Raw genomic sequence first — 54,723 nt, forward strand, 5'->3', positions numbered from 1 at the left:
TCGCCCTTGGAGGCGTCGGCGTCCGGCCGGTTCTTGGAGACGCCGTCGGCGGAGAAGGTGTCGATGTTGCCGCTCAGCCGCAGGTAGAGCCAGCCCGCGCCCGCGGTGACCAGCACGAGGAACGACAGCCCGACCACGAGCGCCGGCCGCAGCCGCCGCCGCTGCCGCCGCCCGGTCCGGCGCCGGGCGCCCCCGCCGCGCGCCTCGGATGTCCGCGTCATCTGTGTGCCCTCGTCCTGTGGATGCGGAAAGCAGTACGCAAGGTTGTACGGTTGCGCAATGTAGCAAGTGAACCTGAGAGAGGTGGCCCCATGTTCCGCAACGCCCTAGAGCCCTGGCACCTGTTGGTCGTCGCTCTCGTGATCATCCTGCTCTTCGGCTCGAAGAAGCTCCCGGACACCGCCCGTTCCCTGGGCAGGTCGCTGCGCATCCTGAAGAGCGAGACGCAGGCGATGAAGGACGGGAGTGGCGAGGGTGACGAGGGTGACGAGGGTACGGAGCGGCGGGCGCGGCCGGGCGACACGGAGGGGGCCGCGGAGGGGGTCGCGGGGCCGCGCTAGCCCGGAGCGGGCCGCCTCACGGGCTGGCTCCGTCGAATCCGTAGCGCAAAGGTTCGTCGTGGCGGCTCAGGTCGCGCCGGTAGACGTAGAGGGCCTCGGCGCGCAGTCCCGGCGGTGTCCCGGGCGGCCCCTCCAGCGCGCAGGGGCGGGTGATCTGCACGACCGGCGGCCGGTCCGTGACGCGCAGCCGCAGCCCGTGGGCGGGCCCGCCGTCGAGGACGGCGAGCTCCCCGGCTGCTGGAACGTGTGGGTTCATGGTCATTACTTTAAACATTGCGCAACCGTAGGAACGATCGCCCCGGCGCACGCGTTGACGGGGTGACGGCCCGCCGGGCCACGGGGCGCGGCGACGTGAGCGACGTGAGCGACGGAGCGACGGAGGTAGGAGCAGTGGGAGTTTCCCTGGCCAAGGGTGGCAACGTGTCCCTGAGCAAGGAGGCGCCCGGACTGACCGCGGTCCTGGTGGGCCTGGGCTGGGACGTGCGCACCACGACGGGCGCCGACTACGACCTCGACGCGAGCGCGCTGCTGTGCGACGCGTCCGGAAAGGTCCTCTCGGACCGGCACTTCATCTTCTACAACAACCTCACCAGCCCGGACGGCTCCGTCGAGCACACCGGTGACAACCTCACGGGTGAGGGCGAGGGCGACGACGAGAGCGTGAAGGTGGACCTGGCGGCCGTCCCCGCCGAGGTCGACAAGATCGTCTTCCCGGTGTCGATCCATGACGCGGAGTCGCGCGGCCAGAGCTTCGGCCAGGTCCGCAACGCGTTCATCAGGGTCGTGAACCAGGCGGGCGGCGCCGAGATCGCCCGCTACGACCTCTCCGAGGACGCCTCGTCCGAGACGGCGATGGTCTTCGGCGAGCTGTACCGGCACGGCGGCGACTGGAAGTTCCGCGCGGTGGGCCAGGGGTACGCCTCGGGCCTGCGCGGCATCGCCCTGGACTTCGGGGTGAACGTCTGACACGGCTCCTGTCGCGGGTACGGGCGTCAGGCGTCGGCCTCCGGTGGTGGAGGCGGGCGGCGCCGGACGCCCGCCCCTGGCCGCCCGGGTGTGCCGCGCGCCCGTAGTCGCGATCAGCCGCAGCCGCAGCCGCAGCCGCAGCCGCAGCCGTTTGCCGGATCCGGCGTCACCGCCGCCTCGGGTTCGCCGCCGGTGCGGGGGTGTTCGCCGCCCGCCCCGGCCCGGGCGCTCGGGCCGAGGGTGTCGGCGTCGGCCTTGACCACGTACACCTCCCACGGCTCCCGGCCGGGGCCGTGCACCCAGACCTTGTCCTGGAGGGCGTAGCAGCAGGACGTGTCGTTCTCCTCGAAGGTCGCCAGGCCGGCGTCCGCGAGGCGGCCGGTGGCGGCGGTGACCTGGTCCGTGGAGTCGACCTCGATGCCCAGGTGGTCGAGGCGCGTCTCCTGGCCGGGCTCGCCCGCGATGAGGACGAGCTTCAGCGGCGGCTCGGTGAGCGCGAAGTTGGCGTAGCCCTCGCGCCGCTTGGCCGGCGGGGTGCCGAACAGTTTCGCGTAGAAGGTGATCGACGCTTCCAGGTCGCTGACGCGCAGGGCGAGTTGAGCGCGGGCCATGACGAACTCCCATCCATGCTGCATTGATGTCTGTCGATGCAGCATTGCGCTCTGATTCGAAGAATGTCAACATAGACGCATGTCGAATCAAGAGCGTGCGGGGACCGGCCGGGACGGCGATCCGGACGGCTGCTGCCCGGGGCTGCTGACCGCGCCGCTGGACGAGGACCAGGCCGCTGAGCTGGCGAAGGTCTTCAAGGCCCTCGGCGACCCGGTGCGGTTGCGGCTGCTGTCGATGATCGCCTCCCGGGCGGGCGGGGAGGTCTGCGTCTGCGATCTGACGCCCGCCTTCGACCTGTCGCAGCCGACCATCTCGCACCACCTCAAGCTGCTGCGGCAGGCCGGGCTGATCGACTGCGAGCGGCGCGGCACGTGGGTCTACTACTGGCTCCTGCCGGAGATGACGGACCGTCTCGCGGCCGTCCTGACCCGCCCCGCGGGCGCCTCCGCGGCGCGGGCGGCGGCCGACGCGTGAGCACCGGCGCACCGGACACCGGCGTACCGGACACCGGCGCACCGGACACCGGATCGAAGGAGACCGGCGCACCGGAGACCGGCGCACCGGAGACCGGCGCACCGGAGACCGGCGCACCGCACCCGGCGGATGCTCCCGGGCGGCGGGATGCGGTGGCGGGACGCCTGTCGTTCCTGGACCGCTACCTGGCGGTGTGGATCCTCGCCGCGATGGCCGCCGGGCTCGGCCTGGGCCGCCTGGTACCGGGGATCGGGGACGCGCTGGCGGCGGTGACCGTGAGCGGGGTGTCCCTGCCGATCGCGCTGGGCCTGCTCGTGATGATGTACCCGGTGCTGGCCAAGGTCCGCTACGACCGGCTGGACACCGTGACCCGCGACCGGCGCCTGCTGCTGCCCTCACTGTTCCTGAACTGGATCGTCGGCCCGGCCCTGATGTTCGCGCTGGCCTGGCTGTTCCTGCCGGACCTGCCGGAGTACCGTACCGGCCTGATCATCGTCGGGCTGGCGCGCTGCATCGCCATGGTCATCATCTGGAACGACCTGGCCCACGGCCACCGGGAGGCGGCGGCGGTGCTGGTCGCGCTCAACTCGGTGTTCCAGGTGGTCGCGTTCTCCGCGCTCGGCTGGATCTACCTCCAGGTCCTGCCCGGCCTGCTGGGCCTGCGGCAGACCGGACTCCACGTGTCCGTCCTGGAGATCGCCGGCAGCGTGCTCGTCTTCCTCGGGGTCCCGCTGGTGGCCGGCTTCCTGACCCGCCGCATCGGCGAGCGGGTCCGGGGCCGCGCCCGCTACGAGTCCGAACTGCTGCCGCGCATCGCCCCGTTCGCCCTGTACGGGCTGCTGTTCACCATCGTCGTGCTCTTCGCGCTCCAGGGCGACGCCCTCACCGCCCACCCCCTGGACGTGCTCCGGATCGCGCTGCCGCTGCTGGTCTACTTCGCTCTGATGTGGACCGGATCCATGCTGCTGGGCAGGGCGGTCGGCCTGGACCACCCGCGCGCCACCACGCTCGCCTTCACCGCCGCGGGCAACAACTTCGAGCTGGCCATCGCCGTCGCCATCGCCACGTTCGGCGCCTCCTCCGGTCAGGCGCTCGCCGGGGTCGTCGGCCCGCTCATCGAAGTGCCCGTCCTCATCGGTCTGGTGCACGTCGCCCTGTACGCGCGCCGCTACTTCGACACCCCGACCGCCGCCGCCCCCCGGGAGGACTCCGCCCGTGCCTGAGACCACCACGCCGTCGGTACTGTTCGTCTGCGTCCACAACACCGGCCGCTCCCAGATGGCGGCGGCCCTCCTCACCCACCTCGCCGCGGGCCGCGTCCAGGTCCGCTCCGCGGGTTCCGCCCCGGCCGAGACGGTGCACCCGGCCGTGACGGAAGCGCTCGCCGAGGCCGGCATCGACATCTCCGCCGAGGTCCCCAAGATCCTGACCGCGGACGCCGTCCGGGCCTCCGACATCGTCATCACCATGGGCTGCGGCGACGCCTGCCCCGTCTTCCCCGGCAAGCGCTACCTCGACTGGCGCCTCCCCGACCCGGCGGGCCAGGACATCACGGCCGTCCGCCCAGTCCGCGACGAGATCGAACGCCGCGTCCGAGCCCTGCTCGACGAGATCGCCCCGGCAGGCCCCGGGACAGCGGGCGACGGGCGCTGACCCCCGGCGGGCGGCGGGGGCCAGCGGAGCAGCTCGGGCGCGGCCCGGCCCCGCGCGCCGCGGCGGCACGGCGAGGCCCCTCGACGCACGCGCGCGGCATCAGCACTTCTTCTTCAGCACGTCGTAGAAGTCGTCGGCGAACTCGTCCCGCGACTCCTGCGACGCATACGTCGGGATCTTGATCGGGCGCTGCGGGTCGTTCGCGCGGTAGGCCGCGCAGTACTCCGCGCGCTCGGCCCTGGTGCTCTTGAACCAGGCCCCCTCCCCGGCCGACCGGGCGGGCCGCAGCTCAGGCTTCTCCTGCGCGCACGCCGTGAGCAGGGCGGCGGACAGGACCGCCACGGTGAGCAGGGGTGCGCGCTTCATGATGCCTCCGCGGAGTGGGGACCACGATCCTAGAGACCCACCCCACACCCACCCGCACCCGCCCACCCACCATCGAGCCCGCCCGGAGAACCAGATCAACCACCGGTGCGTCAGCCCGTCCGCGTCGTTTCATCACGGGGCGACCCCTCACGCCGACGGGGTGGCCAACGGGCAAGGAGACAGACCGACATGAACGAACGAGTCCGAGCCGTCCTCGTCACCGCGCACGACACGATGCTGGTCCTCCGCCGCACCAGGCCCGGAATCCCCGTGTACTGGGTGCTCCCCGGTGGCGGCGTCGAGGAGAGCGACGCCTCCCGGGAGGCCGCCCTCCACAGGGAGATCCACGAGGAGATCGCGGGGAAGGCCGACATCGTCCGCCTCCTGCACACGATGGAGTCCGCCGACGAGTGCCAGTTCTTCTACCTCGCCCGCATCGCGGCGTGGTCCTTCGAGAACCGCACCGGCCCCGAGTTCGGCGCCGAGGGACGCGGCGAGTACGCGCTGGAGGAGATCCCGCTGACCGCGGAGGCACTGGACGGCATCGACCTCAAGCCCGAGGAGATCACCCGCGTCCTGCGCGGCGCGATCGCCGCCGGCGCGCTCGGGGCCGGGGGCGTGGCCTAGTCGTATGACCCGCGGACCTGCCGCCAGAGGGTCCTCGACGTTGAGGGCCGGTTGCCCCGGCAGCCGGCATCGTGCTCAGCGGCATCCCCCTCATCGACGGCGGCTTCCCCCGCTCCCGCGATGCGCTGCACTGCGGGCCTGTCCGGATCCGCGTGGCGGACGGCCGGACGAGCACCTGGCAGTGCGTCCTGTTTCCGGTCTGCTGGGAACGGATGGGGTACGAAAGCCTCGTTACGGACCGATCAATCGGGGGCGGGCTTCTGGGCGTCCGTATCGCAGGATGCGTGGCAGGACTTCCCGCATACGTGCCAAGTCCTCCGACGGGGCACGAAGGAGCGCCTCAACGACCGCGTCGGTCAGTCCGAGGTCGTCCAGCGACTCAGGATTCAGGGTCACCCGCAGTACGTCGTTGTCCAGCCGCACTTCGCGTACGCAGCCGTAGGCAGTGCCCTGGTCAGGTGTGACAAGGCAGTGCGTGTCCATGCCCAGGGACACTTCCTGCGCGTCGGGCTCGTCGAAGTCGCACATGAATATCGGGTTCTCGCTTGCCGCCGCCGAGAGTGGACAGCAAAAAGCCCCGAGCCGCCGGCCCGGGGCTTCACTATGGAGCGGGTGACGAGAATCGAACTCGCGCTCTGAGCTTGGGAGGCTTGGGTGTCCTAGGGGAAGTTGGGCGTCTGACCTGCGGGGGAGAGGCCTAACGGACCGTCGGCGCCGATGCCTCGGTGCCCGTCATTCCCCGCGGCTCCCTGCCCAACCTGGCACAGGTCTGGCACGGGCCCAAGTAGAGCGGTAGATGAGCCGCTCCCCGATCCTCTTAGAGCGCGCCAGCTCAGTTCTCCGGGCTTGCTGCCCAAGGACGTCGCTGTCGCCATCGCAGTAACCCTCCAGAAGAAGTGGTTTCCGAAGCGTCTTGGCTCGCCGTTCAGCCTGGACAGGCCCGACGCATTCGCCCCCTGACCCGGACCTGCCAGACTGTGGACGTACGCCTTCGTGGATGTCAGGCGGTCCGAGCCAGGATGCTCACAGCGGGATACTCGTACCCGTCCTGCTTGAAGCCGGGCGCTTCTCTCTTGAGGTCGACCTGTTGTCCGGCCGACAGCGTGCGGAAGCCGGTCGCCTGGATGCCGGTGTAGTGGCCGAAGTAGGCGCCGGAGGTTTCTCGGGGGAGTCGAGAACGCCCCATCCTCGCTCGTCGTCCCACTCACGGACAGCCGCAGTCACCATGGTCGGAACCTCACGGCTTCCGTGGCCGGCCGAGAGCTGCGAGCCGGAAGAGTCTGCGGAAGGGATGGGGAAGTGCGGTGGATCCAGCTCGCCAGGCCGCGCGGTGGCCGTGCTGGATCCACGTTCGGGGGAAGATCGATTGGAGACCCTGCGGGGTAGGGGGTACTTCGGTTAGCTTCCGGCTCATGGCAGAGATGGGCTTTGAAGAAGCGCTGAAGACCGTCCGCAACATCATTGCGGAGAAGGCGGAGTGTGAGCTGGAAGAGGTGGGCCCGGACGTCGACCTCCAGGAGGCACTCGGTATGGACTCGATGACGGTTACCCGGGTTGTGGGCGCACTGGAAGAGAAGTTCGACATCACCATCACGGACAACGAAGTGTTCAAGGTGTATGAGGCGAAGACGCCCACCGCACTGACACATGTGGCCCTTGAACTCCAGGCCGCTGCGCGCGCGGCGTCCGCCAAGTAGCACACCCACCGCGGCAGTGAGAGGGGCGACTGTTGCCCCTCTCACTGCCCGCGTCAGCGGGCTGGTTCTGGAGGCGCAGCCGGAAGGACTGTCAGGCGGGGGAGCGCAGCGGACCCGCCGGGAGCGCCCCGCGCTCCCCAACTCTTCTACAGGAGGCCCCACCAGCCGCACTCGCGGACCCCATCGGCCGGCCCCACTGCCTCCAGGAGCGCAGCGAAGGGAGGCGAGCTCGGGTATCAGGTGATCCAGGTCGTAGGCGGTCCAGCAAAACTCTAGGTCACGGACGGGACCCCCTCCTCGTCGAACTACGCTGGCACCTGGAGTCCTTCGCCGAGGAGGGCCCCGATGGGCTGCTCTTCGTCGGTGAGCGCGGCAAGCCCTTCCGCCGCAGCACCTTCGGCCGGTACCGGCGCAAGGCCCGTGCTGTCGCGGGCCTGCCCGATCACTTCCGCTTCTACGACCTGCGCCACACCGGGCACACGCTGTCCACGCGGTCCGGCGCCACGCTGAAGGACACGATGGTGCGCGCCGGCCAGTCCTCGGAGAAGGCGGTGATGATCTACCAGCACTCCGAGAAGGAGCGGCACCAGGAGGTCGCCGGGATGCTCGATCGGAGTGTCAGGAGCGCTCGGCAGGCTGTGGCACGGAAGCCAGGTGATCGAGCATCTGGCAGAGATCTGGCTCGCGGCGACTGAGTGGAATCGCGCAGCAAAAAGCCCCGAGCCGCTGGCCCGGGGCTTCACTATGGAGCGGGTGACGAGAATCGAACTCGCGCTCTAAGCTTGGGAAGCTTATGTTCTACCATTAAACTACACCCGCGTGGTACCGCCGTTGAACGGCCTGTACTGCCGGACACTGTACCTCATGCCGGGCCCCGGGCGCTGAAGCCGCCGGGGCCCGGCTGCGTTGTGCGGCCTGGAAGTGACTGCGGGTGAAGGGAGTTGAGGCGTACGGTGGGCGGACCGCGCGAGGGTTTTTCCGGGGGGTCCCGGGGCCGGAGCGCCGCCTGGATCCGCGTCCCTTTCATCCCGTAATGTGACCCCGTCGTCGGTCAGGAAACTGGCCCAATGGCTCGTGGGGAAGGGATTCCGGGACTTTGATGGACTCGTTGGAGCGCACTGTCGTCCGTTGTGCCGAAGGGCACGTGTTCAGTACCGCTTCGTTCCCGATGCAGCAGGCCGACCGCCTCGGTCCCGGCCGGCTCATCCGGTGTCCGAAGTGTGCTCGGCTGCGGCACGCCGTTCCTGTGGGACCGCGACAGCGGTAGGCACGGCAGAGGCGGCAGCGGTAGTCGTAGGGACGGCCCGGAGCGCGCGGGTCCGCCGATTGTGGCGGGCCCGCGCGCTCTGCGTATCCTCGGTGCGTGCTTCTCTCAGACAAGGACATCCGGGCCGAGATCGACTCCGGACGGGTTCGGATCGATCCCTACGACGAATCGATGGTTCAGCCGTCGAGCATCGATGTGCGGCTCGACCGCTACTTCCGGGTGTTCGAGAACCACAAGTATCCGCACATCGACCCGAGCGTGGAGCAGGCCGACCTGACCCGGCTGGTGGAGCCGGAGGGCGACGAGCCGTTCATCCTGCACCCGGGCGAGTTCGTGCTGGCCTCCACCTACGAGGTCATCTCGCTGCCCGAGGACATCGCCTCGCGGCTGGAGGGCAAGAGCTCGCTCGGGCGGCTCGGGCTCGTCACGCACTCCACCGCCGGGTTCATCGACCCCGGGTTCAGCGGGCACGTCACGCTGGAGCTGTCGAACCTCGCCACGCTGCCCATCAAGCTGTGGCCGGGCATGAAGATCGGCCAGCTGTGCCTGTTCCGGCTCTCGTCCCCCGCCGAGTTCCCCTACGGCAGCGAGCGCTACGGTTCGCGGTACCAGGGACAGCGCGGCCCGACCGCTTCGCGTTCCTTCCTCAATTTCCATCGGACCCAGGTGTGAGCAGCAGCGACATGAGTGACGTCAGCCCCGTGCGCGAGAACCTTACGTACGAGAAGTTCGGGGTCGCGATCCGCGAGCTCGCGCAGACCATCGCCGACGACGGCTACGAGCCCGACATCATCCTGAGCATTGCGCGCGGCGGCGTCTTCGTCGCGGGCGGCCTCGGGTACGCGCTGGACGTCAAGAACCTGAACCTGGTCAACGTCGAGTTCTACACCGGCGTCGGCGAGACGCTGGAGATGCCGGTGATGCTGGCGCCGGTGCCGAACGCCATCGACTTCTCCAACAAGAAGGTCCTGATCACCGACGACGTCGCCGACACCGGCAAGACGCTGAAGCTGGTGTACGACTTCTGCCTGGACGCGGTCGCCGAGGTGCGGTCGGCCGTCGTCTATGAGAAGTCCCACTCGCTCGTGAAGTGCGAGTACGTGTGGAAGCGGACCGACGACTGGATCAACTTCCCGTGGAGCGTCGAGCCGCCCGTGGTGAAGCGCGACGGTCAGGTGCTCGACGCCTGAGGCACGGCGGGTGAGCAGCGACGAGGGGCCCGGCACCGTTCGAACGGTGCCGGGCCCCTTCGCGTGCCGGTGCGGCCGGGCGCTAGAACGTGCCCAGCTTGATGATCGACAGCAGCGCGACCAGCTGGATCGCCGAGGCGGCCAGCGCCTTCGGCCACGGCAGGTCGTGGGACCGGGAGACCATCGTGGTGAGCAGCGCGCCGGCGGCCACCCAGGTCGCCCAGCCGAGGAGCTGGACGAACATCTCGTTGCCGCCGAGGAACATGCCGACCAGCAGGCGCGGGGTGTCCGTGAGGCAGGCGATCAGCATGGACAGGCCGACCGTGGGCTGCCAGGCGCCGTCGCCGCCGAGCTGGCGGGCCAGGGTGTGGGTGACCACGCCGAGGATGAAGAACGAGATCGTGACCGCGACGCCCGTGGTCAGGACGTACGGGATCGCCGACGAGAGCGTGGCGTTGATCACGTCCTCGCGGGCGCCGTCGAAGCCGAAGATGGCGAGCAGGCCGTAGAGGAACGTGACGAGGAGCGCGGGGCCCCACATCGCGTAGTCGCGCATCCGCAGGTAGGTCGGCGCGGGGCGGAAGACGACCCCGGTGAGGAGGTCCTTCCAGTGCAGGCGGGGGCCGACGGGGCCCGCGGCGGCCGCGCCCGCCTGATAGGTGGAGCCCTGGCCGTACGGGTCCTCGTTCACGGAGAACGCCTGGGTGTGGCCCGGGTTGTTGGCCGCGTACGGGTCGTGGCCGCCGCCCTGCTGCGGGTGGGGCGCGTACCGCGGGTCGCCGAAGTACTCGGGCTCGCCGTAGCCGCCGCCGTGGTTGCCGCCGTGGTTGCCGCCGCCCTGCGGCCACTGCTGCTGACCACCGCCGCCGCCGTAGTGCTGCGGGGGGCCCTGGGGCGCTTCGCGGTTGTCCCGGCCGCGTCCGTTCCTGAATCCAGCCACGTAGTCGAACGTACCTGGTTTTGCGGGGTGCGATGCCGGGCCCGGGGGATCGGGCCCGGCATTGCGGCTGAGCTGTGACATCCCCTACGGGACGTCCCTGAGGCACTCCCGCGGGCGCCGGTGCGCCCGCGGGTGGGGTCAGTTGGCGGCGTTCGCGCCGAACTGCGGGTAGCCCGCGGTGCTCACGGCGACCGAGGAGGCCGAGAGGGAGCGGGCGCCCGTCGTGGTGATCTTCGTGCCGTTCGACGGGAGGTAGGTGAGCGCGCCGTTGTAGTCGTTCTCGCCGGGGGCGCCGACGACCAGGTCCGCCTTGCCGTCCTTGTTGGCGTCGGTGAGCTTCACCTCGCCGCCGAACAGGTCGTTCTTCTCGTCGCTGCCGGGCACACCCGCCGTGGACTGGGCGAAGAACTGCGTGCCCGACGTGGTGTTCAGGCCGTTCGCGGAGCCGTACAGGACGGTGACGGCACCGGTGTGGACGGCCGAGCCGAGCTTCTCGCCGGGGGCGCTGACGACGACGTCGGCGAAGGAGTCGCCGTTGATGTCGCCGAGGGCCAGCTCGCTGCCGAACGCGTCGCCGCGCTCCGAACTGCCGGGCACGTTGCCGCTGTTCTGCGTGATGTTGGTGACGGCGGCCGGGCCGGACGCGGAGCCGTACGTGACGTGGATCTGGCCGCCGGTGACGGACTCCGGGACGGTGTAGACGTTGCCGTCGGCGTCCTTCAGGTTCGGGTCCCAGTCCTGGCCGGTGACGATGTCGCCGAAGCCGTCGCCGTTGACGTCGCCGATACCGGTGATCACGCCGCGCTTGAGCTTCTTGGCGCCGCTCGTGGTCAGGCCGGACGCGGAGCCGGGCAGGTAGTAGTTGGTGTTCCAGCCGTCGGCGCTGGTGGTCTCGTAGCCGTTGGCGACGAGGTCGGTCCTGCGGTCGCCGTTCACATCGCCCGCGAAGAGGCTGAGCGGGCCCGCGCCGCTGCCACTGATGATGTTCGCCTTGACGGTGTAGTGGCCGCCCAGGGAGGCGGACTTGGTCGTGCTGCCCTTGTAGACGTACAGGGTGGCGGCGGACGAGCCGATGGCCAGGTCGTCCTTGCCGTCGCCGTTGAAGTCGCCCGCGGCCATGGCCTGGCCCCAGCGGTCGTGCCCGGAGACGGCCGGGTCGGGGATCGTGGTGCCGCCGCTGAGGCCGCTCGGCGAGCCCCACAGGAGGGCGACGGTGCCCCCGTCGACGTCGGTGCCGACCTTCTCGTAGGAGGCGGCGACGGCGAGGTCGTCGTAGCCGTCGTGGTTGAAGTCGCCGTAGGCGCTGCTCCACCCGAAGTGGTCGTACGCCTCGGCGGAGCCGGGCACGCCCGCCGTGTTCTGGCTGATCGTGGAGCGCTTGGCGGAGGTGATGCCGCTCGCCGACCCGTACAGGGCCACGATCTGGCCGGCTTCCTTGTACCCGGCCACGGTGGCGCTGCCCGCGGAGACCGCCAGGTCGCCGTAGCCGTCGCCGTTGAAGTCCGGCTGCTGGTGGTGGACGGAGTCGGCGGCGCCCGCCGACCCCGCGGACGCGGCGAGCAGCCCGCCCGTCAGCGTCGCCGCGACGGCCGTCGCCGTGGCGATGCGGAGGCGGGTGGGGGACGGGGCGGGGGTGCGCTTGTGCTTGGCGGTGCTCGACATCGCGAGTGCTCCTGCGGGAAGGGGATGCCTGGCCGGCATCCCGCGACAAAGGGCGTACGGAGTGCCGTTCGGCGGGTGTTTGCCAGGACTTGTCCCGTGCATGACCTGCCGGTCGGCGCAAGGAAGACTCGTTGGGGGGTGCAAGGGTTGTACGGGACGGGTGAGGATCTCGCGATGTCGCGGGCGACCGGCGGGCGGAGGTCAGCGGCCCAGGACCGCCCCGTGCCGGACCGCACCCGTCAGGCCCAGCCTCGCCGGGGTCACGGCGACCGTGTCCGGGAACGGCGGCTGCGCCGCGGGCCGGTACCAGACGCCGCCGGTGGCGCCGTTCTCGCCGGGGGTGCCGATGGCGGCGTCCGCGTGCCCGTCGCCGTCGAAGTCGGCCGCCGCGACGGCGGTGCCGAAGCGGTCGCCGGTCTCCGCGGTCCCGGCGACCCGGGCCGTGTTCTGCGTGGCCGGCGCGCCGGTCAGGAGCGGGGAGCCGGGGGCCGTGCCGAGCAGGGCGTAGGCCCCCGCCGCCCGCCGGGTGCCGACCGCCTCGTGCGGGACGCCGACGAGGAGGCTGTCGCGGCCGGTGCCGTGGACGGTGGCGAGGGCGGCGCCGAAGTCGTCCTCGGGCTCGGCGGCGCCGCCGACGCCCGGGGTGTCCTGGGTGGTGCAGTCGGCGGCGCCGCCGAGGACGGTGCCGGGGGCGCCGGTGACGACGGCGACGGCGCCGCCGGTGCGGTCCTTCGGGCAGTCCGTCCGCTCCGTCTCGGAGTTGGGCACGACCAGGCCGATGGCCAGGTCCGTGCGGCGGTCCCCGTCGAAGTCGCCGGCCGCGAGCGCGGAGCCGTGGTCGCCGGTGGACCAGGAGGTCGTCCAGGCGCCCGCCGCGAGCGACGCCACGAAGGTGCCCTGGTCCTCGGAGCCGCCGTAGGTGACGGCCAGATCGTCGCGGCCGTCGCCGTCGAAGTCGGCGGTGGTCAGCGCGGCGGGCCGGGAGAAGTGCCAGCCGCGGACGGTGGCCGGGGTGGCGGCGGCGGTCTGCGGTCCGCGGCGCAGCAGGATCCCGGAGGTCTCGTCGCCGGTGGTGTCGAGGACGAGGTCGCCGTGGCCGTCGTGGTCGTAGTCGCCGGTGTCGAGGAGCCCGCCGATGCGGGCGTCGTCGTGCGAGCCCTTCGCGGTGGTGGTGCCGGAGGTGAGGCCCCGGGCCGAGCCCCACAGGACGTAGACGGCGCCCTGGTGGCTCGCGCCGGGGGTGTCGAGGGTCTCGTCGGGGGCGGACACGGCGAGGTCGGCGTAGCCGTCGCCGTTCAGGTCGCCGGGGGCGACGGCGTGGCCGAAGTGGTCGCCGGTCTCGGCGGTGCCGGGGACGCCGGGGGAGTCCTGTCCGTAGTCGGCCGAGCCGTGCGCGCCGAGGCCGCGGGGTCCGCCCCAGACGACGCTCACCCGGCCCGCGCCGGTGCGGCCCGCGGCGCTCGCGTCGGGCATCCCGGCGGCGAGGTCGGCGTAGCCGTCGCCGTTGAAGTCGCCCCGCACGGGGGGCGCGGGCGCCGGCCGGGCGGCGGCGGCCGGGACGCCCGCGCCGCCCAGCAGGGCGCAGGTCAGGGTGGAGGTCAGGGTCAGGTGGCGCAGGCGCACAGGTCGTTCTCCCCCGGGAGTCGTGTCGCTCGGCGGCGCCGACGGCATGGTCGGTGGCGACGCCGATGTCACCCAGGTGACCCGTGAGGTGGACGAAAAGTTGTGCGGCGGTCAGCGTGCGGTGAACAGCGCGGTGGAGAAGGAGAGTCGGGGCCGCGCCGCGAGCAGCGCCGCGGACCGGGTGCCCGCGAGCACCACCACGGAGTCCTCGGCGGGGTCGGCGTCGGAGGTGCGCTGGACGGCGATGTCGTCCCGTCCGTCCCCATCGAAGTCGGCGACGGCGAGCACCCGGCCGCCGCCCGGGGAGCCCGGCACCGGCCGCGAACCGGCCGCCAGCAGGCGCAGTCCGGGGCCGCCGGACACGATCAGGTCCGTGCTGCCGTCGCCGTCGAGGTCGCCGGTGTCGAGCGCGGTGCCGGTGACGGCGACCGTGCGGCCGCCCTTGAGCAGGACGCCGTCGCCGGTCAGGACGGCCGTGCCGAACCGGCCGAACGCCACGTCGGTGCCCGTCGGGTGGCTCGCCCCTGCCGTGCGGGGGCCGGTGGGGCCGCCCAGGGCGACGGTCGAGCGGGCGGCGCCGCCGTGCGCGCGGACCAGGACGTCGTCGGTGCCGTCGCCGTTCACGTCGGCGGCGGGGCCGGTGGGGACGTCGCCGGAGGAGGGCACGAGCCGGGCCGTGCCGCGGGGGGCGCCGGACCGGGTGAACGGGCCCGGCAGGAACGACAGCGAGCCGTTGCTGGCGTGCACCACGAGGTCGGCGCGGCCGTCGCCGTCGAAGTCGCCGCACACCGGCTGGTCGGGCCAGTCGTTGCCGAGCCGGGCCGCGGCGGGGATCGCGACCTTCACGCCCTTGCCGGCGATGCCGCGGGGCGAGCCGAAGAGGATCTGGAGGGGGACGGGCGGGCGGCCCCGGCCGTCGTAGGGCGGGTCGGTGGAGACGACGAGATCGGTGAAGCCGTCGGCGTCCAGGTCGCAGCCCGCCTCGGAGGCGAACGCCGCCGGTGTCCGGCCCTTCGTCGGTGCCGCGTACCGCGCCGGGGTCAGCAACTGCCGTACGGACGGGGTCAGGCCGTGCCCCTTCCTGCCGTAGACGATGCCGATGCCGGCGTCGTCGCCGAGCCCGTCGTGCGCCAGGTCGTCCAGTACGAGGTCGGGGGCGCCGTCCCCGTTGAAGTCGGAGGCGGTCCGCGATCCGGTGCCGCGCGGCACCGGCCGGACGGCGGTCCGGGCGTCCTTGCCGGTCAGCGCGGTGGGGTGGCCGCTCGCCGGGGCAGTGGCCGGGCCGCCGCCGCAGCCGGCCAGCGCGGCGAGGAGGAGGGCGGCGCCGGTGGCCGAGGCCGCCACGGCGGTGCGCCGGGGGCGGGGCCGGGGCCCGGGGTGTCCCGGGCCGCTGGTGCCGTCGCTCCTGCTGCCTGTCATCGCAACGACCCCGCTCGCCTCATGAGTGCACAACCCGCACATCATCGCGCCCGCCGGGTGCGCCGTTAAGGGGTGCGGGGTGCCGCGTTCGTCACGTCCGGGCCGGTGCGGGGCTGCGCGGGTCGGTGCGGGGCGGGCGAGCGGCTGGCGGGGCCGTGCGAACGGCGGGAGGGCACCCCGCTCGTGCGGGGTGCCCTCCTGGTGGCGCGGGGTGGGGCTACTTCACGGGTTCCGGCTCCGGCGCGTCCTCGGTCTCCGGCTCGCCCGCCGGGTCGGCGGGGGTCCTGACGGAGTCGAGCAGGAGCTGGGCGACGTCCACGACCTGGACGGACTCCTTGGCCTTGCCGTCGTTCTTCTTGCCGTTGACCGAGTCGGTCAGCATGACGAGGCAGAACGGGCAGGCGGTGGAGACGATGTCGGGATCGAGGGAGAGGGCTTCGTCGACGCGCTCGTTGTTGATGCGCTTGCCGATCCGCTCCTCCATCCACATCCGCGCGCCGCCGGCGCCGCAGCAGAAGCCGCGCTCCTTGTGGCGGTGCATCTCCTCGTTGCGCAGGCCCGGGACCTTGCCGATGATCTCGCGCGGCGGCGTGTAGATCTTGTTGTGGCGGCCCAGGTAGCACGGGTCGTGGTACGTGATGATGCCCTCGACCGGGGTGACCGGCACCAGCTTGCCCTCGTCGACGAGGTGCTGGAGCAGCTGCGTGTGGTGGACGACCTCGTAGTCGCCGCCGATCTGCGGGTATTCGTTGCCGATCGTGTTGAGGCAGTGCGGGCAGGTCGCGACGATCTTCTTGGCCGTGCGCGGCTTCCTGGAGTCCTCGGTGACCTTGCCGTCGTCGTCGTACTCCTCGCCGAACGCCATGTTCAGCGCCATGACGTTCTCCTGGCCCAGCTGCTGGAACAGCGGCTCGTTGCCGAGGCGGCGGGCGGAGTCGCCGGTGCACTTCTCGTCGCCGCCCATGATCGCGAACTTGACGCCCGCGATGTGCAGGAGTTCGGCGAAGGCCTTGGTGGTCTTCTTCGCGCGGTCCTCCAGGGCGCCGGCGCAGCCGACCCAGTACAGGTACTCGACCTCGGTGAGGTCCTCGATGTCCTGGCCGACGACCGGGACCTCGAAGTCCAGCTCCTTGAGCCACTCCAGGCGCTGCTTCTTCGCCAGGCCCCAGGGGTTGCCCTTCTTCTCCAGGTTCTTGAGCATCGTGCCCGCCTCGGACGGGAACGCGGACTCGATCATCACCTGGTAGCGGCGCATGTCGACGATGTGGTCGATGTGCTCGATGTCGACCGGGCACTGTTCGACGCAGGCGCCGCAGGTGGTGCAGGACCACAGGACGTCCGGGTCGATGACGCCGTTCTCCTCGGCGGTGCCGATCAGCGGGCGCTCGGCCTCGGCCAGCGCCTCGGCGGGCACGTCCTTGAGCTGCTCCTCGGTGGCCTGCTCCTCGCCCTCCATGGACCTGCCGCCGCCGGCGAGCAGGTAGGGGGCCTTGGCGTGCGCGTGGTCGCGCAGCGACATGATCAGCAGCTTCGGGGAGAGCGGCTTGCCGGTGTTCCAGGCGGGGCACTGCGACTGGCAGCGGCCGCACTCGGTGCAGGTGGAGAAGTCGAGCAGGCCCTTCCAGGAGAAGTGCTCGATCTGCGAGACGCCGTAGACGTCGTCCTCGCCCGGGTCCTCGAAGTCGATCGGCTCGCCCTTGGAGGTCATCGGCAGCAGCCCGCCGAGCGAGGTCCCGCCGTCGGCCCTGCGCTTGAACCAGATGTTGGGGAAGGCGAGGAAGCGGTGCCAGGCGACGCCCATGTCGGTCTTCAGGGCGACCGTGATCATCCAGATGAAGGAGGTCGCGATCTTCAGGCCGGCGAAGAAGTACGTGAGGGTCTGGAGGGTGGAGACGTCCAGGCCCGCGAGCGCGTGCACGACGGGGTACGAGATGAAGAACGACGCCTCGTAGCTGTCGACGTGGTGCTGGGCGCCTTCGAGGGCGTGCAGCATGAAGATGCAGACGCCGACGATGAGGATGACGCCCTCGACGAAGTACGCCTGGCCGAAGTTCGAGCCGGCGAAGCGGGACTTGCGGCCCGGCCTGTCCGGCCGGCTCAGCTGGCGGATCACGATGAGGACGACGATGCCGAGCACGGTCATGGTGCCGATGAACTCGACGAACACGTTGTACGGCGCCCACTCGCCGATGATCGGCAGCAGCCAGTCGGCCTGGAAGAGCTGGCCGATGGCGTTGACGATCGTCAGCAGCAGCGAGAAGAAGCCCACCGCCACGAACCAGTGCGCGACACCGATGATGCCCCAGCGGTTCATCCGGGTGTGGCCGAGGAACTCCTTGGCCACGGTCACGGTGCGCTGGACGGGTTCGTCGGTGCGGGTGCCTGCGGGGACGTTCTGGCCGAGCCGCATGAAGCGGTAGATCTGGGCGATGGCCCGGACGAACAGGGCCGTGCCGACCACGATCAGGGCCAGCGACACGATGATCGCGGCGAGTTGCATTTTGGGGGCTCCTCGGGCCTGCGAGGGGAGTCTTCTCGGGACACGTACTCGGAACGAAGCTGATTACTAAGCGGTAACTTATGCAGTCTGTCCGAGGGTACCCACTTACGCCCTCGCAATGTAGTCGGCCCGGTGGTGATCTGCGTCGCTGAGGGTCCCCTCACGCGCCGCCCGCGTCCGGACCAAAGCTGATCGTGTTATTCGCCCCATATTTGGACATAACGGAATAACTTATGTAGGGCTCCGGGTGGGCGCGACCCACCGTTGTCACCCCGACACCGCACCCGCAACCCACCGAGGGGCCCATGACGACCGCACCTCTGACACATCTGGTCACCGGCGGCGCGGGCTTCATCGGCTCGCACCTGACGGACGCGATGCTCGCCCAGGGCCACACGGTCGTCGTCCTGGACGACCTGTCCACCGGGGACCGCGCCAACCTCGCCGTCGCCTGGCCGAACCCGCGGCTGCGCTTCGTGCGCGGCTCCGTCCTCGACGCCCGCCTGGTCGACGAACTCACCGCCCGCTGCGACCGGGTGACCCACCTGGCCGCGGCGGGCGGGGTCCGGCGCGCGGCCGAACAGCCGCTGCGCTCCTTCACGGCGACCGTGCGCGGCACCGAGCACGTCGTCACCGCCGCCCACCGCCACCACCGCCCGCTGCTGCTCGCCTCCACCGGCGAGGTCTACGGCAAGAACGGCGCGGACCCGGTCGCCGAGACCGCCAACCGGGTGCTCGGCCCGACCACCGTCGCCCGCTGGGCGTACCCCACGGCGAAGGCCGTCGACGAGCTGTACGCGCTCGGCCACCACCGCGAGTACGGCCTGCCGGTGACGGTGGCCCGGCTGTTCACCACGGCCGGCCCGCGCCAGTCGCCCGCCGGGGGCGCCGTCGTCCCCCGGCTCGCCGCGCAGGCCGTCGCCGGGCAGCCGCTCACCGTGCACGGCGACGGCACCCAGCGCCGCTGCTTCGCGCACGTCGCGGACGTCGTCGACGCACTGCTCGCCCTGCTCGTCCACCCCGGCGCGAACGGCGAGGTCCTCAACGTCGGCAGCACCGAGGAGACCACCATCGGCGACCTCGCGGGCATCGTCGTCGAGCGCGCGGGCTCCCCGTCGCCGCTGCGGTTTCTCCCGTACGAGGAGGTGTACGGCGGCGCGGCGAGCGGCTTCGACGAACCGGCCCGGCGCGTCCCCGACACCCGCAGACTGCGCGGGCTGACCGGCTGGGAGCCGCGCCGCGGCCTCGTCGACATCGTGGACGCCGCGCTGCTCGACGCGGGCGGCGCCCTCCCCGGCCCCGCCGCCCCCGCGCACGTCCCGCCCGCCGCACCGGCCCGGGCCTGACGTGCTGTACGGAGCGGCCGCCGCCGCGACCGCGCTGCTGCTCACCGCCGCCCTCGCCGCGGCGCTGCGCACCCTCGCCCTGCGCACGGCCCGGCCCGCCAGAGCCGCCCGCGCGGGCCGGGCCCGGCCCGCGCCGCGCGTCGGCGGGGCCGCCGTCGCCCTCGCCACCGGCGCCGTCGCGGCCGTCGGCGCCGCCACCGGGCTCGCCCCGCTCGGCCCCGGCACCGGGACGCTGCTGCTCGCCGCGGGCGCCGTCGCCCTCCTCGGCCTGCTGCACGACCTGCGGCCGATGGGCGCGCGGGCCCGGGTGATCGTGCAGGCCGGCGCGGCCACCCTCGTCGTGCACGGCACCCCGCTCGGCCTGGTCACCGGCGCGCTGGCCGTGCTGTGGATCGTCTTCGTGACCAACGCCTTCCAGCTGCTGGACAACTCCGACGGGGCGGCCGGCACGGTCGGCGTGGTCACCGCGCTCGGGCTGTGCGGGGCCGCGGGCGCCGCCGGGGACGCCTCGACGGCCGTCGTCCTCGCGGTGGTCGCCGCCTCGCTCACCGGGTTCCTGATGCACAACTGGCACCCCGCGCGCGTGGTCCTCGGCGACGGCGGCGCCCTGGCCACCGGGTTCCTCGTGGCGGGCGCCGCGCTGGTGGTGCCCGCCGGGCCCGGGGCGTCCGCCGCGCCCGCCGCCCTGTTCGCGCTCACCGCGGTGGCCACCACCGACACCGTGCTCGTCGTGGTCTCCCGCCGCCGCGCGGGCCGCGCTCTGCTGCGCGGCGGGAGCGACCACATCGCCCACCGGCTGCGCCGCCTGGGCCTGACCGCGCGCGGCGTCGCCGTCGTGCTCGGCGCGGCCACGGCGCTCGCCACGGCGACCGGGGTGCTGCTGCACCGCGGCGTCCTCGGCGCGGCCGTGGCGTGGTGGCCGGTCGCGGCGGCGGCCGTCGCGGTGGTGCTGCTGCTGCGGGTGCCGGTCTACGCGCGGGCACGGCGGCCGGGGCCCGGGGTGGCCTGGGACCTGGGGGGAAGCGGGGGAGCCATGGGACGCAAGGGAGCAGAGAGATGCTGAGCTTCGGCCGGGCGCGCCGTCTGGTGCGCCAACTCGCCAGCCACGAGATCGACCTGGTGCTGGAGTCGGGCGCGCCCGACGGGGCCTTCGGGCGCGCGCTGCGCCGGGCGGGCTACCGGGGCCGGATCGTGTCCTTCGAACCGTTCGCCGGGGACCGCGCCGGAGTGCGCAGGGCCGCCGCCCGCGACACCGCCTGGCAGGTGCTGCCGTACGCGCTCGGCGACCGGGACAGCGCCTGGATCCGGCGGCTCGACGGCATGTGGGACGAGGTCGTCGCGCCCGGCGAGCGGGTCCTGCTGCACGTCGGGCACCGGCCCGAGCTGCCCGAGGCCGTCGCGGGCGCCGGCGCGTTCGGCGACGACCTGACGCTCGTACGGTCCGGGACGGCCGGCGCGTGAGGATCGCGCTCGTCCACGACTTCTCCGGCGCGTCCGTGCCCGGCGGCGAGAACGACGCCGTCCGCGACCAGGCCGCCGCCCTGACCCGCGCCGGGCACGCGGTGCGCCTGGTCACCGGCGGGGCCGGGGCGCCGCGGGAGCTGCGGGCGTTCGCGCCGGACGTCGTGCACGTCCACCAGCTGTCCCCGGCCGCCGACCGGGCCCGCGCCGCCGCCTGGCCCGGACCGCTGGTGGTGACCCTGCACCGGCACCGGCCGCCGCGCCGGGACCCGCTGCTGCGCCGCGCCGACCGGGCCGTGGTGCTGTCCGAGCCGAGCCGGGACGGCTGGCTCGCCGCCGGGATGCCGCCGGAGCGGCTGGCGCTGATCCCCGACCACGTCCCCCCGGTGCCCGACCCCGGCCCCGCGCAGCGCACGGCGTGGGTGTGCGTGGGGCGGCTCGCCGTGGAGCGGGGCGTCCTGGACCTGCTGCGCCGCTGGCCCGCCCGCCGCCGCCTCGACGTGGTGGGCACGGGCCCGCTGGAGCGCGAGTGCCGGGCCGCCGCGCCCCCCTCCGTCCGGTTCCTCGGCGTGGGCGGGCGGGACGCGCTGCGCCGCTCGCTGACCGGGTACCTGGGCCTGGTCTTCCCCAGCCGCTGGCACGAGGGCGCCGTCCCGCTGGTCTACCTGGAGGCGCTGGCGGCGGGGCTGCCCGTGCTCGCCTTCGAGGGCTCGGCCCTGCCGCGCGCGGTCCGCGCCGAGGGCACCGGCACCGTCACCGCGCCGGACGCCCCGCTGCCCGCCGCCCTCGCCGCCGCCGACCGCGTCTTCCCGACCCTGCGCGAGCACTGCCGCGCCGTCCACGCCAAGCGGTACGGGGAGGCGGCCTGGGTCGAGCGCGCCGAGCGCCTGTACGCGGCCGTGCGCGCGGAACACCGCTCGGCGGAGCACCGATCGGGGGAGCGCCGATGACGCCGCCGGACCGCACCCGCGCCCTCGCGGCCGCCCGGGACCGGGTCACCGAGCCGGAGGTGCGCCGGGCCCGGACCCGGTACGGGCTGCGCGCCGGGCTCACCGCGCTGTACCCGGGCGGGCCCGACGCCGCCGCCCGGCTGCCGTTCCTGCTGGCCGCCGCCGACCGCACCGCCGCCCTGCTGCCCGGATTCCGGCTGCTGGTCACCGGGGACGGTCCGCTGCGGGCGGCGGTCGGCGGGCACGGGCCGCACGTGGTGTGCGCGGGGGGCGTGGGGGAGGCGGGGGACGGTCTCGCGGGGCCCGTACGGGAGGACCGGGCGCTGCTCGGGGCCGTGGCCGAGGTGCTGCTCGCGCCCGGCGCGGTGGGCGGGCTCGCGGCCGAGTCGTTCGCGCTGCGCACCCCGCTGGTGGTCACGGACCGGACGGGCCACGGCCCGGGGTTCGGCTGTCTGGAGGACGGCCGCAATGTCGTCGTCGCGCCCGACGACCCCGCCGCCTACGGCTCGGCCGTCGCCGAACTCCTCACCCGGCCCCGGAAGTTGGCGTGCCTGCGGCGGGCCTGCCGGGCCGCCGCGCAGCGGTACACGGTCGAGGGGAGGACGGCTCGCACGGCGCACGGCGTGGAAGACCTGGTGCATGGCATTCCGTGATCTCCTCCCGGCCCGGCGCTGGGTGCGCCGCACGCTGCTCGGCGTCGTCCTGCTGCTGACGACGGCGGCGGGCGCGGGCGCCTGGGCGTACGCCCGGCTCGACGGCAACATCCGCACCGACGAGGCCACCGACCAGGCCCTGCACGCCGACCACCACCGGCGCCCCGCCGCCCTGCGCGCGGGCGCCCAGAACATCCTGATCATGGGCTCGGACATCGAGGCCACGAAGGACAGCCAGCGCTCGGACACCACGATCCTGCTGCACGTGTCGGCCGACCGGAAGCGGGCCGCGATGGTGAGCGTGCCGCGCGACCTGATGGTCGACATCCCGGACTGCCGGCTGCCCGACGGGGAGCGCAGCGAGCCCGAGTACGCGCAGTTCAACTGGGCCTTCGAGCGGGGCGGCGCGGCCTGCGCGATCCGCACCTTCGAGGACCTGACGGGCGTGCGCGTCGACCACCACCTGGTCCTGGACTTCACCGGGTTCCGGAAGGTGGTGGACGCGCTGGGCGGCGTCGACGTGCGGGTGCCGCAGCGGATGCGGGTGCCCGGCGGCCGGGTCGTCCTGGACGCGGGCAGGCACCACCTGAGCGGCGAGCAGGCGCTGGTCTTCGTCCGGGGCAGGACCGGCGTCGGCGACGGCAGCGACCTCCAGCGCATCGAGCGGCAGAAGGAGTTCGTGCGGGTGCTGCTCGGGCAGGTGCGCCGGGCGGGGCTGCTCGACCACACCTCGCGGCTGTACCCGGTGCTCGACGCGGCGACCGCGTCGCTGACCGCGGACCGGGGCCTCGACTCGCTGGGCGAGCTGTACGGGCTGGCGGAGGCGGCCGGCCAGGTGCCCGCGTCGCGGACCGCGATCGTCACCGTGCCGAGCGTGGAGCACCCGGACTACTGGGGCCGCTACATGCCGGTCGAGGACCAGTCGGAGGCGCTCTTCGCGGCGCTGCGGGAGGACAGGGAGCTGCCCGCCCACCTCTACAACGCCTATGACCCGGAGAATGACGAACTCTGACCGGGGTACTGAACCCGCAGCTCAGAGGGGTTTTCTACGCCTCTTGCAGATAAGCGCAGGATAAAACTTGAGTGGGGTCGACTCAGGTCTGTTGACTCTGGGGCGGGTGTCGTGCACCCTTGAGTCAGATCCACTCAAGTAAGCACTCTGGAGGAATCGAAATGGCACGTGCGGTCGGCATCGACCTGGGCACGACTAACTCCGTCGTCAGCGTTCTCGAAGGCGGCGAGCCCACCGTCATCACGAACGCGGAGGGCGCCAGGACCACGCCGTCCGTCGTCGCCTTCGCGAAGAACGGCGAGGTGCTGGTCGGCGAGGTCGCCAAGCGCCAGGCGGTCACGAACGTGGACCGGACCATCCGCTCCGTCAAGCGCCACATGGGCACTGACTGGAAGATCAACCTGGATGGCAAGGACTTCAACCCCCAGCAGATCAGCGCGTTCGTGCTGCAGAAGCTGAAGCGGGACGCCGAGGCGTACCTGGGCGAGAAGGTCACGGACGCGGTCATCACCGTTCCCGCGTACTTCAACGACTCCGAGCGTCAGGCGACGAAGGAGGCCGGCGAGATCGCGGGCCTGAACGTCCTGCGTATTGTCAATGAGCCGACGGCCGCCGCCCTGGCCTACGGCCTCGACAAGGACGACCAGACCATTCTCGTCTTCGACCTCGGTGGCGGCACCTTCGACGTCTCGCTCCTCGAGATCGGCGACGGCGTCGTCGAGGTGAAGGCCACGAACGGCGACAACCACCTCGGTGGTGACGACTGGGACCAGCGCGTCGTCGACTACCTGGTCAAGCAGTTCAACAACGGCCACGGCGTGGACCTGTCCAAGGACAAGATGGCGCTCCAGCGCCTGCGCGAGGCCGCCGAGAAGGCGAAGATCGAGCTCTCGTCCTCGACGGAGACCACGATCAACCTGCCCTACATCACGGCGTCCGCCGAGGGCCCGCTGCACCTGGACGAGAAGCTCACGCGCGCCCAGTTCCAGCAGCTCACGTCCGACCTGCTGGAGCGCTGCAAGACGCCGTTCCACAACGTCATCAAGGACGCGGGCATCCAGCTCTCCGAGATCGACCACGTCGTTCTCGTCGGTGGCTCGACCCGTATGCCGGCCGTCGCCGAGCTGGTCAAGGAACTGACCGCGGGCAACGAGGCCAACAAGGGCGTCAACCCGGACGAGGTCGTCGCCATCGGCGCCGCTCTCCAGGCCGGTGTCCTCAAGGGCGAGGTCAAGGACGTCCTGCTCCTCGACGTCACCCCGCTGTCGCTTGGTATCGAGACCAAGGGCGGCATCATGACGAAGCTCATCGAGCGCAACACCACGATCCCGACGAAGCGCTCCGAGATCTTCACGACGGCCGAGGACAACCAGCCGTCGGTGCAGATCCAGGTCTACCAGGGCGAGCGCGAGATCGCGGCCTACAACAAGAAGCTCGGGATGTTCGAGCTGACCGGTCTGCCGCCGGCGCCGCGCGGTGTCCCGCAGATCGAGGTCTCCTTCGACATCGACGCCAACGGCATCATGCACGTGACCGCGAAGGACCTCGGCACGGGCAAGGAGCAGAAGATGACCGTCACCGGTGGCTCCTCGCTGCCGAAGGACGAGGTCAACCGGATGCGCGAAGAGGCCGAGAAGTACGCGGAGGAGGACCACGCCCGCCGCGAGGCCGCCGAGTCGCGCAACCAGGGCGAGCAGCTCGTCTACCAGACGGAGAAGTTCCTCGCCGACAACGCCGACAAGGTGCCCGGCGACGTGAAGACCGAGGTCGAGGAAGCCGTCACCGAGCTGAAGGAGAAGCTCAAGGGCGAGGACCCGGCCGAGATCCGCACCGCCACCGAGAAGGTCGCCGCCGTCTCGCAGAAGCTGGGCCAGGCCATGTACGCCGACGCCCAGGGCACGCAGGCCGCCGGTGGCGCCGAGGCCCCGCAGGGTGACGCCAAGGCCGACGACGACGTCGTGGACGCCGAGATCGTCGACGAGGACCGCAAGGACGGTGCCGCGTGACGGAGGAGACCCCGGGCTTCGAGGAGAACGAGAAGCCTGACGTCCCCTCCGGCGCGACCTCCGACGACGCCGAGCCGAAGACCGCCGCCTCGCCCGACAAGGGCGAGGGGGCGGCCCCGGCCGGGGACTCAGCTTCCAGCAACCAAGACGCCCAAGACGTCGCCCTGACGGCGCAGCTGGACCAGGTGCGGACCGCTCTGAGCGAGCGCACCACGGACCTCCAGCGCCTCCAGGCCGAATACCAGAACTACCGTCGCCGGGTGGAGCGGGACCGCGTCACGGTCAAGGAGGTCGCCGTCGCGAACCTCCTGTCCGAGCTGCTTCCCGTCCTCGACGACATCGGCCGCGCCCGTGAGCACGGCGAACTCGTCGGCGGCTTCAAGTCCGTCGCCGAGTCGCTGGAGACGGTCGCCGCCAAGATGGGTCTCCAGCAGTTCGGCAAGGAGGGCGAGCCCTTCGACCCGACCGTGCACGAGGCCCTGATGCACAGCTACGCGCCGGACGTCACCGAGACGACCTGTGTGGCGATCCTGCAACCGGGCTACCGGATCGGCGAGCGCACCATCCGCCCCGCGCGGGTGGCGGTCGCGGAGCCGCAGCCCGGCGCGCAGACGGTCACGTCCGACGACGCGTCCGAGTCCACGGACGCCGAGAAGGAGACCGGTGGCCCGGACGAGGGCTGACCGTGACCAGGTGCCGACCGATGTGAGTGAGCCCGGTAAGGAGGGACGTCGAGGCCGATGAGCACCAAGGACTTCATCGAGAAGGACTACTACAAGGTCCTCGGCGTCCCCAAGGACGCCACGGACGCCGAGATCAAGAAGGCGTACCGCAAGCTCGCGCGGGAGAACCACCCCGACGCCAACAAGGGCAACCCGAAGGCGGAGGACCGCTTCAAGGAGATCTCCGAGGCGAACGACATCCTCGGCGACCCCAAGAAGCGCAAGGAGTACGACGAGGCGCGTGCCCTGTTCGCGGGCGGCGGGTTCCGGCCCGGCGGCGCGGGCGGGGGCGGCACGTTCAACTTCGACCTGGGCGACCTCTTCGGCGGCGGCCCCCAGGGCGGCGCCGGCGGGGCCCAGGGCGGGTTCGGCGGAGGCATCGGCGATGTCTTCGGCGGCCTGTTCAACCGGGGCGGCGCGGGTCCGGGCACCCGGACCCAGCCGCGCCGCGGCCAGGACATCGAGTCCGAGGTGACGCTCAGCTTCACCGAGGCGGTGGACGGGGCCACGGTCCCGCTGCGGATGTCCTCCCAGGCGCCCTGCAAGGCGTGCTCGGGCACCGGCGACAAGAACGGCACGCCGCGCGTGTGCCCGACCTGCGTCGGCACCGGGCAGGTCTCGCGGGGCGGCGGCGGCGGCTTCTCCCTCACCGATCCGTGCGTCGACTGCAAGGGCCGCGGCCTGATCGCCGAGACCCCCTGCGAGGTCTGCAAGGGGTCGGGCCGCGCCAAGTCCTCGCGCACCATGCAGGTCCGCATCCCCGCGGGGGTGTCGGACGGGCAGCGCATCAGGCTCCGCGGCAAGGGCGCGCCCGGCGAGCGGGGCGGCCCGGCGGGCGACCTGTACGTGGTCGTGCACGTCGACAAGCACCCGGTCTTCGACCGCAAGGGCGACAACCTCACGGTGACCGTGCCCGTCACGTACACCGAGGCGGCGCTCGGCGGCGAGGTGAAGGTGCCCACGCTCGGCGGCCCCGCCGTCACCCTGAAGCTGCCCGCGGGCACGCCGAACGGGCGGACGATGCGGGCCCGCGGCAAGGGGGCCGTGCGCAAGGACGGCACCCGCGGGGACCTGCTGGTCACCGTCGAGGTCGCGGTCCCCAAGGACCTGTCCGAAGAGGCCCGTTCGGCCCTGGAGTCGTACCGCGAGGCGACTGAGGGCACCGATGTGCGGGCAGAACTGTTCCAGGCCGCGAAGGGAGCTTGAGCCAGATGGATGGCCGTCGCCGCAACCCGTACGAGCTGACCGACGAGACACCGGTGTACGTGATCTCGGTGGCGGCCCAGCTGTCCGGCCTGCACCCGCAGACCCTGCGCCAGTACGACCGCCTCGGCCTGGTCTCGCCCGACCGCACGGCCGGGCGCGGCCGGCGCTACTCGGCCCGCGACATCGAGCTCCTGCGCACGGTGCAGGAGCTGTCGCAGACCGAGGGCATCAACCTGGCGGGCATCAAGCGCATCATCGAGCTGGAGAACCAGGTCGCGGCGCTCCAGTCCCGGGTGGCGGAGCTGTCCGCCGCCGTGGAGGGGGCCGCCGCCGCCATCCAGCAGCGTGAGGCGGCGGTGCACGCCTCGTACCGCCGCGACCTGGTCCCGTACCAGGAGGTGCAGCAGACCAGCGCGCTGGTGGTGTGGCGGCCGAAGAGACCGCAGGACTGAGGAACAGCGTCCGAAGGGGCCCCGGAGTCACCGACTCCGGGGCCCCTTCCGCCGTGCGGGGCGGGGCCGGAGCCCGCGGGCGGGGCGCGCTCCCCGGGCGAGGGTGCGGCCCCGGATGACGGAGGATGGCCCCATGACCGAGATCCGTACCCCCCGCCTCCTCCTGCGCCGCTGGCTCCCCGACGACGACCTGGGGCCGCTCGCCGAGATCCAGGGCGACCCGGCCGTGATGCGCCTCGTCGGCGACGGCGCGCCGCGCTCCCTCGACGAGAGCGCCGAGGACATCGAGCGCTGGGAGGAGGAGTGGGACGACGAGGGCTTCGGGCTGTTCGCCGTCGAGCTCCTCGGCTCGGGCGAGCTGGCGGGCGCGGTCGGGCTCTTCGTGCCGGACGCCCCGGCGCGCGTGGCCGGGCACATCGGCATCCAGTGGCGGCTCGCCCGCCAGTTCTGGGGTCAGGGATACGCCTCGGAGGCGGCCCAGGCGACCCTGGAGTTCGCCCTCCAGGACCGCGGCATCGACCGCGTCGTGGCCGCCGCCGCCCCCGACGACGCGTCCTCGATGAAGGTTCTCCACAAGCTGGGGATGACGCCGACGGGTGAGGACGGCGGGCTGCGGCTCTACGCGATCGACCTCACCGAGTTCGAGGGATAGCCCCGGCGGGCGGGGCGGCGCTGCGGGCCGGGCCGGTGAGGAACCTGTGAACGTGGGACCGATGTCCAGTATTCGCCCCTTGGGGGGACTTCCGACTTCATGTGGGGAAGTAACGGACGCGGTTTCATTGCGTTATTGGTTCACCTCTTGACGACGCATGGGGGGCCGAGTTGGCTTCGAGCCACCTCGGTCGCACCGTCGCGGCCACGTCAGGGAGGTATCCGTCATGAACACGCGAATGCGATGCGCCACGAAGGCGGGCGCCGCATCCGTCCTGCTGGTATCGCTCACGGCCTGCGGTGGTCTGCTGCCCGGGGGGAGCAGCGGCAGCGGTGAACCCGTGCGCAAGGGCAACGATGTCACGATAGGTCTGCTGCTGCCGGAGAAGGAGACCGCCCGGTACGAGAAGTTCGACCGGCCGATCATCGAGCAGCAGGTTTCCGAACTCACGGACCGCAAGGGCAAGTTCGTATACGCCAACGCGGACCAGGACCCCGACCTCCAGAGCCGCCAGCTTCAGAAGATGATCGACGAGAAGGTCGACACGATCATCGTCGACGCCGTGGACGCGCACACGATCGCCGCATCGGTGAAGAAGGCGAAGGACGCGGGCATCCACGTCATCGCCTACGACCGTCTCGCCGAGGGCCCGGTCGACGCGTACGTCGGCTTCGACAACGACCTCGTCGGCCAGACCCAGGGCAAGGAGCTCGTCGCCGCGATCGGCACGGACAAGGGCAAGCGGGCCCAGGTCGTGATGATCAACGGCTCGCCGACCGACCCGAACGCCGCCGCCTACAAGAAGAGCGCGCGCGCCGAGATGGAGAGCACGGTCACGGTCGCGAAGTCGTACGACACCGTGGCCTGGAAGCCGCAGAACGCCAAGGCCAACATGGAGCAGGCCATCGCCGCGCTCGGCGCCGGGAACATCGCGGGCGTCTACTCGGCGAACGACGGCATGGCCGCCGGGGTGATCGCGGCGCTGAAGCAGGCCGGCGTCACCAAGATGCCGCCCATCACCGGCCAGGACGCCGAACTCGCCGCCGTGCGCCGCATCCTCACCGGCGACCAGTACATGAGCGTCTACAAGCCCTACCCCGACGAGGCCGCGACCGCCGCCGAGATGGCGGTCCGCGTCGCGCAGGGCCGTGACATCGAGTTCGAGTCGCTGGCCACCAGCCGCACCGACAGCCCGACCACCCAGCAGATCCACACGGCGAGCATCAGCGTCGTCGCGCTGAAGCGGTCCAACATCAAGCAGACGGTGGTCAAGGACAAGATCTACACCGTCAAGCAGATCTGCTCGGGCGAGTACGCGGCCGCCTGCGCCGAGGCCGGGCTGAAGTAGCGGTCCGGGCGCGGCCGGGGATTCAGGACTCCTGGTCCAGGATCCCCGACCGGCCGATGAGATAGCCGAGCTGGGCCCTGCTGTCGCTGCCGAGGGTGGTCGCCAGCTTGGCGATGTGGACCCGCACGGTGCGGATGTTCACCCCGAGGCGCTCGGCGATGACCGCGTCGGTGTGGCCCTCGGTGAGCAGCGCGGCGATCGTGCGCTGCCGGGTGGTGACACTGCCCGGCGACGGCTCCTCGCCCAGGTCCAGCGGGAACATGGGGGTCGCCAGCCGCCACAGCCGCTCGAAGGTGGTGGCCAGATAGCTGATCAGCGCCGGGTGCCGGATCTCCAGGGCGACCGTGCGGTCCGGGTTCGCGGGGATGAACGCCACGGTCCGGTCGAGCATGACGAGCCGCTCGGTCACCTCGTCGAGGGTGCGGACCTGGACGTCCCCGGTCAGTTCCTCGTAGTGCGCGAGGACGGCCGGCGAGTGCCGCGAGGTGTGCTGGTACAGCGTGCGCATCCGGCCGCCCCGGCTGAGGAGTTCCTGCTCGCGCGGGAGCGAACCGGCGAGGAGGGACGCGGGCCGCGCCGGGCCCGGCTGGATGGTCAGCAGCTCGCTGCACGACTCGGCGGTGGCCTCCGCGATCGCCTCGTTGATCCGCCGCAGCCCGAGCAGCACGCTGATCAGCGGCGCGTTCGGCACCGCGGCGCGCTCCGCGTCCAGCGCCATCAGCGACGCGAACGTGTCGGCGAGCCGCGCCTCCTGGCTGCGCCGCTGCACGATGTCCTGCTCGATCGCCTTGAGCAGGCCCGGCAGCGCGATCGCGGGCGGCACGGGGCGCAGCCACTGGGGGTCCTCGGCGTCCGGGTGGAGCAGCCCGTACGCCTCCAGGCACGGGGTGGGGGCGGTGTCCTGCCGCAGCACACGGCCTTCGCGCAGGGTGTGCGTGTACAGGCTCATTCCGGCCTCGCACAGTTCGCCGACGCCGTGGGGGTGGCCCTGCGCGGTCACGAATGACTCTCTCTGTTCGGTTCGGGTGTCGCGGAGTCGAGCAGGCCCGAGCGGGCGATGAGGTAGCCGAGCTGCGCCCGGCTGCCGCTGCCCAGGGCCGCCGCCAGCTTGGCGATGTGCGCCCGGCAGGTACGGACGTTCATCCCGAGGCGGCGGGCGATGGCCTCGTCGACATGGCCGTCGACCAGGAGCTTGGCGATCGAGCGCTGCACCCCGGTGATGCCGTCGGTGGGCGGCGCGTACGGCGCCTCCTCCAGCAGGGGCACCGCCCGCCCCCACAACTGCTCGAAGACGGTGGTCAGATACTCGACCAGGCCGGGATGGCGCAGCTCCAGGGCGACCTCGGTGTCGCCGCGGGTGGGGATGAAGGCCACGGTGCGGTCGAAGATCATCAGGCGCTCGATGAGCTCTTCCAGCGTGCGGATCTCGACGTTCCCGCGCGCCATGTGCTCGGCGTAGACCAGCGTCCCCTGGCTGTGCCGGGCCGTGTGCTGGTAGAGGGTGCGCATGGTGATGCCGCGCGCGATGACGTCCTGGCCGCGCTCCAGGGCCTCGGTGAGCGAGGTCTCGCTGCGGCCGCCGCCCGGCTGGACCGTGAGTATCTCGGACGAGCACTCCGCGATGGCCAGCTCGATGGCCGAGTTGATGCGGTTGATGCCTTCGAGCACGGTGATCGCGTGGGTCGTCGCCGGATCCTGTGCGCTGATCGCCATGAAAGGTTCGAAATAGTTGGTGAGGTCGACGGCGAGGCTCCTGCGCTCCTGTATCTCGCGCTCGATGGGGTGCAGTCGCTGCGCCAGCGCCGCCGCGGGCGGCACCGGGCGCAGCCAGTTGGCGTCGTCCGGATCCGGGTGGAGCAGGGCGAAGTCCAGCAGACATGGAGCGGGCACCACTTCGGTGCGCGCGATACGCCCGGCGTGCAGGGCATGGGCGTACAACCGCCGGCCCTCGTCACACAATTCGGCCGCAGCATGGGGATGTGTCCCATGTGGCTGTTTTGGTATCACTTGCTCACCCCCCAGGGTCCTGAACGTGCAGGAACATGATGCATCGATCCTGTGGTGTTTGCGTGGCCGAATGAGCCATCGTCTTGGGGAGCCGGGGGAAGAGTAGCCATGGAAGTGAGGACGAAGCCCACTATGCGCAAGGAAATGCTTCGCTCGATACTGGTGGGTGCCTTCTCCGCCGGGCTGGCCTTCGGCGCTGCCGGCGCCCTGGATCTGTCGTGGAGTTCGGCGCCCGCCGGTTCGGGTACTTCGGGGTCGCGGGCCGTGGCTCCCCCGGACCTGTCCTGGAGTTCGGCCCCGGCCGGCGCGGTCGCGCGGCCCGCGGACCTGTCCTGGAGCAGGGCGTCCGCCGGCCCGGCGGTCCGGCCCGCGGACCTGTCGTGGAGTTCGGCGCCGGCCGACGCCGCGGCGGCCCTGCTCGTGGACCTGTCGTGGAGCAAGGGCCCCGCCGCCGGCTCGGTGGTGCGCCCCGCTGACCTGTCCTGGAGCAAGGCACCCGCCGGCGGGAGCACGACGGCCCGGCAGGCCGTGGTCCCCCCGGACCTCTCCTGGAGCACCGCCCCCGTGGACGGTGCTGCATGATCACGCCACCGGACGACAGAACCCTGCGCCGGGAGATGGCGATCGCCTACCGCTCCGGTTGGCACACCATCGACCTCGTGACGGCGATCCCGAACGCCGGTGACTCCCTCATGGTCACCCTGTTCGGCGAACCGATCGTCGTGGTGCGGGAGGACGACGACGACATCCGGGCCTTCCGGTGTCTGCGTCGGCCGCGCGGCGCCCCACAGCCGGTGCGGTCCGTCGTCCGGTACGGAATGATTTTCGTCAATCTCGACCAGCGGGACCATCAACTGGTCGGCGAGGCAGGACCCGAGGCCTCGCAGGCGCCCCGAGAGGCGTCCCCCCGCACAGCCACCCCCCGCAGTGCCTGACGCGATGCCCCCGTCGTTGTAGATCGCGCAGGTGCTTCCCCCCGGCAGCGGCGCCACCGTGGACCTGAAACACGGTGGCGCCGCTGCTGTTTTACGTGTCCGTCCGCGGTTACCCGGTGACCTGTGTGCCCGTGGGTCGTGCGTCGGAGTCGAAGACGGCGTTGCCCGTCGCGCGGGTCACCGCGATCTCGATGACCACCCGGTCCGGATTCGGCCGCGGTGTCCTGTAGCGCTCGGCGTACCGGCGCTCGGCATCGGCCACGCTGTCCGGATCCGTGCGCACCGTGGCCCGCCCCTCCAGCGTGACCCAGCGCCGCCCGTCCACCTGGCAGACCGCGACCGGCCCCGGCCCGTCGAGCAGGTGCGCCGCCTTGCGGGTCGTCCTGCCGGTGATCACCCGGGCCACCCGCGTCCCGGCGTCGTAGGTCACCCCGACCGGGACGACGTGCGGGGTCCCGTCGCGGCGCAGGGTCGTCAGGGTGCACAGATGCCGTTCCCGCCAGAAGCTGAGAAAGGCGTCGGGCGGATGGTCGAGGTCGATCCGTTGGGCCATGTCCGGGAACTTACCTCCCGCCGCCAAGGTTGAGTGGAATAGACTCAACTTTATCTCCGTTGAGAGAGTCAGAGTCATCACCGTCATCACGGTCGGTCACCTCATCGGGGCCGCCGGTCACATCGGGTACAGGAGGAGAACAGGCACGTGGACGCCGAGCTGACGAACCGGAGCCGCGACGCGATCAACGCGGCGAGCAGCCGGGCCGTGTCCGGGGGACACCCGGATCTGACCCCGGCACATCTGCTGCTTGCCCTGCTGGAGGGGCAGGACAACGAGAACATCGTCGATCTGCTGGCCGCCGTCGACGCGGACCAGGCGCGGATCAGGGCGGGTGCCGAGCGCGTCCTGGCGTCCCTGCCCAGTGTGACCGGGTCGACCGTCCCGCCGCCGCAGCCCAGCCGCGACCTGCTCGCGGTCATCGCGGACGCGAACGAGCGGGCCAGGGAGCTGGGCGACGAGTACCTCTCCACCGAGCACCTGCTGATCGCCCTCGCCGCCAAGGGCGGCGCCGCCGGCGAGGTGCTGACCGAGAATGGAGCCAGTGCGAAGAAGCTGGCCGAGGCGTTCGCGAAGAGCAGGGGAGGGCGCCGGGTGACCACACCCGACCCCGAAGGGTCCTACAAGGCACTGGAGAAGTTCGGCACGGACTTCACGGCCGCCGCCCGCGAGGGCAAGCTCGACCCCGTCATCGGGCGCGACCAGGAGATCCGCCGGGTCGTCCAGGTGCTGTCCCGCCGCACCAAGAACAACCCGGTGCTCATCGGCGAGCCCGGCGTCGGCAAGACCGCCGTCGTCGAGGGCCTGGCCCAGCGCATCGTGAAGGGCGACGTCCCGGAGTCCCTGAAGGACAAGCGGCTCGTCTCCCTCGACCTCGGCGCGATGGTCGCCGGCGCGAAGTACCGCGGCGAGTTCGAGGAGCGGCTGAAGACCGTCCTCTCCGAGATCAAGGAGAGCGACGGCCAGGTCATCACGTTCATCGACGAGCTGCACACCGTCGTGGGCGCGGGCGCGGGCGGCGACTCCGCCATGGACGCGGGCAACATGCTGAAGCCGATGCTCGCCCGCGGTGAGCTGCGCATGGTCGGCGCCACGACGCTCGACGAGTACCGCGAGCGCATCGAGAAGGACCCGGCGCTGGAGCGCCGCTTCCAGCAGGTGCTGGTCGCCGAGCCGTCCGTCGAGGACTCCATCGCGATCCTGCGCGGGCTCAAGGGCCGCTACGAGGCGCACCACAAGGTGCAGATCGCGGACAGCGCCCTGGTGGCCGCCGCGACGCTCTCCGACCGGTACATCACCTCCCGCTTCCTGCCCGACAAGGCCATCGACCTCGTCGACGAGGCCGCGTCCCGGCTGCGCATGGAGATCGACTCGTCCCCGGTCGAGATCGACGAGCTCCAGCGCGCCGTCGACCGGCTGAAGATGGAGGAGCTGGCGATCGGCAAGGAGACCGATCCGGCCAGCCGGCAGCGGCTGGAGAAGCTGCGCCGCGACCTCGCCGACAAGGAGGAGGAGCTGCGCGGACTCACCGCCCGCTGGGAGAAGGAGAAGCAGTCCCTCAACCGCGTCGGTGAGCTGAAGGAGAAGCTCGACGAGCTGCGCGGCCAGGCCGAGCGGGCCCAGCGCGACGGCGACTTCGACACCGCCAGCAAGCTGCTGTACGGCGAGATCCCCACCCTGGAGCGCGACCTGGAGGAAGCCTCCGAGGCCGAGGAGGAGGTCGCCCGGGACACCATGGTGAAGGAGGAGGTCGGCTCCGACGACATCGCGGACGTCGTCGCCTCCTGGACCGGCATCCCCGCCGGACGCCTCCTGGAGGGCGAGACGCAGAAGCTGCTGCGCATGGAGGACGAGCTGGGCAAGCGCCTCATCGGCCAGTCCGAGGCCGTCCGCGCCGTGTCCGACGCCGTCCGCCGCACCCGCGCGGGCATCGCCGACCCGGACCGCCCCACCGGCTCCTTCCTCTTCCTCGGCCCCACGGGCGTGGGCAAGACGGAGCTGGCCAAGGCGCTCGCCGACTTCCTCTTCGACGACGAGCGGGCCATGATCCGCATCGACATGAGCGAGTACGGCGAGAAGCACAGCGTCGCCCGGCTCGTCGGAGCCCCGCCCGGCTACGTCGGCTACGAGGAGGGCGGCCAGCTCACGGAGGCGGTGCGCAGGCGCCCGTACTCGGTCGTGCTGCTCGACGAGGTCGAGAAGGCGCACCCGGAGGTCTTCGACATCCTGCTCCAGGTGCTCGACGACGGCCGGCTCACCGACGGGCAGGGCCGCACGGTCGACTTCCGCAACACGATCCTGGTCCTCACGTCGAACCTGGGCAGCCAGTTCCTGATCGACCCGATGTCCTCGGCGGACGAGAAGAAGCAGCAGGTCCTCGAAGTCGTCCGGGCCTCCTTCAAGCCGGAGTTCCTGAACCGGCTCGACGACCTGGTCGTCTTCTCCGCCCTGGAGAAGGACGAGCTGCGCCGCATCGCGGCCCTCCAGCTCGACCGCCTCGCCAAGCGCCTCGCGGACCGCCGCCTGACGCTCGACGTCAGCGACGCCGCGCTGACCTGGCTCGCGGACGAGGGCAACGACCCGGCGTACGGCGCCCGGCCGCTGCGCCGCCTGGTCCAGACGGCCATCGGCGACCGGCTCGCCAAGGAGATCCTGTCCGGCGAGATCACGGACGGCGACACGGTCCGGGTGGACGTGTTCGAGAACGGGCTGATCGTGGGGCCCGAGGCCACGGCCGGGACCGGAAGGCCGTAGCGGGCCGCGTCGGTCCCCGGTGTCGCGCAGCCGGAAGCGAACACCGGGGACCGACGCGGTGCCGGGCTTGCCCCCGGGGGGCCCTTCTGGGAGAGGATGGCCGCATCCATACGAAGGGAACAAGCGCGTGAGCATCGACCCGTCCTCGATTCCGAATTTCGGGGGACAGCCCCAGCCGCAGCAGGGGGCGGGACCGGCGGGCCCCGTCATTCCCGACCAGGACCTGGTCAAGCAGCTGCTCGACCAGATGGAGCTCAAGCACGTCATCGACGACGAGGGCGACCTCGCCGCGCCGTGGGAGGAGTTCCGCACCTACTTCATGTTCCGCGGCGAGGGGGACCAGCAGGTCTTCTCGGTGCGGACGTTCTACGACCGGCCGCACGGCATCGAGGCCAAGCCGCAGCTCCTGGAGTCCATCGACGACTGGAACCGGCGCACCCTGTGGCCGAAGGTCTACAGCCACACCCACGACGACGGCACGGTCCGTCTCATCGGTGAGGCCCAGATGCTGATCGGCACCGGAGTCTCCCTGGAGCACTTCGTGTCGTCGACCGTCAGCTGGGTGCGCGCCGCGATCGAGTTCGACCGCTGGCTGATCGAGGAGCTCGGCCTGGAGGCCGACGTCGACTCGGCCGTGGACGACGAGAAGCCCGGCGACGACACCGAGTAGGCACCACCCCGGCTACAGCGGCCTGTGGGCGTGGACCAGCAGGTACGTTCCGTACGCCACCGAGAGCCCGGCCAGCGCACCCACCACCAGGAGGGCCTGCGCGGGCCGGGTTCTCGCCGTTCTGGCCAGCGCGCACGCCACCGGCAGCAGCAGCGGGAACGCGGGCAGCAGGAAGCGCGGCTTCGACTCGAAGAACCCCGAGCCGCACACCGCGATGGACAGGAGCACACCGCTGTGGACGAGCAGCGGCAGCGGCGCCCGGTCCAGGACCAGCAGCGCGAACAGCAGGACGCCCACCGCCACGATCAGCAGCGCCACCGGGAACACGAAGGCGTCCCCGCGCAGCAGCATCCGCTTCACGAACCGGGCCGACCCGGCCCCCAGGTCGAACGTCGACCCCCACGCCCGCTGCACCGCGAAGTACCCGCCGAGGAGATCGCCCTGGCGCCGTCCCACCCACAGGACGTACGCGGCCCAGCCGGCCGGGGCGAGCAGCGCGCCCGCCCACAGCCCGGGGGGAACACGGCCGCGCCGCCGGAACAGTTCGCAGGCGGCGGTCGCCAGCACGGCGGCGGCCACCGCGAAGCCGTTCGGCCGGGCGAGGCCCGCCAGCGCGGCCAGCGCGCCCGCCCAGAGCCAGCGGCCGGTCAGCAGCGCGTACAGCGCCCACGCGGCCAGCGCCGTGAGCACCGGTTCCGTGTACCCCATGGACAGCACCACCGAGTGCGGCAGCACCCCCCACAGCACGACGAGCAGCGCGGCCACCGCCGGGCCGTGCAGCCGCAGCCCGATGCGGTGGATGCCGAGCGCGGCGGCGGCCGTCGCCGCCCAGGCGATCAGCAGGCCGCAGGTGCTCGCGCCGATCATCGGCAGCGCGGTGTGCGCGGCGCGGATCAGCGCCGGGTACAGCGGGAAGAAGGCGAGGTCCTGGTAGAGGAGGCCCGGGGCCGGGTGCAGGGTCCGGGCGCCGTAGCCGTGGGTGGCGATACTGACGTACCAGAGCGAGTCCCAGGAGCGGCCGAGCAGCGCCCAGGGCCGGTCGCCGGCGAGGGCGAGCGCCGCGATCCCGGCCAGCCGGGCGGCGGCGAACAGGCCGAGGGCGCTAAGCGCGGGGGAGGCCGTCGTGGCTGAGGGGGCGTCATGGACGACGATGCTGCTCGACTCGGTCACATCCGAACCCTGCGGTGCGGGCGGCGCCCCCGCGAGCGGTGCTGCGCCGACCGGGTCCGCCGCCCCTACCGGGCCTTCAGGCGGCCCACGGCCTCCGTCAGGACGCTCTCCCGCTTGCAGAACGCGAACCGGACGAACGGCGCCCCGGCCTCCCGGTCGTCGTAGAACACGGCGTTGGGCACCGCGACGACCCCGCACCGCTCGGGCAGCGCCCGGCAGAACGCGAACCCGTCGGTGAACCCGAGCGGCCGGATGTCGGTCGTCACGAAGTACGTGCCCTGCGGCCGGAACACGCCGAACCCGGCGTCGGAGAGCCCCGCGACGAGCAGGTCCCGCTTGGCCGTCATGTCGGCGCGCAGGTCCGAGAAGTAGGAGTCGGGAAGGGCGAGCGCCTCGGCGACCGCGTACTGGAACGGTCCCGCCGAGACGTACGTGAGGAACTGCTTGGCCGAGCGGACGGCCGTCACCAGCTCCGGCGACGACGTCACCCATCCGACCTTCCACCCGGTGAACGAGAACGTCTTGCCGGCCGACCCGATCGTCACCGTCCGCTCGCGCATCCCCGGCAGCGTCGCAAGCGGGACGTGCTCGGCGTCGCCGTACGTCAGGTGCTCGTACACCTCGTCGGTGACGACGAGCAGGTCCCGCTCGACGGCCAGTTCGGCGACGGCGGTCAGCTCGGCGCGGGTGAGGACGGTGCCGGTCGGGTTGTGCGGGGTGTTGATGAGCAGCAGCCGGGTGCGCGGGGTGACGGCGGCGCGCAGCTCGTCGAGGTCGAGGCGGAAGGCGCCGTCGTGCGGGCGCAGGGTGACCGGGACGCGGGTGCCGCCCGCCAGCGCGATGCTCGCCGCGTACGAGTCGTAGTACGGCTCCAGGGCGATCACCTCGTCCCCGGGCTCGACCAGGGCGAGCAGCGACGCCGCGATGGCCTCGGTCGCGCCGGCGGTCACCAGCACCTCGCGGTCGGGGTCCGCCTCCAGGCCGTACCGCCGCTTCTGGTGCGCCGCGATCGCGGCCCGCAGCTCGGGGACGCCGGGCCCCGGCGGGTACTGGTTCCCGCGCCCGTCCCGCAGCGCCCGCACCGCGGCCTCGCGCACCTGCTCGGGCCCGTCGGTGTCGGGAAAGCCCTGCCCGAGGTTGAGGGCGCCGGTGGAGACGGCCAGCGCGGACATCTCCGCGAAGATCGTGGTCCCGAACTCGGCGAGGCGGCGGTTGAGGAGGGGGCGGCTGCGGGAGGTCATGCCCGTCATCCTGCGCCGGATGCCGGGGCTTCATCAACTCGCGGGGGCGGTCCGTCCGGTTGCGGCTCCCCCGGGTGCGGGCGGCGCCGGGCCCGGCGCGCGACGGCGAGGTTGTTGCGCCAGATCACCGTGCTGGGATGGGCGTCGCCCAGGACCCGCTCGGCCTGCGCCAGCGTGGTCTCGTACAGCGGGATGGCCCGGTCGAGGTCGCCCGCGACATGGTAGGCGTGGGCGAGGTTGTTGCGGCTGGTGAGGGTGTTGGGGTGGGTGTGGCCCACGGCCTGTTCGGACTGGGCGAGGGTGGCCTCGAACAGCGGGATGGCCCGGTCGAGGTCGCCGGCGGCCTGGTAGGCGCAGGCGAGGTTGTTGCGGCTGCTGAGGGTGTTGACGTGGGTGTCGCCGAGGACCCGCACGCGCTGTTCGAGGGTGGCCTCGAACAGCGGGATGGCCCGGTCCCGCTCGCCCGCCGACTCGTAGGCCCTGGCCAGGTTGTTGCGCGTGGTGAGGGTGTCGGGGTGGGTGTCGCCCAGGACGTGCACGCGCTGGGCGAGGCTGGTCTCGAACAGCGGGATGGCCAGCTCGGGCCGGCCCGCCGTGCGGTAGGCGACGCCGAGGTTGTTGCGGTTGTTCAGGGTGTCGGGATGCGTGTCGCCGAGGACCTGCTCGCACTGGGCGAGCGTGCTCTCGAACAGGGGGACGGCGAGGTCCAGGCGGCCCGCCGCCCAGTAGGCGACGCCGAGGTTGATCCGCCCGTTCAGCGTCGCGGGGTGGGTGTCGCCCAGGGCCCGCTCCCGCTCGGCGAGGACGGCCGTGCGCAGCGCGACGCTGTGCGCGTCCCGCCCCTGGCGGTACAGGTACTGCGACGCGGCGTCGTACACGTCCGCGAGCGCGGGCGAGGACGGGTGGTGGGCCGGCGTGGACTCCAGCAGCGCCGTGATGTGCGGCAGCAGCTGTTCCCACGGCGGGGGTTCGGGGCCGTCCTCGGCCGCCGCCAGCCGGACGAGCAGCTCGGCGCTCGCGCGGCCGGGCGGAGGATCCGTGCCGGGGCCGCCGCGATGGCGCAGGACCGTCTGCACCAGGCGGTGCACGGCGACGCTCCGCCGGTCGGCGCCGAACGCCACCATGTTGTAGGCGTGCAGCGCGCCCAGGGCCTCGCCGAGCGCGAGGGGATCGGGGAACAGCGGGGCGAACAGCGAGCGGGGGATGTCGTCGGGGGCCAGCCAGGCCATCGCGGTCAGGAGCCCGACCGCGCGGGGATCGCGCCGCTCGACCGCGGTGAGGGTGTGCTTCCAGATGCGCGCGACGGTGCGTTCCGGGTCGACGCCGCCGGGGGCCCGGTCGATGACGTGGCCCAGCAGGGCCCGGTAGTCGCTCACCGCGGTGCCGGTCTCGTGGAGATAGGCGCCCGCCTGCTCCAGCGCCAGCGGCAGGTGGCCCAGTTCGGCGGCGAGGGCCCGTGCCTCCCGGCGCTGCGCGGCGTCGGGGAGGCGGCCGGGTCCGAAGGCGAGGGTGCACAGCAGGGTCTCGGCGGCGTCCGCGTCGAGCAGGCCCAGGGCCATGGTGGGGGCGACGGAGTGCCAGCCGGTCCCGACCCGGCTGGTGGCCAGGTGGTGCCCGTCGGGCAGGGCGCCGAGGTAGTGGCGCAGCTGGGCGGGGTCCTCCACGTTGTCGAAGACCAGCAGCCAGCCGGGGTGCCACTGCAACCACAGCAGCGCCCACGCGGCCCGTTCCGCGGGGTCCGTGGCCGCCGCCAGGTGGGGGCACAGGTGCAGGGCGAGGTCGGCCAGGCCGCTGACGATCTGCTCGACGTCGCTGGCGGTGATCCACCACACCAGCGTGTAGTCCTGCCGGTGGCGGTGGGCGTAGTGCAGGGCGAGGGTGCTCTTGCCGATGCCGCCGAGGCCGTGGATCGCCCGCGTCCCGGACAGCTGCGTGACGGCGGCCTCGCCGGAGCCGGTCAGCAGGCGCCGCACCTTGTCGAGCTCGCGCTCCCGCCCCACGAACACCCCGCTCGCCGAGCCGGGAAGGTTCCCGGCGCCGGCCGGCGCCCCGGTCTCCCGCGCCCAGCGCACCGCCTCCGCCGGCACCACCACCAGCCGCGCGCCGTCGCCGGTGACCGCCACCCCGATGTCGCCCCCCGCGGCGATGGCGCGCGGCCCCTGGGCCCGCGCGCCGCCCTCCTCAGCCATCAGGCATCCGCCCGCCCGTCACCGCCGCCCCGTACTGCCACGCCCGCTCCTCCACGCGCACCGGCTCGGCACTCATGCGCTCCCCCGCCCCCCCGCTCCCCCGCTCCCCGTTCCCCCGCTCCCCCGATGCCTCGCGGTCCCGGGGGACCAAGCCTAGGACCTCCGGTCCGGCGCGCGCCCGTGGTTGCGCAACTCGCGGACCGGGAAGGCCGGGGAGCCGGAGGAGCAGTCGGCGGGAGAGGGAGGAAACGTTGTACGTCCGGTTCCAGGGCACCCAGCGGCACGAGCGGGGGCACTACCCCGGGGTCTTCGTGCTGGCGAACGAGCTGGCCGCGCAGGGCAGGCTGACGGAGGAGCAGTACCGGTTCTGGCGGGCCGGCAACGACTGGTACGACACCCACTACCCCAACCCGTCCCACGTGGACGCCCGGGTCTACGACCGTGAACTGCATCCCGGCGCGGTCGCCTGGTTCAAGGAGTCCGCCGGGCACCTCATCGGCCGGGTGGCCGGCTACCTGGAACTCCTGGCCGCGCACGGCGTGGAGTGCCACCGCCTGGAGTCCACCGACCCCGGCCGGGTCGTCTACGAGGACGCCTATCAGATCGTCGTGGTGCCGGCGGGGGACCCCGGACGCCGGCCGCCCGGCCGGGCCTGAAGGCCGGGCGGGCCGGGAAAGCTCTGGAGTTGCTCAACTCTGCTTTGGCCGCGTCCGGGCAGGGGCATCCCCCTGTCACGCCCGCACGGGGCGCCCCTCGGGGGATTCGGGGGAAGCGAAAGGAGGGCCGGTGATGGACATCGTCGTCATCGTGGTCTTCGTGGTGCTGGTCGTGGCTCTCGTCGTCGGTACGGCCAAGGCGGGCGACAGCGGTCGCGCGTCCGGTCCGTCGTTCAAGAAGAAGAACGGCAAGCGGCGTTCGCACGGGTCGAGCGGCAGCTGGTGGGCCGGGGGCGGTGCCGCGAGCGGCGGCGGGGCCTCGTGCTCGTCCGGGTCGTCCGGCCATCACGGGCACTCCTGCGGGGGCGGCCACTCGTGCGGCGGCGGCAGCAGCTCCTGCGGGGGCGGCTCGTCGTGCGGCGGCGGGGGCGGGTGCGGCGGCGGCAGCTGACGCCCCGCCACGGGGACGCGGGCGGCCCGCATGGAGGCGACTGACACGGGGCAGTCGGTCTGTGCGGGCCGTCCGCATGCCGGGACACCGTCCCCGTACATGTGTCCAGGAAGAACCCGAAGGGTGTGCGCCGGGCGCGTTCGGGAGCCCGTGGAAGTTGAACAGTTGAGCTGTGCAGCGCTCGGGGGGATGGAAACCCCGCCAAGTTGGGTAAAAACGCTGTGACGTCGCCACCGCCCATGATTCCCTTTTAACCGTCAACTCAGCCCTCGCACCGCGCATTCACCGCGTTCGCGTGGGCACGAGCCGGTCCCTTCGAGACAGCCGGCCCCACGTCCCTTTGCGCGCCAGCGGAGCCGACCCATGCTCACGACCCTGAACACCGCCTACACCGACACCAGCGCGGACGACCTGGCCTGGACCCTGGGCCGCGAGCCGCTTCCCGCGCTGGCCACCCTGGACCTGCAACTTTCCGGCGCCACGCTCCAGTTGAGGCTGCTCGGCGCCTCCCACCAGGTGCTCCTGGAGGAGGAGAACGGCAGCTGCTCGGAGACCGTGGCCTGCATCCCGGGCAGCAGCACCCCGCTGCCGCTCGGCGTCGCCGAGCGCGTCGGCGACTGGGAGTACGAGTTCGCGGCCCGCGTCGAGGACCTCACCCCGGGGCAGTTCGCGGGACGCGCCCAGGAACTGCTCGCCCTCGTCTCCGACCACCCGAACGGTCTGGCCGGGGTCTTCCCGGGCAGTCCGCACGCCTTCACCGCGATGCTCGCCCAGCGGCACGAGGGTCAGGTGCACTGGCGCACCTGGCACGCGTATCCGCAGGACGGTCAACTCGTCGCCACCCGCACCCGGGTGGGTGTGCGCCGCTCCGCCGCCGTGCTGCTCTAGCGACCCGGTGCGGCGCGGGTATGTCTCCGCGCCGCTTTTCCACACGTGTGGGTGACCAGGTGGAGTTGCGCGGTGACGTAGCGTTCCCCGAGTGATCGATCCGCACGCCCCTGCCCCGCACTCGGGGGTCCCGCGGTCCCGGGGCGAGCCGGGCCGGGCCCCGCTCCCGGTCAAGCCGGGTACCGGCCGGTTCCTGGTCCTCGCCGGCGTCTTCGTCTGCGCGGCCTGTGGACTGGTGTACGAACTGGAACTGGTCGCGCTCGCCTCGTACTTGATGGGCGACTCGGTCACCCAGGCGTCCGTGGTCCTGTCCGTCATGGTCTTCGCCATGGGCCTCGGCTCGCTCGCCGCGAAGCGGCTGCGCTGCCGTCCCGCGGCGGGCTTCGGGATGCTGGAGACCCTGCTCGCCCTGGTCGGCGGGTGCAGCGCCATGGCCCTGTACGCCGTGTTCGCCTGGACCGGCGGCTGGGGCGGGGTCTGGGGCGACGGGCCGAGATACCTGCTGGTCGGCTTCTCGCTGGCCATCGGCGTGCTGATCGGGGCCGAGGTGCCGCTGCTGATGGTGCTCATCCAGCGCATCCGCAGACAGGACCCCGGCGGCGCGGTCGCCGACCTGTTCGCCGCCGACTACGTGGGCGCGCTCGTGGGCGGCCTGGCCTTCCCCTTCGTCCTGCTGCCGCTGTTCGGGCAGTTGACGGGCGCGCTGCTGACCGGCGCGGTCAACGCCGTGGCGGGCGGGGCGCTCGTCCTGGGGCTGTTCCGGCGCGACCTGAGCGCGCGGGGCCGCTGGCTGCTGCTCGTCGCCAATGTGACGGTGCTCGCGCTGCTGGCCGCCGCCTGGGTCCTCGTCGACGACTTCGAGCGGGCGGCCCGGCACGCGATGTTCGGTGCGCCGGTGCGGGTCGCCGTGCAGAGCCCGGTGCAGGAGGTCGTGCTGACCGGCGGTGAGCGGGGGCGGCCGCTCGGGCTCTACCTCGACGGCCGGCTGCGGGTGCGCGGCGACGAGGCCGCGCGCTACCGCGCCGATCTCGTCGATCCCGCCCTGCGCGGCGGGCCGCGCGGGCGGGTGCTCGTCGTGGGGGGCGGGGACGGGATCGCGGCGCGCGAGGTGCTGCGGTTCGGCGGGGTGCGCCGGGTCGACGTCGTCGACGCCGACCCCGCGGTGGTGCGGCTCGCGCGCCGCGATCCGGGGCTCAGCGCGCTGAACGGGCGGGCGTTGAGCGATCCGCGCGTGCGGGTGGTCACCGGGGACGTGTTCGGACTGCTGCGCGGCGGGGGGTCGCTCCGGGGGCCGTACGACGCCGTGATCTGCGATCTGCCCGATCCGGCGCTCACCAGTGCGACGAAGCTGTACTCGCAGGAGTTCTACGGGCTCGTGGCGCGGGTGCTGGGGGAGCGGGGGCGGGTCGTGGTGCACGGGGGGCCGGTGTCGGAGCGGTTCTGGACCGTCGCCGGGACCGTGCGGTCGGCGGGGTTGCGGGTGGTTTCGTACCGGGGGAGTGAGGGGGCCGGCTTTGTGCTGGGTGGGTGGCGGGTGCCGGTGGGTGGTGCCGCCCACGTTCTCCGACCGCCGCACCCGTCCCCTCCGTCGACCTTGGTCCACCCCCGCTACTGACCCTCCGGGCACTTGCCTGGCCGCTAGGTGGTCCTTCGTGTGCGGCCCGGCGGGGGCTGGTCGCGCAGTTCCCCGCGCCCCTGGGTGGTTTTTCGGGTGCGCCGTCGTCGTGGCTGGTCGCGCAGTTCCCCGCGCCCCTGAGGCATGCGCTGCGCGCAGCCTCCCCCTGAGGCTGCGCTTCGTGCGCCTCTCCTTTGGGAGCGGGCCGGTGGGCCGCCCCTGATGAGATGCCGCACGCAGTGCGCATCTCAGGGGCGCGGGGAACTGCGCGAGAAGCGGCCACCGGGCCGCGGATGACGAACCGCCCAGGGGCGCGGGGGAATGAATCAGAGGGGGCTCGGGGGAAGCGGGGGCGGGTGGGGGGTGGAGTCGGTAGGGTCGGCTGGCATGGAGCATGAGGTGTTCGTTCCGGTTCCGGCGGAGTCCGTGAGGGCGGTGCTCGGCGACCCCCTTCGGGTGGCCCGGGCCCTGCCCGGGTTCCAGCGCGACGCGTCCGGCGACGCCGGCCGCCTGAAGGTCAGGATCGACGGCCACACCATCACGTACCGCGGCAGCATCACGGTCGACCGCACCCCGGACGGCTCGTTCGAGGTGACCGGCGAGGGCGTCGAGGCCCGCGGCACCGGCACGGTGACGTTCCTGCTGACCGCCCGCGCCGCGGCGACGGAGGGCGGCACCACGCTCACCTTCACCGCCGCGGCCACCGGCGACGGCCGCGTCGCCGAATTTCCCGGCGACGCAGTGGAAGCGACGGCGCAGCGCCTGCTGAACCGTTTCGCGGAGAACCTCGCGGCGGCGGAGCAGGAGCCGGGCACCGACCCCGACCCGGAAACGGATCCGGAAACGGACCCAACGGCCCCGGAGGACAGCGAGACCGACAGCGACACCGGCCCGGAAGCGGACCCGGAGCTGGAGGTGACCGTGTACGAGACCGACGTGCCGCCCTCGTCCCTCGACCCCGAGACGGACCTGCCGTCCGAGCCGGCCGCCGCCCACGCCCGCCGCACGATGATCGGCCGCAGCGCGGAGGAGGTCGACCACGCCCCGCCGCGCGGCCGCTACGCCCCCGTGCCCGCCCCCTCCGGCGCCACGGCGACCGCCACCCTGCGCTGGGCGGCCCCCGCCGCCGCCCTCGCCGTGGCCTCCGCGATCGTGGTCGGCCGGGCGCTGCGCAGGCGCCGCTGAGCGCTCCGGGGCCCGCCCCGCATAGGGTCAGTGGTCGTGACGACACAGGAAACGACGCTGACCGCGGGCGACGCGGAAGTGACCGTGGCGCCGGGCAACGGCTGCCGCATCAGCAGTCTGAAGATCGCCGGGACCGAGCTGCTCCGGCAGGGCGAGCGCTACGGCTGCTTCCCGATGGTGCCGTGGTGCGGCCGGATCGCGGAGGGCCGTTTCATGGACGGCGGCCGGGTCCACCAGATGCCGCTGAACTCCCCGCCGCACGCCATCCACGGCTTCGCCCGGGACGCCGAGTGGACCACGGCGCGGGCGTCGGCGACCGAGGCGGCGTTCACGTACGACCTCACCGACCCGTGGCCGTACACCGGCCGGGTCACCCAGGTCGTCGCCCTCACCGAGGACGCGCTGACGCTGACGCTCGGCATCGAGACGTACGGCGACTCGTTCCCGGCGCAGGCCGGCTGGCACCCCTGGTTCAACCGGCGGCTGCCCGCGGCGGACGGCGCCGAGGCAGAGGCCGCCATCGCCTTCGACCCCGCCTGGCAGGAGCGGCGCGGGGCGGACCACCTGCCCACCGGCGAGCGCATCGACGTACAGCCGCAGCCGTGGGACGACTGCTTCGGGATGCCCGACGGGGTGGACGTCACCCTGACCTGGCCCGGGGTGCTCGCCGTGCGGGTCACCAGCCGTGAGCCGTGGGTCGTGGTCTACGACGAGCAGGACGCGGCCGTGTGCGTCGAGCCGCAGACCGGCCCGCCCAACGGGCTCAACACCGCCCCCCGCCTGGTCACCCCCGTGGACCCGCTGGAGGCCAGCACCACCTGGACCTGGCGGCGCCTTTAAGCTCATAGGCATGACGACGAACGACGTGCGGGACGCCCTGCTCCAGCAGATCAAGGACAAGGCCGTGGTGCACGGCAAGGTGACGCTCTCCTCCGGTCTGGAGGCCGACTACTACATCGACCTGCGCCGCGTCACCCTCGACGGCGAGGCCGCCCCGCTGGTCGGACAGGTGCTGCTCGACCTCACGAAGGACCTGGAGTTCGACGCGGTCGGCGGTCTCACCATGGGCGCCGACCCCGTCGCCGGCGCGATGCTGCACGCCTCCGCCGCCCGCGGCGGGCGGCTCGACGCGTTCGTCGTCCGCAAGGCCGCCAAGGCGCACGGCATGCAGCGCCGGGTCGAGGGCCCCGACATCGCGGGCCGCCGGGTCCTCGTCGTCGAGGACACCTCCACCACCGGCGGCTCCCCGCTGGAGGCCGTCCAGGCGGTGCGCGAGGCGGGCGCCGAGGTCGTCGGCGTCGCCACCATCGTCGACCGGGCCACCGGCGCCGCCGAGAAGATCACCGAGGGCGCCGGGGTCCCGTACCTCTTCGCGTACTCCAAGGACGAGCTGGGCCTGGACTAGGGCCGTACGTCCCGCCGAGCCGGGCCTTCCCCGGACTGGAGCATTCGCACAAGTCTGGAAGGATGGGGCCGACGATGATGTCACCCCATGGTGCTTGGTGAGGTCGGACCACCGGTCAGGACACCAGAACAACCTCAACCCGCAATCCCGCGCTTCACGAGGAGACGGCAGATGCCCATCGCAACCCCGGACCAGTACAACGAGATGCTCGACCGGGCCAAGGCGGGGAAGTTCGCCTACCCGGCCATCAACGTCTCCTCGACGCAGACCCTGAACGCGGCGCTCCAGGGCTTCGCCGAGGCCGAGTCCGACGGCATCATCCAGATCTCCACCGGTGGCGCCGAGTACCTGTCGGGCCAGGGTGTGAAGGACATGGTCGTCGGCGCGCAGGCGCTCGCCGAGTTCGCCCACGTCGCCGCCGAGCGCTACGGCAACAAGATCGCGCTGCACACCGACCACTGCCCCAAGGGCAAGCTGGACGGGTACGTGCGCCCGCTGCTCGACATCTCCGCCAAGCGCGTCGAGGCCGGCGGCCTGCCGCTGTTCCAGTCGCACATGTGGGACGGCTCGGCCGAGACGCTCGCCGACAACCTGGAGATCGCCCAGGAGCTGCTCGCCAAGGCCAAGGCCGCGCACATCATCCTGGAGATCGAGATCACCCCGACCGGCGGTGAGGAGGACGGCGTCTCGCACGAGATCAACGACAACCTCTACACCACGGTCGACGACGCGGTGCGCACCGTCGAGGCGCTGGGCCTGGGCGAGAAGGGCCGCTACCTCCTGGCCGCCTCGTTCGGCAACGTGCACGGCGTGTACAAGCCGGGCAACGTCGTGCTCCGCCCCGACCTGCTCGCCGAGCTGAACTCGGGCATCGCCGAGAAGTACGGCAAGCCGGCCGGCTCCAAGCCGTTCGACTTCGTCTTCCACGGCGGCTCGGGCTCCACGCTGGAGGAGATCCGCACCGCGCTGGAGAACGGCGTCGTGAAGATGAACCTCGACACCGACACCCAGTACGCCTTCACCCGGCCCATCGCCGGTCACATGTTCGAGAACTACGACGGCGTCCTGAAGGTCGACGGCGAGGTCGGCAACAAGAAGACGTACGACCCGCGCGTGTGGGGCAAGAAGGCCGAGACCGGCATGACCGCCCGCATCGTCGAGGCCTGCGAGAGCCTGCGCTCGACGGGCACCCGCATCAAGTAGGCGCTCGTCCGTGTGCGGGCCCGGTCCCCTCGGGGGCCGGGCCCGCGCCATGTCTGGAGGTCTTCAGTGACGTACGACTTCGACACCGTCGTCGACCGGCGCGGCACCTGGTGCGTGCAGTGGGACGGCATCACGGACCGGTTCCCCGAGGCGGACCTGCTCCCGTTCACCATCTCCGACATGGACTTCCGGTCCCCGCCCGAGGTGCTCGACGCCCTCGGCGCGCGCATCGGGCACGGCGTGTTCGGCTACACGGACTGGCACACCGACGCCTTCCGCGGCGCGGTACGCGACTGGTACCGGCAGCGGTACGCGACCGAGGTGGACGTCGAGCGGCTGGTGTACGCGCCCTCCGTGCTGAACCAGATCGCCCAGCTGTTGCGCATGTGGACCGCGCCGGGGGACGCCGTCGTCGCGCACACCCCGACCTACGACGGGTTCACCAAGTGCGTCACCGGGCTCGGCCGCGAGCTGCGCGCCGTCGGCGTCGACGACTGGGACGGGCTGGAGCGGGAGCTGGCCCGCGCGGACGCCCGCGTCCTGTTCCTGTGCTCGCCGCACAACCCGACCGGGCACGTGTGGACCGACGCCGAGCTGCGGCGGATCGCCGGCCTCGCGCGCGCCCATGACATCGCTGTCATCAGCGACGAGATCCACTCCGACCTCACCCACGACGGCTTCGTCCACCGCCCGTGGACGGCGTACGGCGACGGGCTGCGCTGGGCGCTCGTCACCTCCGGCAGCAAGTCGTTCAACTTCCCCGCGCTCACGGGCAGCTACGGCTTCGTCGGCGACGCCGCCGACCACGCCGAGTTCGTCCGGCGCATGGGCCACGACGAGGGCCTGGAGTCGCCGGCCGTGCTCGCGCTGACCGCGCACATCGCCGCGTACCGCGAGGGCGGCGCCTGGCTGGACGAGCTGCGCGCGTACACGTACGGCAATCTGCGGCTCCTGGCGGACCGGCTCCGGGAGGCGTTCCCCGAGCTGGGCTGGCGGGTGCCCGAGGCCGGGTACCTCGCCTGGATCGATCTGCGGCCCCTCGGCATCACCGCCGACGAGGAGGTGCAGCGGGTCCTCGTCGAGCGCGAGCGGGTGGCGATCATGCCGGGCGGGACGTACGGCGCGCCGGGTTTCGTGCGGCTGAACCTCGGCTGCCCGCGGAGCAAGGCCGAGGCCGGGATCGAGGCGCTCGTCAGGGGCGTCGCGGCCCTCCGTGCCGATGGCGCAGACTGGAACCCATGAGCCTTCACGAGAATCTGCTCGGGGGACCGCCCCCGACCCACCTGCCCGACGACCCGGAGCCCCGCGAGCTGCTGGCGGGCGGCACCGCCCCGGCCGACGTCGCCGCGAAGTACCCGACGTCCTCGCTCGCCTGGGCGCAGCTCGCCGACGCCGCCTTCGAGCGGGGCAGCGTCGTGGAGTCGTACGCGTACGCGCGCACCGGCTACCACCGCGGCCTGGACTCCCTGCGCCGCAGCGGCTGGAAGGGCCACGGGCCCGTGCCGTGGGAGCACGAGCCCAACCGCGGCTTCCTGCGCGCCCTGCACGGCCTGGCCCGCGCCGCCGGCGCGATCGGCGAGCAGGAGGAGTACGAGCGCTGCACGCAGTTCCTGAAGGACTCCTCGGCGACAGCCGCGCAGACCCTCGGCTAGGGCGGGCACGCCCCGGCTCCCGGCACCCGCGAGGCCCGCCTGTGACCAGGCGGGCCTTGCGGTTTCGGGGGACGATTGCGGAGGATGCCGATGGGGACCGGGGCCCCGTGCCGGTAACGGCAGGGCGGACCGCTACCCGTAGTACGCAACAGGAGACAGCGATGTCCCACGACGCGGATCACGCGGCGGACCACGACCAGGTGGCGGAGCCCGTGACGGAGGAAGAGACCGCCGCACCGCATCTCGACTTCGCGGGCACCACGCCCTACGAGGACTACGTCCAGGCGGATGTCCTCACCCACCTCCAGACCCTGCGCTCGGACGATCCCGGCGAGATGGTCTTCCTGGTGACGACCCAGGTCATGGAGTTGTGGTTCACCGTCATCGTGCACGAGTGGGAGACCGCGAGCCGGGCCCTCGCCGCCGACGACGTGCCCACCGCCGTCGCCGCGCTCAAGCGGTCCGTGCGGGAGCTGGAGGCGCTGAACGCGTCGTGGCGGCCGCTCGCCCAGCTCACCCCCGGCCAGTTCAACTCCTACCGCGCCGCGCTCGGCGAGGGCTCCGGCTTCCAGTCGGCGATGTACCGGCGCATGGAGTTCCTGCTCGGCGACAAGTCCGCGTCGATGCTGGTCCCGCACCGCGGCGCCCCGCGCGTCCACGCCGAGCTGGAGAAGGCGCTGCACGAGCCGAGCCTGTACGACGAGGTGCTGCGGCTGCTCGCCCGGCGCGGCCACGACGTGCCGCGCGCCGTCCTGGACCGGGACGTCTCCCGCCGCTACGAGCCGTCGCCCGAGGTCGAGGCGGTGTGGACGACCCTGTACGCGGGCGACGAGAGCGTCGAGACCGCCCGGCTCGGCGAGGCGCTGAGTGACGTCGCCGAACTGGTGTGGCGCTGGCGCAACGACCACCTGGTGGCGACCCGGCGCGCGATGGGCGCCAAGACCGGCACCGGCGGTTCCGCGGGCGTCGCGTGGCTGGAGAAGCGCGCACGCGGCACCGTCTTCCCCGAGCTGTGGACGGCGAGGTCCCATGTCTGATCTGCGAGAGCGCGCGCGGGAGCTGGACGCCGCCGACGAACTGGCCGCCGTCCGCGCGGACTTCGTCCTGGACGGCCCGGAGGACCTGGTCTACCTGGACGGGAACTCGCTGGGCGCGCTGCCGGTGAACGTACCGGGCGCGGTCGAGGACGTCGTGCGCCGCCAGTGGGGCGAGCTGCGCATCCGCTCCTGGACCGAGTCGGGCTGGTGGACGGCGCCGGAGCGGATCGGCGACCGCGTCGCCCCGCTGCTGGGCGCCGCCCCGGGGCAGGTCGTGGTCGGCGACTCCACCAGCGTCAACGTGTTCAAGGCGCTGGTGGGCGCGGTGCGCCTGGCCCCCGAGGGGCGCGACGAGATCCTGGTGGACGCGGCGACCTTCCCCACGGACGGCTACATCGCCGGGTCGGCGGCCCGGATGACCGGGTGCACGGTGCGGCCCGTGGACCCGGGGGCGGTGCCGGACGCGCTGGGCCCGCGCACGGCGGCGGTGCTGCTCAACCAGGTCGACTACCGCAGCGGGCGGCTGCACGACCTGCCGACGCTGACGGCGGCGGTCCGCGCGGCGGGCGCCGTCAGCGTCTGGGACCTTTGCCACAGCGCGGGCGCGCTCTCCGTCGGGCTCGACGAGCACGGCGTGGACCTGGCGGTCGGCTGCACGTACAAGTTCCTCAACGGCGGTCCCGGTGCGCCCGCCTACCTGTACGTGCGCGCGGAGCACCAGGCGCGGTTCGACTCGCCGCTGCCGGGCTGGAACTCGCACGCCGAGCCGTTCGGGATGCGCGCCGCGTACGAGCCCGCCGACGGCGCGGTGCGCGGCCGGGTCGGCACCCCGGACATCCTGTCGATGCTCGCCCTGGAGGCGGCCCTCGACGTGTGGTCGCGGCCGGACGTCTCGGTCGCCGCGGTGCGCGCGAAGTCCCTCGCGCTGACGGACTTCTTCCTGGAGTGCGTGGCGGGGTACGTGCCCGGGGACCGGGTCGAGGTCGTCACCCCGGCCGCGCACGCCGAGCGGGGCAGCCAGGTCGCGCTGCGCTGCGCGGACGCCGGGGCGGTCATGGGGCGGCTGATCGCGGCCGGTGTCGTCGGCGACTTCCGGGCGCCGGACGTGCTGCGCTTCGGATTCACCCCGCTGTACCTGGGGTTCGCCGAGGTGGAGCGGGCGGCGCGGGTGCTGGCCCGCGAACTCAGCCGGACGGACTGACGAACACGCCCGCGCCGGCCGCCGCGACGGCGGCGGCCACGGCCCGGTCCGCGTCCGCCCCGGTGGGCGCGGCGCCGGTCGTCAGCAGCCGGTAGTAGAGCGGGGCGGACACCGCGCGGACGACCTCGGCGGCGTCCGTACCGGGCGGCAACTCGCCGCGGGCGACGGCCTCGTCGACCGCCGGGGCCCACTCGGCGACGCGGACCGCGTAGAACCGGCCGAGCGCCCGCGCGGTCCGCTCGTCGCAGGCCGCGGCGGCGATCACCGCGCGGAACAGCGGGCCCTGCCGGGGGTCGGCCAGCGTCCGCCGCACCAGGTGGGCGTTGGCGCTCAGGTCCTCGCGCAGGGAGCCGGTCGCGGTGCGCGGCAGCGACTCCTCGGCCATCTCGGCGAGCAGGTCCGTGACGAGGCCGGTGGGGGAGGACCAGCGCCGGTAGACGGTGGTCTTGCCGACCTCGGCGCGGCGCGCGACGTCGGCGAGGTCGAGCCCGGCGAAGCCCTGCTCGGCCAGGACGTCGCCCGCGGCGGCGAGCACCGCGGCACGCACCCGCGCGGTGCGTCCGCCGGGGCGCAGGGTGCCGGGCTCGGGGTCGCTGCTCGGATGACTCATACCCGAAGGGTAACGGAACCTCAGGACCGTTTGCCCGGCGATCCGGTGACTGTGCGTGTCGGCGGCCGTGATCACCCTGGTAGCGTCCGCTTACCCCGCTGGTTCCGCGCGGGTTCTCTGCTGGTCCCCCCTGTGCGCTGAGAGGTCGGAGCATGCCGGACGAAGCCGCCGCTCGCGAGAAGGCCGAGGAGACGTCGGCCTTCTCGCACCCCGCCGTCCCCCCGGACGTCACTGCCGCGTACGGCGATCACCCGGATCAGGTCGTCGACTTCTACGCGCCGCGCGACGGGGCGAGCCGGGCCCCGCTGGTCGTCGCCCTGCACGGCGGCGCCTGGCGGGCGCCGTACGACCGGGCGCACCTGAGCCCGCTGTGCGACTTCCTGGCCCGGCGCGGCTTCGCCGTCGCCAACGTCGAGTACCGGCGCGGGAGTTCGCTGCCCCACCAGGGCGCGGACGGCCCGGTGGCGGGGCGCTGGCCGGAGACGTTCGACGACGTGGCCGCCGCCTTCGACGCGCTGCCCGCGCTGGCCGCCGAGCACCTGCCGACGGCGGACGCCCGGCGCGTCGTCGCGGTCGGGCACTCGGCGGGCGGCCAGCTCGCGCTGTGGGCGGCGGCCCGGCACGTACTGCCCGAGGACGCGCCCTGGTTCACCCGGGCCCCGGTCGCGCTGCGCGGTGTGGTCGCGCTCGCCCCGGTCGCCGACTTCGCGCTGGCCGAGGAGCTGGGCGTGTGCGGCGGCGCCGCGGGCCAACTGCTGGGCGGGGACGACGCGTCGTTCGCCGCGCGGCGGCCGTACGCCGATCCGGCGCTGCTGCTGCCGACGGGCATCGCCACCACGCTCGTCCAGGGCCGCGCCGACACCACGGTGCCGTTCGCGCTCGCGGAGGCGTACGCGGACGCGGCGGCGCAGGCGGGGGAGGTCGTGGGCGTCACGTTCCTGGCGGACGTCGGCCACTTCCCGCTGATCGACCCGGCGGCCGACGCCTGCGCGGTGGTCGCGGAGGAGATCGCCCAACTGGCCTGGTGAGGGGCCCCCGCTGCATACCCGGGTATGACGCGGGAGGCGCGTGTCATACCGGGGAGCCAGGAGCGGAGTCGGCACCGTGGTGTGACGCCGACTACGGCGTGTGATCCCTACCTTGCTTCTCGTGGGCACCGGGCGACGGTGCCGGACGGAAGGGGCGGGTCATGGGCGAGCGGGTCGGAAGGCGGCGCGGGGCGGGGCGGCTGCGGCGGGCGCTGCTCGCCACTCTCGTGACGGCCGCGGTCGTGGTGCCGGTGTCGGCCGCCGCGCACCCCGTGGTCCCGGCCCCCGCGCCGGCCCGGCTCGGCCCGGTCACGGCGGGGACGCTGGAGGCGGCCTACGCGGCGAACCGGGCGACGGCGGCGCGGGCCGCCGCAATGGCCGCGGCCCACGGCGCCGACGGCCGCGCCCGCGCGCTGCGGGCCATGGCGTCCCGCGGGCGTACGTTCCTGAGCCTCGACCCGCGCGGTCCCGGCCGGGCCGCCGAGGTCGTCGGCGACCTGGCGCACGCCGGGCGGATCGCCGTGCTGGTGCCCGGCTCGGACACCTCGCTCGACACCTTCGGCCGGTTCCGCGCGGGCGCCACCGCCCTGCGCGGGCGGCTCGGCGCGCGGGCGGCGGTGGTGGCCTGGCTCGGATACCCGACACCGGGGACGGTGAGCACGGCGGTCCTCACGCCGGGCCGCGCCCGGCGGGCGGCCCCCGAACTGGCCGCCCTCGTCCGGCGCTTGCACGCCATAGCGCCCCGCCGGGCCGCCGTCTCGCTCCTCTGCCACTCCTACGGGTCGGTGGTGTGCGCCGCCGCCGCGCCACGGCTGCGCGGCGCCGCGGCCGTCACCGACCTGGTCCTCGTCGGCAGCCCCGGCACCGGCGCGGACCGGGCGGCGGACCTCGGCACCGGGGCCACCGTGT

Annotated in this window: 57 protein-coding genes, 1 tRNA gene and 2 pseudogenes (2 of these 60 only partly in view); 41 read left to right on the forward strand and 19 right to left on the reverse strand. The window is 72.8% G+C overall.

The features are described 5' to 3' along the window. Window positions 1-221: the 5' end (the start) of an LCP family protein gene (locus ACIP5K_RS12635; RefSeq protein ID WP_401408371.1), read on the reverse strand. Its footprint begins 1,288 nt before the window's first position; the window shows 221 of its 1,509 coding nt (coding positions 1-221); the start codon lies at window positions 219-221; its stop codon lies beyond the left edge, outside the window. A gap of 90 nt (window positions 222-311) precedes the next feature. On the opposite strand from ACIP5K_RS12635, the gene tatA reads away from it, so the two are divergent. Further along, a complete protein-coding gene (gene tatA, locus ACIP5K_RS12640) occupies window positions 312-560 on the forward strand; it encodes a Sec-independent protein translocase subunit TatA (protein WP_401408373.1) in 249 nt (82 codons plus the stop codon). 16 nt (window positions 561-576) lie between these two features. Here the strand turns inward: tatA and ACIP5K_RS12645 are convergent, their stop codons facing one another. Beyond that, window positions 577-816: a hypothetical protein gene (locus tag ACIP5K_RS12645; protein ID WP_401408375.1), complete on the reverse strand. Its 240-nt coding sequence runs from the start codon at window positions 814-816 to the stop codon at window positions 577-579. A 134-nt stretch (window positions 817-950) separates the two neighbouring features. On the opposite strand from ACIP5K_RS12645, the gene ACIP5K_RS12650 reads away from it, so the two are divergent. Continuing rightward, window positions 951-1,526: a TerD family protein gene (locus ACIP5K_RS12650; protein WP_401408377.1), complete on the forward strand. Its 576-nt coding sequence runs from the start codon at window positions 951-953 to the stop codon at window positions 1,524-1,526. A gap of 113 nt (window positions 1,527-1,639) precedes the next feature. Here the strand turns inward: ACIP5K_RS12650 and ACIP5K_RS12655 are convergent, their stop codons facing one another. Then, window positions 1,640-2,137 (reverse strand): ArsI/CadI family heavy metal resistance metalloenzyme, encoded by a 498-nt coding sequence (locus ACIP5K_RS12655; protein ID WP_401408379.1) that lies wholly within the window; start codon window positions 2,135-2,137, stop codon window positions 1,640-1,642. A gap of 79 nt (window positions 2,138-2,216) precedes the next feature. Between ACIP5K_RS12655 and ACIP5K_RS12660 the strand changes: the two genes are divergently transcribed. The 3 genes from ACIP5K_RS12660 (at window position 2,217) to ACIP5K_RS12670 (ending at window position 4,265) form a co-directional block, all read left to right on the forward strand. Then, on the forward strand, window positions 2,217-2,612 hold the full coding sequence (locus ACIP5K_RS12660; protein WP_401408381.1) for an ArsR/SmtB family transcription factor: 396 nt from the start codon (window positions 2,217-2,219) through the stop codon (window positions 2,610-2,612). 152 nt (window positions 2,613-2,764) lie between these two features. Beyond that, complete coding sequence (arsB, locus tag ACIP5K_RS12665; protein ID WP_401408992.1) at window positions 2,765-3,835, forward strand: ACR3 family arsenite efflux transporter; 1,071 nt, start codon at window positions 2,765-2,767, stop codon at window positions 3,833-3,835. Beyond that, on the forward strand, window positions 3,828-4,265 hold the full coding sequence (locus tag ACIP5K_RS12670) for an arsenate reductase ArsC (RefSeq protein ID WP_401408383.1): 438 nt from the start codon (window positions 3,828-3,830) through the stop codon (window positions 4,263-4,265). The genes arsB and ACIP5K_RS12670 overlap by 8 nt, the downstream gene beginning before the upstream one ends. A gap of 99 nt (window positions 4,266-4,364) precedes the next feature. On the opposite strand, the gene ACIP5K_RS12675 is transcribed toward ACIP5K_RS12670, so the two are convergent. Further along, on the reverse strand, window positions 4,365-4,631 hold the full coding sequence (locus tag ACIP5K_RS12675) for a hypothetical protein (RefSeq protein WP_401408385.1): 267 nt from the start codon (window positions 4,629-4,631) through the stop codon (window positions 4,365-4,367). A gap of 189 nt (window positions 4,632-4,820) precedes the next feature. On the opposite strand from ACIP5K_RS12675, the gene ACIP5K_RS12680 reads away from it, so the two are divergent. After that, window positions 4,821-5,258, forward strand: a complete 438-nt coding sequence (locus ACIP5K_RS12680; protein WP_401408387.1) for an NUDIX domain-containing protein — start codon at window positions 4,821-4,823, stop codon at window positions 5,256-5,258. A gap of 231 nt (window positions 5,259-5,489) precedes the next feature. Here the strand turns inward: ACIP5K_RS12680 and ACIP5K_RS12685 are convergent, their stop codons facing one another. Both ACIP5K_RS12685 and ACIP5K_RS12690 read right to left on the reverse strand, forming a co-directional pair. Beyond that, a complete protein-coding gene (locus tag ACIP5K_RS12685) occupies window positions 5,490-5,786 on the reverse strand; it encodes an Imm10 family immunity protein (protein WP_401408389.1) in 297 nt (98 codons plus the stop codon). 472 nt (window positions 5,787-6,258) lie between these two features. Continuing rightward, window positions 6,259-6,485: pseudogene (locus ACIP5K_RS12690) on the reverse strand (cold-shock protein). Between the two features lie 185 nt (window positions 6,486-6,670). Here ACIP5K_RS12690 and ACIP5K_RS12695 point away from each other — a divergent pair. The 3 genes and pseudogenes from ACIP5K_RS12695 (at window position 6,671) to ACIP5K_RS12705 (ending at window position 7,735) form a co-directional block, all read left to right on the forward strand. Then, window positions 6,671-6,955 carry an acyl carrier protein gene (locus ACIP5K_RS12695; protein WP_401408391.1) on the forward strand — a complete coding sequence of 95 codons (285 nt, stop codon included), beginning with the start codon at window positions 6,671-6,673 and terminating at the stop codon, window positions 6,953-6,955. A gap of 299 nt (window positions 6,956-7,254) precedes the next feature. Continuing rightward, a pseudogene (locus tag ACIP5K_RS12700) lies at window positions 7,255-7,650 on the forward strand (tyrosine-type recombinase/integrase); the annotation flags it as partial. Then, a complete protein-coding gene (locus ACIP5K_RS12705; protein ID WP_401409021.1) occupies window positions 7,610-7,735 on the forward strand; it encodes a hypothetical protein in 126 nt (41 codons plus the stop codon). The pseudogene ACIP5K_RS12700 and the gene ACIP5K_RS12705, both read left to right, overlap by 41 nt. On the opposite strand, the gene ACIP5K_RS12710 is transcribed toward ACIP5K_RS12705, so the two are convergent. Further along, window positions 7,701-7,774: transfer RNA gene (locus ACIP5K_RS12710), tRNA-Gly, on the reverse strand. The two genes, ACIP5K_RS12705 and ACIP5K_RS12710, sit on opposite strands and share 35 nt — an antisense overlap. Before the next feature lie 544 nt (window positions 7,775-8,318). Here ACIP5K_RS12710 and dcd point away from each other — a divergent pair. Continuing rightward, a complete protein-coding gene (gene dcd, locus ACIP5K_RS12715) occupies window positions 8,319-8,894 on the forward strand; it encodes a dCTP deaminase (RefSeq protein WP_111662908.1) in 576 nt (191 codons plus the stop codon). Between the two features lie 11 nt (window positions 8,895-8,905). Beyond that, window positions 8,906-9,412 (forward strand): phosphoribosyltransferase, encoded by a 507-nt coding sequence (locus ACIP5K_RS12720; RefSeq protein ID WP_401408393.1) that lies wholly within the window; start codon window positions 8,906-8,908, stop codon window positions 9,410-9,412. A gap of 82 nt (window positions 9,413-9,494) precedes the next feature. Here the strand turns inward: ACIP5K_RS12720 and ACIP5K_RS12725 are convergent, their stop codons facing one another. The 5 genes from ACIP5K_RS12725 to ACIP5K_RS12745 all read right to left on the reverse strand — a co-directional run bounded on the left by ACIP5K_RS12725 (window position 9,495) and on the right by ACIP5K_RS12745 (window position 17,556). Beyond that, window positions 9,495-10,433 (reverse strand): Yip1 family protein, encoded by a 939-nt coding sequence (locus ACIP5K_RS12725; protein ID WP_401408395.1) that lies wholly within the window; start codon window positions 10,431-10,433, stop codon window positions 9,495-9,497. Between the two features lie 57 nt (window positions 10,434-10,490). After that, window positions 10,491-12,014, reverse strand: a complete 1,524-nt coding sequence (locus ACIP5K_RS12730; protein WP_401408397.1) for a VCBS repeat-containing protein — start codon at window positions 12,012-12,014, stop codon at window positions 10,491-10,493. A 201-nt stretch (window positions 12,015-12,215) separates the two neighbouring features. Further along, on the reverse strand, window positions 12,216-13,637 hold the full coding sequence (locus ACIP5K_RS12735; RefSeq protein ID WP_401408399.1) for an FG-GAP-like repeat-containing protein: 1,422 nt from the start codon (window positions 13,635-13,637) through the stop codon (window positions 12,216-12,218). 111 nt (window positions 13,638-13,748) lie between these two features. Then, complete coding sequence (locus tag ACIP5K_RS12740) at window positions 13,749-15,056, reverse strand: FG-GAP repeat domain-containing protein (RefSeq protein WP_401408401.1); 1,308 nt, start codon at window positions 15,054-15,056, stop codon at window positions 13,749-13,751. Between the two features lie 217 nt (window positions 15,057-15,273). Then, a complete protein-coding gene (locus ACIP5K_RS12745) occupies window positions 15,274-17,556 on the reverse strand; it encodes a heterodisulfide reductase-related iron-sulfur binding cluster (RefSeq protein WP_401408403.1) in 2,283 nt (760 codons plus the stop codon). A gap of 305 nt (window positions 17,557-17,861) precedes the next feature. Here ACIP5K_RS12745 and ACIP5K_RS12750 point away from each other — a divergent pair, with 305 nt between their 5' ends. From ACIP5K_RS12750 to ACIP5K_RS12805, 12 genes are all read left to right on the forward strand, one after another. After that, window positions 17,862-18,902 (forward strand): NAD-dependent epimerase/dehydratase family protein, encoded by a 1,041-nt coding sequence (locus tag ACIP5K_RS12750; RefSeq protein WP_401408405.1) that lies wholly within the window; start codon window positions 17,862-17,864, stop codon window positions 18,900-18,902. 1 nt (window position 18,903) lies between these two features. Further along, on the forward strand, window positions 18,904-19,965 hold the full coding sequence (locus tag ACIP5K_RS12755; protein ID WP_401408407.1) for an undecaprenyl/decaprenyl-phosphate alpha-N-acetylglucosaminyl 1-phosphate transferase: 1,062 nt from the start codon (window positions 18,904-18,906) through the stop codon (window positions 19,963-19,965). Further along, window positions 19,959-20,363 carry a hypothetical protein gene (locus ACIP5K_RS12760; protein ID WP_401408409.1) on the forward strand — a complete coding sequence of 135 codons (405 nt, stop codon included), beginning with the start codon at window positions 19,959-19,961 and terminating at the stop codon, window positions 20,361-20,363. The genes ACIP5K_RS12755 and ACIP5K_RS12760 overlap by 7 nt, the downstream gene beginning before the upstream one ends. Then, window positions 20,360-21,313: a glycosyltransferase gene (locus tag ACIP5K_RS12765; RefSeq protein WP_401408411.1), complete on the forward strand. Its 954-nt coding sequence runs from the start codon at window positions 20,360-20,362 to the stop codon at window positions 21,311-21,313. Before ACIP5K_RS12760 ends, ACIP5K_RS12765 begins: the two co-directional genes overlap by 4 nt. Beyond that, a complete protein-coding gene (locus tag ACIP5K_RS12770) occupies window positions 21,310-21,966 on the forward strand; it encodes a glycosyltransferase family 4 protein (protein WP_401408413.1) in 657 nt (218 codons plus the stop codon). The genes ACIP5K_RS12765 and ACIP5K_RS12770 overlap by 4 nt, the downstream gene beginning before the upstream one ends. Further along, the gene (locus tag ACIP5K_RS12775) at window positions 21,953-22,978 is read left to right on the forward strand and encodes an LCP family protein (RefSeq protein ID WP_401408415.1); all 1,026 of its coding nucleotides are present in this window, start codon (window positions 21,953-21,955) and stop codon (window positions 22,976-22,978) included. The genes ACIP5K_RS12770 and ACIP5K_RS12775 overlap by 14 nt, the downstream gene beginning before the upstream one ends. Window positions 22,979-23,139: 161 nt before the next feature. Beyond that, window positions 23,140-24,984 carry a molecular chaperone DnaK gene (gene dnaK / locus ACIP5K_RS12780; protein ID WP_401408417.1) on the forward strand — a complete coding sequence of 615 codons (1,845 nt, stop codon included), beginning with the start codon at window positions 23,140-23,142 and terminating at the stop codon, window positions 24,982-24,984. After that, on the forward strand, window positions 24,981-25,667 hold the full coding sequence (grpE, locus tag ACIP5K_RS12785; RefSeq protein ID WP_401408419.1) for a nucleotide exchange factor GrpE: 687 nt from the start codon (window positions 24,981-24,983) through the stop codon (window positions 25,665-25,667). Before dnaK ends, grpE begins: the two co-directional genes overlap by 4 nt. Window positions 25,668-25,724: 57 nt before the next feature. Then, entirely contained in the window at window positions 25,725-26,912 is a 1,188-nt protein-coding gene (gene dnaJ, locus ACIP5K_RS12790) for a molecular chaperone DnaJ (RefSeq protein WP_401408421.1), read from the forward strand. 5 nt (window positions 26,913-26,917) lie between these two features. Beyond that, window positions 26,918-27,364, forward strand: coding sequence for a heat shock protein transcriptional repressor HspR (locus ACIP5K_RS12795; protein WP_401408423.1), 447 nt, complete (start codon window positions 26,918-26,920; stop codon window positions 27,362-27,364). A 133-nt stretch (window positions 27,365-27,497) separates the two neighbouring features. Next, entirely contained in the window at window positions 27,498-28,016 is a 519-nt protein-coding gene (locus ACIP5K_RS12800) for a GNAT family N-acetyltransferase (protein WP_401408425.1), read from the forward strand. Between the two features lie 226 nt (window positions 28,017-28,242). Continuing rightward, window positions 28,243-29,364 carry a substrate-binding domain-containing protein gene (locus ACIP5K_RS12805; protein ID WP_401408427.1) on the forward strand — a complete coding sequence of 374 codons (1,122 nt, stop codon included), beginning with the start codon at window positions 28,243-28,245 and terminating at the stop codon, window positions 29,362-29,364. 22 nt (window positions 29,365-29,386) lie between these two features. Here ACIP5K_RS12805 and ACIP5K_RS12810 read toward each other — a convergent pair whose 3' ends face one another. Together ACIP5K_RS12810 and ACIP5K_RS12815 are read right to left on the reverse strand one after the other, a co-directional pair. Continuing rightward, window positions 29,387-30,364 (reverse strand): LuxR C-terminal-related transcriptional regulator, encoded by a 978-nt coding sequence (locus tag ACIP5K_RS12810; protein ID WP_401408429.1) that lies wholly within the window; start codon window positions 30,362-30,364, stop codon window positions 29,387-29,389. Beyond that, the gene (locus ACIP5K_RS12815; RefSeq protein ID WP_401408431.1) at window positions 30,361-31,371 is read right to left on the reverse strand and encodes a helix-turn-helix transcriptional regulator; all 1,011 of its coding nucleotides are present in this window, start codon (window positions 31,369-31,371) and stop codon (window positions 30,361-30,363) included. The genes ACIP5K_RS12810 and ACIP5K_RS12815 overlap by 4 nt, the downstream gene beginning before the upstream one ends. 144 nt (window positions 31,372-31,515) lie before the next feature. On the opposite strand from ACIP5K_RS12815, the gene ACIP5K_RS12820 reads away from it, so the two are divergent. Further along, window positions 31,516-31,953, forward strand: coding sequence for a hypothetical protein (locus tag ACIP5K_RS12820; RefSeq protein WP_401408433.1), 438 nt, complete (start codon window positions 31,516-31,518; stop codon window positions 31,951-31,953). Further along, the gene (locus ACIP5K_RS12825) at window positions 31,950-32,306 is read left to right on the forward strand and encodes a hypothetical protein (protein WP_401408435.1); all 357 of its coding nucleotides are present in this window, start codon (window positions 31,950-31,952) and stop codon (window positions 32,304-32,306) included. Before ACIP5K_RS12820 ends, ACIP5K_RS12825 begins: the two co-directional genes overlap by 4 nt. 109 nt (window positions 32,307-32,415) lie before the next feature. Here the strand turns inward: ACIP5K_RS12825 and ACIP5K_RS12830 are convergent, their stop codons facing one another. Then, window positions 32,416-32,859 (reverse strand): pyridoxamine 5'-phosphate oxidase family protein, encoded by a 444-nt coding sequence (locus ACIP5K_RS12830; RefSeq protein ID WP_401408436.1) that lies wholly within the window; start codon window positions 32,857-32,859, stop codon window positions 32,416-32,418. 147 nt (window positions 32,860-33,006) lie between these two features. Here ACIP5K_RS12830 and clpB point away from each other — a divergent pair, with 147 nt between their 5' ends. Both clpB and ACIP5K_RS12840 read left to right on the forward strand, forming a co-directional pair. Further along, window positions 33,007-35,613, forward strand: coding sequence for an ATP-dependent chaperone ClpB (gene clpB / locus ACIP5K_RS12835; RefSeq protein ID WP_401408437.1), 2,607 nt, complete (start codon window positions 33,007-33,009; stop codon window positions 35,611-35,613). 127 nt (window positions 35,614-35,740) lie between these two features. Continuing rightward, complete coding sequence (locus ACIP5K_RS12840) at window positions 35,741-36,283, forward strand: YbjN domain-containing protein (protein WP_401408439.1); 543 nt, start codon at window positions 35,741-35,743, stop codon at window positions 36,281-36,283. A 12-nt stretch (window positions 36,284-36,295) separates the two neighbouring features. Here ACIP5K_RS12840 and ACIP5K_RS12845 read toward each other — a convergent pair whose 3' ends face one another. The 3 genes from ACIP5K_RS12845 to ACIP5K_RS12855 form a co-directional block, all read right to left on the reverse strand. Next, entirely contained in the window at window positions 36,296-37,453 is a 1,158-nt protein-coding gene (locus ACIP5K_RS12845) for a hypothetical protein (RefSeq protein WP_401408441.1), read from the reverse strand. A 65-nt stretch (window positions 37,454-37,518) separates the two neighbouring features. Then, window positions 37,519-38,703, reverse strand: coding sequence for a pyridoxal phosphate-dependent aminotransferase (locus ACIP5K_RS12850; RefSeq protein ID WP_401408443.1), 1,185 nt, complete (start codon window positions 38,701-38,703; stop codon window positions 37,519-37,521). Further along, window positions 38,700-40,883, reverse strand: coding sequence for a tetratricopeptide repeat protein (locus tag ACIP5K_RS12855; RefSeq protein WP_401408445.1), 2,184 nt, complete (start codon window positions 40,881-40,883; stop codon window positions 38,700-38,702). The genes ACIP5K_RS12850 and ACIP5K_RS12855 overlap by 4 nt, the downstream gene beginning before the upstream one ends. Before the next feature lie 251 nt (window positions 40,884-41,134). Between ACIP5K_RS12855 and ACIP5K_RS12860 the strand changes: the two genes are divergently transcribed. From ACIP5K_RS12860 to kynU, 12 genes are all read left to right on the forward strand, one after another. After that, window positions 41,135-41,539: a hypothetical protein gene (locus ACIP5K_RS12860; RefSeq protein WP_401408447.1), complete on the forward strand. Its 405-nt coding sequence runs from the start codon at window positions 41,135-41,137 to the stop codon at window positions 41,537-41,539. A 133-nt stretch (window positions 41,540-41,672) separates the two neighbouring features. Next, the gene (locus ACIP5K_RS12865; protein WP_401408449.1) at window positions 41,673-41,990 is read left to right on the forward strand and encodes a hypothetical protein; all 318 of its coding nucleotides are present in this window, start codon (window positions 41,673-41,675) and stop codon (window positions 41,988-41,990) included. A 363-nt stretch (window positions 41,991-42,353) separates the two neighbouring features. Then, entirely contained in the window at window positions 42,354-42,878 is a 525-nt protein-coding gene (locus ACIP5K_RS12870; protein ID WP_401408451.1) for a DUF2617 family protein, read from the forward strand. Between the two features lie 91 nt (window positions 42,879-42,969). Next, on the forward strand, window positions 42,970-44,493 hold the full coding sequence (locus tag ACIP5K_RS12875) for a polyamine aminopropyltransferase (protein WP_401408453.1): 1,524 nt from the start codon (window positions 42,970-42,972) through the stop codon (window positions 44,491-44,493). Window positions 44,494-44,880: 387 nt separating this feature from the next. Next, window positions 44,881-45,678 carry an SRPBCC family protein gene (locus ACIP5K_RS12880; protein ID WP_401408455.1) on the forward strand — a complete coding sequence of 266 codons (798 nt, stop codon included), beginning with the start codon at window positions 44,881-44,883 and terminating at the stop codon, window positions 45,676-45,678. Window positions 45,679-45,714: 36 nt separating this feature from the next. After that, entirely contained in the window at window positions 45,715-46,518 is an 804-nt protein-coding gene (locus ACIP5K_RS12885; RefSeq protein ID WP_401408457.1) for an aldose 1-epimerase, read from the forward strand. Between the two features lie 10 nt (window positions 46,519-46,528). Beyond that, on the forward strand, window positions 46,529-47,083 hold the full coding sequence (gene pyrE / locus ACIP5K_RS12890; protein ID WP_401408459.1) for an orotate phosphoribosyltransferase: 555 nt from the start codon (window positions 46,529-46,531) through the stop codon (window positions 47,081-47,083). Between the two features lie 171 nt (window positions 47,084-47,254). Beyond that, window positions 47,255-48,286 carry a class II fructose-bisphosphate aldolase gene (gene fbaA, locus ACIP5K_RS12895; RefSeq protein ID WP_401408461.1) on the forward strand — a complete coding sequence of 344 codons (1,032 nt, stop codon included), beginning with the start codon at window positions 47,255-47,257 and terminating at the stop codon, window positions 48,284-48,286. A gap of 66 nt (window positions 48,287-48,352) precedes the next feature. Next, complete coding sequence (locus ACIP5K_RS12900) at window positions 48,353-49,528, forward strand: MalY/PatB family protein (protein WP_401408463.1); 1,176 nt, start codon at window positions 48,353-48,355, stop codon at window positions 49,526-49,528. Beyond that, on the forward strand, window positions 49,525-49,938 hold the full coding sequence (locus tag ACIP5K_RS12905) for a DUF3151 domain-containing protein (protein WP_401408465.1): 414 nt from the start codon (window positions 49,525-49,527) through the stop codon (window positions 49,936-49,938). Before ACIP5K_RS12900 ends, ACIP5K_RS12905 begins: the two co-directional genes overlap by 4 nt. A gap of 161 nt (window positions 49,939-50,099) precedes the next feature. Then, window positions 50,100-50,975, forward strand: a complete 876-nt coding sequence (locus ACIP5K_RS12910; protein WP_401408467.1) for a tryptophan 2,3-dioxygenase family protein — start codon at window positions 50,100-50,102, stop codon at window positions 50,973-50,975. Next, window positions 50,968-52,176, forward strand: coding sequence for a kynureninase (kynU, locus tag ACIP5K_RS12915; RefSeq protein WP_401408469.1), 1,209 nt, complete (start codon window positions 50,968-50,970; stop codon window positions 52,174-52,176). Before ACIP5K_RS12910 ends, kynU begins: the two co-directional genes overlap by 8 nt. On the opposite strand, the gene ACIP5K_RS12920 is transcribed toward kynU, so the two are convergent. Continuing rightward, window positions 52,160-52,786, reverse strand: coding sequence for a TetR/AcrR family transcriptional regulator (locus tag ACIP5K_RS12920; protein ID WP_401408471.1), 627 nt, complete (start codon window positions 52,784-52,786; stop codon window positions 52,160-52,162). The genes kynU and ACIP5K_RS12920 overlap by 17 nt on opposite strands. 152 nt (window positions 52,787-52,938) lie before the next feature. On the opposite strand from ACIP5K_RS12920, the gene ACIP5K_RS12925 reads away from it, so the two are divergent. Together ACIP5K_RS12925 and ACIP5K_RS12930 are read left to right on the forward strand one after the other, a co-directional pair. After that, entirely contained in the window at window positions 52,939-53,814 is an 876-nt protein-coding gene (locus ACIP5K_RS12925) for an alpha/beta hydrolase (protein ID WP_401408473.1), read from the forward strand. Window positions 53,815-53,975: 161 nt separating this feature from the next. Further along, window positions 53,976-54,723, forward strand: the 5' portion of a protein-coding gene (locus tag ACIP5K_RS12930; protein ID WP_401408475.1) for an alpha/beta hydrolase. Its footprint extends 317 nt past the window's final position; the window shows 748 of its 1,065 coding nt (coding positions 1-748); its start codon is at window positions 53,976-53,978; the stop codon falls past the right edge of the window.

It is taken from the genome of Streptomyces sp. NPDC088785 (assembly GCF_044750685.1).
Lineage (GTDB): Bacteria > Actinomycetota > Actinomycetes > Streptomycetales > Streptomycetaceae > Streptomyces.

Coding starts and splice junctions, on each gene's coding strand:
- ACIP5K_RS12820 (WP_401408433.1), top strand. CDS start 31,516: ATGCTTCGCTCGATACTGGTGGGTGCCTTCTCCGCCGGGCTGGCCTTC.
- kynU (WP_401408469.1), top strand. CDS start 50,968: ATGTCTGATCTGCGAGAGCGCGCGCGGGAGCTGGACGCCGCCGACGAA.
- ACIP5K_RS12825 (WP_401408435.1), top strand. CDS start 31,950: ATGATCACGCCACCGGACGACAGAACCCTGCGCCGGGAGATGGCGATC.
- ACIP5K_RS12870 (WP_401408451.1), top strand. CDS start 42,354: ATGCTCACGACCCTGAACACCGCCTACACCGACACCAGCGCGGACGAC.
- ACIP5K_RS12695 (WP_401408391.1), top strand. CDS start 6,671: ATGGCAGAGATGGGCTTTGAAGAAGCGCTGAAGACCGTCCGCAACATC.
- ACIP5K_RS12880 (WP_401408455.1), top strand. CDS start 44,881: ATGGAGCATGAGGTGTTCGTTCCGGTTCCGGCGGAGTCCGTGAGGGCG.
- ACIP5K_RS12795 (WP_401408423.1), top strand. CDS start 26,918: ATGGATGGCCGTCGCCGCAACCCGTACGAGCTGACCGACGAGACACCG.
- ACIP5K_RS12865 (WP_401408449.1), top strand. CDS start 41,673: ATGGACATCGTCGTCATCGTGGTCTTCGTGGTGCTGGTCGTGGCTCTC.
- ACIP5K_RS12725 (WP_401408395.1), bottom strand. CDS start 10,433: ATGTCACAGCTCAGCCGCAATGCCGGGCCCGATCCCCCGGGCCCGGCA.
- ACIP5K_RS12645 (WP_401408375.1), bottom strand. CDS start 816: ATGAACCCACACGTTCCAGCAGCCGGGGAGCTCGCCGTCCTCGACGGC.
- ACIP5K_RS12740 (WP_401408401.1), bottom strand. CDS start 15,056: ATGACAGGCAGCAGGAGCGACGGCACCAGCGGCCCGGGACACCCCGGG.
- fbaA (WP_401408461.1), top strand. CDS start 47,255: ATGCCCATCGCAACCCCGGACCAGTACAACGAGATGCTCGACCGGGCC.
- ACIP5K_RS12830 (WP_401408436.1), bottom strand. CDS start 32,859: ATGGCCCAACGGATCGACCTCGACCATCCGCCCGACGCCTTTCTCAGC.
- ACIP5K_RS12760 (WP_401408409.1), top strand. CDS start 19,959: ATGCTGAGCTTCGGCCGGGCGCGCCGTCTGGTGCGCCAACTCGCCAGC.
- ACIP5K_RS12925 (WP_401408473.1), top strand. CDS start 52,939: ATGCCGGACGAAGCCGCCGCTCGCGAGAAGGCCGAGGAGACGTCGGCC.
- ACIP5K_RS12745 (WP_401408403.1), bottom strand. CDS start 17,556: ATGCAACTCGCCGCGATCATCGTGTCGCTGGCCCTGATCGTGGTCGGC.
- ACIP5K_RS12805 (WP_401408427.1), top strand. CDS start 28,243: ATGAACACGCGAATGCGATGCGCCACGAAGGCGGGCGCCGCATCCGTC.
- tatA (WP_401408373.1), top strand. CDS start 312: ATGTTCCGCAACGCCCTAGAGCCCTGGCACCTGTTGGTCGTCGCTCTC.
- ACIP5K_RS12730 (WP_401408397.1), bottom strand. CDS start 12,014: ATGTCGAGCACCGCCAAGCACAAGCGCACCCCCGCCCCGTCCCCCACC.
- ACIP5K_RS12910 (WP_401408467.1), top strand. CDS start 50,100: ATGTCCCACGACGCGGATCACGCGGCGGACCACGACCAGGTGGCGGAG.
- ACIP5K_RS12720 (WP_401408393.1), top strand. CDS start 8,906: ATGAGTGACGTCAGCCCCGTGCGCGAGAACCTTACGTACGAGAAGTTC.
- ACIP5K_RS12855 (WP_401408445.1), bottom strand. CDS start 40,883: ATGGCTGAGGAGGGCGGCGCGCGGGCCCAGGGGCCGCGCGCCATCGCC.
- ACIP5K_RS12800 (WP_401408425.1), top strand. CDS start 27,498: ATGACCGAGATCCGTACCCCCCGCCTCCTCCTGCGCCGCTGGCTCCCC.
- ACIP5K_RS12770 (WP_401408413.1), top strand. CDS start 21,310: ATGACGCCGCCGGACCGCACCCGCGCCCTCGCGGCCGCCCGGGACCGG.
- ACIP5K_RS12775 (WP_401408415.1), top strand. CDS start 21,953: ATGGCATTCCGTGATCTCCTCCCGGCCCGGCGCTGGGTGCGCCGCACG.
- ACIP5K_RS12850 (WP_401408443.1), bottom strand. CDS start 38,703: ATGACGGGCATGACCTCCCGCAGCCGCCCCCTCCTCAACCGCCGCCTC.
- ACIP5K_RS12655 (WP_401408379.1), bottom strand. CDS start 2,137: ATGGCCCGCGCTCAACTCGCCCTGCGCGTCAGCGACCTGGAAGCGTCG.
- ACIP5K_RS12675 (WP_401408385.1), bottom strand. CDS start 4,631: ATGAAGCGCGCACCCCTGCTCACCGTGGCGGTCCTGTCCGCCGCCCTG.
- ACIP5K_RS12680 (WP_401408387.1), top strand. CDS start 4,821: ATGAACGAACGAGTCCGAGCCGTCCTCGTCACCGCGCACGACACGATG.
- ACIP5K_RS12660 (WP_401408381.1), top strand. CDS start 2,217: ATGTCGAATCAAGAGCGTGCGGGGACCGGCCGGGACGGCGATCCGGAC.
- ACIP5K_RS12905 (WP_401408465.1), top strand. CDS start 49,525: ATGAGCCTTCACGAGAATCTGCTCGGGGGACCGCCCCCGACCCACCTG.
- ACIP5K_RS12685 (WP_401408389.1), bottom strand. CDS start 5,786: ATGTGCGACTTCGACGAGCCCGACGCGCAGGAAGTGTCCCTGGGCATG.
- ACIP5K_RS12750 (WP_401408405.1), top strand. CDS start 17,862: ATGACGACCGCACCTCTGACACATCTGGTCACCGGCGGCGCGGGCTTC.
- dnaK (WP_401408417.1), top strand. CDS start 23,140: ATGGCACGTGCGGTCGGCATCGACCTGGGCACGACTAACTCCGTCGTC.
- pyrE (WP_401408459.1), top strand. CDS start 46,529: ATGACGACGAACGACGTGCGGGACGCCCTGCTCCAGCAGATCAAGGAC.
- dnaJ (WP_401408421.1), top strand. CDS start 25,725: ATGAGCACCAAGGACTTCATCGAGAAGGACTACTACAAGGTCCTCGGC.
- ACIP5K_RS12920 (WP_401408471.1), bottom strand. CDS start 52,786: ATGAGTCATCCGAGCAGCGACCCCGAGCCCGGCACCCTGCGCCCCGGC.